This is a genomic window from Methylocystis sp. (genome assembly GCF_051061285.1).
Classification (GTDB): domain Bacteria; phylum Pseudomonadota; class Alphaproteobacteria; order Rhizobiales; family Beijerinckiaceae; genus Methylocystis.
Window position 1 is genome coordinate 1 of record NZ_JBPFEA010000016.1, and the last position, 55997, is coordinate 55997.

General features: G+C 62.6%; 51 protein-coding genes and 1 pseudogene (1 of these 52 running past the window's edge). 29 read left to right on the forward strand and 23 right to left on the reverse strand.

Going from position 1 to position 55997, the window contains the following annotated elements; genetic code table 11:
• The first annotated feature begins 145 nt into the window (after window positions 1-145).
• From ACR65T_RS05450 to ACR65T_RS05485, 8 genes are all read left to right on the forward strand, one after another.
• Window positions 146-865 (forward strand): hypothetical protein, encoded by a 720-nt coding sequence (locus ACR65T_RS05450; RefSeq protein WP_434495534.1) that lies wholly within the window; start codon window positions 146-148, stop codon window positions 863-865.
• Entirely contained in the window at window positions 862-1422 is a 561-nt protein-coding gene (locus ACR65T_RS05455) for a hypothetical protein (protein ID WP_434495535.1), read from the forward strand. Before ACR65T_RS05450 ends, ACR65T_RS05455 begins: the two co-directional genes overlap by 4 nt.
• A 552-nt stretch (window positions 1423-1974) precedes the next feature.
• Window positions 1975-2283, forward strand: a complete 309-nt coding sequence (gene rplU / locus ACR65T_RS05460; protein WP_175093051.1) for a 50S ribosomal protein L21 — start codon at window positions 1975-1977, stop codon at window positions 2281-2283.
• Between the two features lie 64 nt (window positions 2284-2347).
• A complete protein-coding gene (rpmA, locus tag ACR65T_RS05465) occupies window positions 2348-2617 on the forward strand; it encodes a 50S ribosomal protein L27 (RefSeq protein ID WP_018409147.1) in 270 nt (89 codons plus the stop codon).
• A 180-nt stretch (window positions 2618-2797) separates the two neighbouring features.
• Window positions 2798-3400: a GNAT family N-acetyltransferase gene (locus ACR65T_RS05470; RefSeq protein WP_434495536.1), complete on the forward strand. Its 603-nt coding sequence runs from the start codon at window positions 2798-2800 to the stop codon at window positions 3398-3400.
• 7 nt (window positions 3401-3407) lie between these two features.
• Window positions 3408-4472 carry a GTPase ObgE gene (gene obgE / locus ACR65T_RS05475; RefSeq protein WP_434495537.1) on the forward strand — a complete coding sequence of 355 codons (1065 nt, stop codon included), beginning with the start codon at window positions 3408-3410 and terminating at the stop codon, window positions 4470-4472.
• 82 nt (window positions 4473-4554) lie between these two features.
• Complete coding sequence (locus ACR65T_RS05480) at window positions 4555-4950, forward strand: DUF2946 family protein (protein WP_123176628.1); 396 nt, start codon at window positions 4555-4557, stop codon at window positions 4948-4950.
• Window positions 4951-5123: 173 nt separating this feature from the next.
• A complete protein-coding gene (locus ACR65T_RS05485; protein ID WP_434495538.1) occupies window positions 5124-5579 on the forward strand; it encodes a hypothetical protein in 456 nt (151 codons plus the stop codon).
• 9 nt (window positions 5580-5588) lie between these two features.
• On the opposite strand, the gene ACR65T_RS05490 is transcribed toward ACR65T_RS05485, so the two are convergent.
• Window positions 5589-6257 carry an O-methyltransferase gene (locus ACR65T_RS05490; protein WP_434495539.1) on the reverse strand — a complete coding sequence of 223 codons (669 nt, stop codon included), beginning with the start codon at window positions 6255-6257 and terminating at the stop codon, window positions 5589-5591.
• Window positions 6258-6458: 201 nt separating this feature from the next.
• Between ACR65T_RS05490 and ACR65T_RS05495 the strand changes: the two genes are divergently transcribed.
• Window positions 6459-6830 (forward strand): hypothetical protein, encoded by a 372-nt coding sequence (locus ACR65T_RS05495; RefSeq protein ID WP_434495540.1) that lies wholly within the window; start codon window positions 6459-6461, stop codon window positions 6828-6830.
• A 198-nt stretch (window positions 6831-7028) separates the two neighbouring features.
• On the opposite strand, the gene ACR65T_RS05500 is transcribed toward ACR65T_RS05495, so the two are convergent.
• Window positions 7029-8867 carry a M3 family oligoendopeptidase gene (locus ACR65T_RS05500; RefSeq protein WP_434495620.1) on the reverse strand — a complete coding sequence of 613 codons (1839 nt, stop codon included), beginning with the start codon at window positions 8865-8867 and terminating at the stop codon, window positions 7029-7031.
• A gap of 165 nt (window positions 8868-9032) precedes the next feature.
• Between ACR65T_RS05500 and ACR65T_RS05505 the strand changes: the two genes are divergently transcribed.
• Complete coding sequence (locus ACR65T_RS05505) at window positions 9033-9815, forward strand: hypothetical protein (RefSeq protein WP_434495541.1); 783 nt, start codon at window positions 9033-9035, stop codon at window positions 9813-9815.
• A 12-nt stretch (window positions 9816-9827) separates the two neighbouring features.
• Here the strand turns inward: ACR65T_RS05505 and ACR65T_RS05510 are convergent, their stop codons facing one another.
• The gene (locus tag ACR65T_RS05510) at window positions 9828-10997 is read right to left on the reverse strand and encodes a lytic murein transglycosylase (RefSeq protein WP_434495542.1); all 1170 of its coding nucleotides are present in this window, start codon (window positions 10995-10997) and stop codon (window positions 9828-9830) included.
• A gap of 186 nt (window positions 10998-11183) precedes the next feature.
• Here ACR65T_RS05510 and irrA point away from each other — a divergent pair, with 186 nt between their 5' ends.
• Complete coding sequence (gene irrA, locus ACR65T_RS05515; RefSeq protein WP_434495543.1) at window positions 11184-11666, forward strand: iron response transcriptional regulator IrrA; 483 nt, start codon at window positions 11184-11186, stop codon at window positions 11664-11666.
• 73 nt (window positions 11667-11739) lie between these two features.
• Here the strand turns inward: irrA and ACR65T_RS05520 are convergent, their stop codons facing one another.
• Entirely contained in the window at window positions 11740-12285 is a 546-nt protein-coding gene (locus ACR65T_RS05520; RefSeq protein ID WP_434495544.1) for a peroxiredoxin, read from the reverse strand.
• A 155-nt stretch (window positions 12286-12440) separates the two neighbouring features.
• Between ACR65T_RS05520 and ACR65T_RS05525 the strand changes: the two genes are divergently transcribed.
• The gene (locus ACR65T_RS05525; RefSeq protein ID WP_434495545.1) at window positions 12441-14324 is read left to right on the forward strand and encodes a PHA/PHB synthase family protein; all 1884 of its coding nucleotides are present in this window, start codon (window positions 12441-12443) and stop codon (window positions 14322-14324) included.
• A gap of 242 nt (window positions 14325-14566) precedes the next feature.
• Here ACR65T_RS05525 and lpdA read toward each other — a convergent pair whose 3' ends face one another.
• Window positions 14567-16006, reverse strand: a complete 1440-nt coding sequence (gene lpdA / locus ACR65T_RS05530; protein ID WP_434495546.1) for a dihydrolipoyl dehydrogenase — start codon at window positions 16004-16006, stop codon at window positions 14567-14569.
• 247 nt (window positions 16007-16253) lie between these two features.
• Between lpdA and ACR65T_RS05535 the strand changes: the two genes are divergently transcribed.
• The gene (locus ACR65T_RS05535; RefSeq protein WP_434495547.1) at window positions 16254-18617 is read left to right on the forward strand and encodes a hypothetical protein; all 2364 of its coding nucleotides are present in this window, start codon (window positions 16254-16256) and stop codon (window positions 18615-18617) included.
• A 100-nt stretch (window positions 18618-18717) separates the two neighbouring features.
• Here the strand turns inward: ACR65T_RS05535 and rplT are convergent, their stop codons facing one another.
• On the reverse strand, window positions 18718-19083 hold the full coding sequence (gene rplT / locus ACR65T_RS05540) for a 50S ribosomal protein L20 (RefSeq protein ID WP_018409162.1): 366 nt from the start codon (window positions 19081-19083) through the stop codon (window positions 18718-18720).
• 36 nt (window positions 19084-19119) lie between these two features.
• On the reverse strand, window positions 19120-19320 hold the full coding sequence (gene rpmI, locus ACR65T_RS05545) for a 50S ribosomal protein L35 (protein ID WP_014890449.1): 201 nt from the start codon (window positions 19318-19320) through the stop codon (window positions 19120-19122).
• Window positions 19321-19715: 395 nt separating this feature from the next.
• Between rpmI and ACR65T_RS05550 the strand changes: the two genes are divergently transcribed.
• The gene (locus ACR65T_RS05550; RefSeq protein WP_434495621.1) at window positions 19716-20828 is read left to right on the forward strand and encodes an amidinotransferase; all 1113 of its coding nucleotides are present in this window, start codon (window positions 19716-19718) and stop codon (window positions 20826-20828) included.
• A gap of 51 nt (window positions 20829-20879) precedes the next feature.
• Here ACR65T_RS05550 and ACR65T_RS05555 read toward each other — a convergent pair whose 3' ends face one another.
• On the reverse strand, window positions 20880-21206 hold the full coding sequence (locus tag ACR65T_RS05555) for a DMT family transporter (RefSeq protein ID WP_434495548.1): 327 nt from the start codon (window positions 21204-21206) through the stop codon (window positions 20880-20882).
• 151 nt (window positions 21207-21357) lie between these two features.
• Between ACR65T_RS05555 and ACR65T_RS05560 the strand changes: the two genes are divergently transcribed.
• On the forward strand, window positions 21358-22236 hold the full coding sequence (locus ACR65T_RS05560; protein WP_434495549.1) for a pirin family protein: 879 nt from the start codon (window positions 21358-21360) through the stop codon (window positions 22234-22236).
• Between the two features lie 9 nt (window positions 22237-22245).
• On the opposite strand, the gene ACR65T_RS05565 is transcribed toward ACR65T_RS05560, so the two are convergent.
• Both ACR65T_RS05565 and ACR65T_RS05570 read right to left on the reverse strand, forming a co-directional pair.
• Complete coding sequence (locus ACR65T_RS05565; RefSeq protein ID WP_434495550.1) at window positions 22246-23949, reverse strand: ATP-binding protein; 1704 nt, start codon at window positions 23947-23949, stop codon at window positions 22246-22248.
• A gap of 9 nt (window positions 23950-23958) precedes the next feature.
• Window positions 23959-25498: pseudogene (locus ACR65T_RS05570) on the reverse strand (YifB family Mg chelatase-like AAA ATPase).
• A 204-nt stretch (window positions 25499-25702) separates the two neighbouring features.
• Between ACR65T_RS05570 and ACR65T_RS05575 the strand changes: the two are divergent.
• Window positions 25703-25960, forward strand: coding sequence for a GCG_CRPN prefix-to-repeats domain-containing protein (locus tag ACR65T_RS05575; protein ID WP_434495551.1), 258 nt, complete (start codon window positions 25703-25705; stop codon window positions 25958-25960).
• A gap of 64 nt (window positions 25961-26024) precedes the next feature.
• Here the strand turns inward: ACR65T_RS05575 and ACR65T_RS05580 are convergent, their stop codons facing one another.
• Together ACR65T_RS05580 and ACR65T_RS05585 are read right to left on the reverse strand one after the other, a co-directional pair.
• Window positions 26025-26603 carry a hypothetical protein gene (locus ACR65T_RS05580; protein WP_434495552.1) on the reverse strand — a complete coding sequence of 193 codons (579 nt, stop codon included), beginning with the start codon at window positions 26601-26603 and terminating at the stop codon, window positions 26025-26027.
• A gap of 27 nt (window positions 26604-26630) precedes the next feature.
• Window positions 26631-28784 (reverse strand): beta strand repeat-containing protein, encoded by a 2154-nt coding sequence (locus ACR65T_RS05585; protein WP_434495553.1) that lies wholly within the window; start codon window positions 28782-28784, stop codon window positions 26631-26633.
• Between the two features lie 454 nt (window positions 28785-29238).
• Here ACR65T_RS05585 and ACR65T_RS05590 point away from each other — a divergent pair, with 454 nt between their 5' ends.
• Window positions 29239-30831 carry a methyltransferase regulatory domain-containing protein gene (locus tag ACR65T_RS05590; RefSeq protein WP_434495554.1) on the forward strand — a complete coding sequence of 531 codons (1593 nt, stop codon included), beginning with the start codon at window positions 29239-29241 and terminating at the stop codon, window positions 30829-30831.
• Window positions 30832-30931: 100 nt separating this feature from the next.
• Here ACR65T_RS05590 and ACR65T_RS05595 read toward each other — a convergent pair whose 3' ends face one another.
• The 3 genes from ACR65T_RS05595 to ACR65T_RS05605 form a co-directional block, all read right to left on the reverse strand.
• The gene (locus ACR65T_RS05595; RefSeq protein ID WP_434495555.1) at window positions 30932-32011 is read right to left on the reverse strand and encodes an AI-2E family transporter; all 1080 of its coding nucleotides are present in this window, start codon (window positions 32009-32011) and stop codon (window positions 30932-30934) included.
• Window positions 32012-32059: 48 nt separating this feature from the next.
• Window positions 32060-33040: a mechanosensitive ion channel family protein gene (locus ACR65T_RS05600; RefSeq protein ID WP_434495556.1), complete on the reverse strand. Its 981-nt coding sequence runs from the start codon at window positions 33038-33040 to the stop codon at window positions 32060-32062.
• A gap of 135 nt (window positions 33041-33175) precedes the next feature.
• A complete protein-coding gene (locus ACR65T_RS05605; protein ID WP_434495557.1) occupies window positions 33176-33634 on the reverse strand; it encodes an MgtC/SapB family protein in 459 nt (152 codons plus the stop codon).
• 134 nt (window positions 33635-33768) lie between these two features.
• On the opposite strand from ACR65T_RS05605, the gene ACR65T_RS05610 reads away from it, so the two are divergent.
• Genes ACR65T_RS05610 through ACR65T_RS05620 form a run of 3 tightly spaced genes read left to right on the forward strand, consistent with a single transcriptional unit; the run spans window position 33769 to window position 37434 of the window.
• Window positions 33769-34476, forward strand: a complete 708-nt coding sequence (locus ACR65T_RS05610) for a cytochrome c oxidase assembly protein (protein ID WP_434495558.1) — start codon at window positions 33769-33771, stop codon at window positions 34474-34476.
• Between the two features lie 12 nt (window positions 34477-34488).
• Window positions 34489-37041 (forward strand): cbb3-type cytochrome c oxidase subunit I, encoded by a 2553-nt coding sequence (locus ACR65T_RS05615; RefSeq protein WP_434495559.1) that lies wholly within the window; start codon window positions 34489-34491, stop codon window positions 37039-37041.
• Window positions 37042-37044: 3 nt separating this feature from the next.
• Window positions 37045-37434, forward strand: a complete 390-nt coding sequence (locus tag ACR65T_RS05620; protein ID WP_434495560.1) for a hypothetical protein — start codon at window positions 37045-37047, stop codon at window positions 37432-37434.
• A gap of 195 nt (window positions 37435-37629) precedes the next feature.
• On the opposite strand, the gene ACR65T_RS05625 is transcribed toward ACR65T_RS05620, so the two are convergent.
• Window positions 37630-38151, reverse strand: a complete 522-nt coding sequence (locus tag ACR65T_RS05625) for an ABC transporter permease (RefSeq protein ID WP_434495561.1) — start codon at window positions 38149-38151, stop codon at window positions 37630-37632.
• A gap of 320 nt (window positions 38152-38471) precedes the next feature.
• Here ACR65T_RS05625 and ppsA point away from each other — a divergent pair, with 320 nt between their 5' ends.
• The 7 genes from ppsA to ACR65T_RS05660 all read left to right on the forward strand — a co-directional run bounded on the left by ppsA (window position 38472) and on the right by ACR65T_RS05660 (window position 46681).
• The gene (gene ppsA, locus ACR65T_RS05630) at window positions 38472-40934 is read left to right on the forward strand and encodes a phosphoenolpyruvate synthase (protein ID WP_434495622.1); all 2463 of its coding nucleotides are present in this window, start codon (window positions 38472-38474) and stop codon (window positions 40932-40934) included.
• 103 nt (window positions 40935-41037) lie between these two features.
• Window positions 41038-42108 (forward strand): sodium:proton exchanger, encoded by a 1071-nt coding sequence (locus tag ACR65T_RS05635; RefSeq protein WP_434495562.1) that lies wholly within the window; start codon window positions 41038-41040, stop codon window positions 42106-42108.
• A 166-nt stretch (window positions 42109-42274) separates the two neighbouring features.
• On the forward strand, window positions 42275-42769 hold the full coding sequence (locus tag ACR65T_RS05640; RefSeq protein WP_434495563.1) for a cupin domain-containing protein: 495 nt from the start codon (window positions 42275-42277) through the stop codon (window positions 42767-42769).
• Between the two features lie 243 nt (window positions 42770-43012).
• A complete protein-coding gene (locus ACR65T_RS05645; RefSeq protein WP_014890469.1) occupies window positions 43013-43168 on the forward strand; it encodes a DUF3309 family protein in 156 nt (51 codons plus the stop codon).
• A 48-nt stretch (window positions 43169-43216) separates the two neighbouring features.
• Window positions 43217-44359 (forward strand): HlyD family secretion protein, encoded by a 1143-nt coding sequence (locus tag ACR65T_RS05650; protein WP_434495564.1) that lies wholly within the window; start codon window positions 43217-43219, stop codon window positions 44357-44359.
• The gene (locus ACR65T_RS05655; RefSeq protein ID WP_434495565.1) at window positions 44356-45942 is read left to right on the forward strand and encodes a DHA2 family efflux MFS transporter permease subunit; all 1587 of its coding nucleotides are present in this window, start codon (window positions 44356-44358) and stop codon (window positions 45940-45942) included. Before ACR65T_RS05650 ends, ACR65T_RS05655 begins: the two co-directional genes overlap by 4 nt.
• A 196-nt stretch (window positions 45943-46138) precedes the next feature.
• Entirely contained in the window at window positions 46139-46681 is a 543-nt protein-coding gene (locus ACR65T_RS05660; protein WP_434495566.1) for a DUF992 domain-containing protein, read from the forward strand.
• 66 nt (window positions 46682-46747) lie between these two features.
• Here the strand turns inward: ACR65T_RS05660 and ACR65T_RS05665 are convergent, their stop codons facing one another.
• From ACR65T_RS05665 to ACR65T_RS05675, 3 genes are all read right to left on the reverse strand, one after another.
• A complete protein-coding gene (locus ACR65T_RS05665) occupies window positions 46748-47755 on the reverse strand; it encodes a DUF4331 family protein (protein ID WP_434495567.1) in 1008 nt (335 codons plus the stop codon).
• A gap of 111 nt (window positions 47756-47866) precedes the next feature.
• Window positions 47867-48742, reverse strand: a complete 876-nt coding sequence (gene mmsB / locus ACR65T_RS05670) for a 3-hydroxyisobutyrate dehydrogenase (RefSeq protein ID WP_434495568.1) — start codon at window positions 48740-48742, stop codon at window positions 47867-47869.
• Between the two features lie 2 nt (window positions 48743-48744).
• Window positions 48745-50241 (reverse strand): CoA-acylating methylmalonate-semialdehyde dehydrogenase, encoded by a 1497-nt coding sequence (locus ACR65T_RS05675; RefSeq protein WP_434495569.1) that lies wholly within the window; start codon window positions 50239-50241, stop codon window positions 48745-48747.
• 101 nt (window positions 50242-50342) lie between these two features.
• Between ACR65T_RS05675 and phhA the strand changes: the two genes are divergently transcribed.
• Window positions 50343-51221, forward strand: a complete 879-nt coding sequence (phhA, locus tag ACR65T_RS05680) for a phenylalanine 4-monooxygenase (protein ID WP_434495570.1) — start codon at window positions 50343-50345, stop codon at window positions 51219-51221.
• A gap of 184 nt (window positions 51222-51405) precedes the next feature.
• Here the strand turns inward: phhA and ACR65T_RS05685 are convergent, their stop codons facing one another.
• From ACR65T_RS05685 to hppD, 3 genes are read right to left on the reverse strand one after another with little or no spacing between them, the layout of a single operon-like run.
• Complete coding sequence (locus ACR65T_RS05685) at window positions 51406-52419, reverse strand: fumarylacetoacetate hydrolase family protein (RefSeq protein ID WP_434495571.1); 1014 nt, start codon at window positions 52417-52419, stop codon at window positions 51406-51408.
• A complete protein-coding gene (gene hmgA / locus ACR65T_RS05690; protein WP_434495572.1) occupies window positions 52416-53717 on the reverse strand; it encodes a homogentisate 1,2-dioxygenase in 1302 nt (433 codons plus the stop codon). The genes ACR65T_RS05685 and hmgA overlap by 4 nt, the downstream gene beginning before the upstream one ends.
• Window positions 53718-53720: 3 nt before the next feature.
• Window positions 53721-54818 carry a 4-hydroxyphenylpyruvate dioxygenase gene (gene hppD, locus ACR65T_RS05695; RefSeq protein WP_434495573.1) on the reverse strand — a complete coding sequence of 366 codons (1098 nt, stop codon included), beginning with the start codon at window positions 54816-54818 and terminating at the stop codon, window positions 53721-53723.
• 71 nt (window positions 54819-54889) lie between these two features.
• Between hppD and maiA the strand changes: the two genes are divergently transcribed.
• Window positions 54890-55519 carry a maleylacetoacetate isomerase gene (maiA, locus tag ACR65T_RS05700; protein ID WP_434495574.1) on the forward strand — a complete coding sequence of 210 codons (630 nt, stop codon included), beginning with the start codon at window positions 54890-54892 and terminating at the stop codon, window positions 55517-55519.
• A 4-nt stretch (window positions 55520-55523) separates the two neighbouring features.
• On the opposite strand, the gene ACR65T_RS05705 is transcribed toward maiA, so the two are convergent.
• A protein-coding gene (locus ACR65T_RS05705) for a dihydrolipoamide acetyltransferase family protein (protein ID WP_434495575.1) crosses the window boundary here: on the reverse strand, window positions 55524-55997 show its final stretch. It continues 627 nt past the right edge of the window; 474 of the gene's 1101 nt are visible here — the last part of the coding sequence; its start codon lies off the right edge, out of view; the stop codon is at window positions 55524-55526.

Here is a 55997-nt window from a genome sequence, read left to right on the forward strand (position 1 = left end):
GCTATCTTCAATCATGGCGGGTGTGGCTGTGATGCGATGGCGTGAGGGATCAGCGTAAGCAACTAATCCATACGCTAAATCAATGCCTTACGCCACATCCGCCAGCCCAAAATTACCGCCTCGCTGAATAAGATGGGTTAGCATCGTGGCCTATCATTTCGATAGCTACGAAGAACTCGCGCGTCACCCCGACTGCAAGTACGCGTTCCATGTGAACCACACCCTGAGCAGCCTTACGCGCCGCGTGGAATCTCTGAATCTTGTTGGCGACATGCTTTGGCCTGAGCGCATCCCGAAGGACTTCAAGGACTTTCCCGTTTCTCGCTACGAGTGGCTAACGATCGCGGCGGACGTGTTCCTCATGCGGTTCATTTCGGTGGTCGACTGCGCGCTGATCTTGGCGAATGATGTGCATGAGACGGGTCTTGATCCCCAAAAGTGTTCTATCGATCAACTCGGGAAGGCAGGTGTCCCTTCGAAGATCCTTTCGGTCCTGGAAGATATGAGGAAGGACCAAGGCGATTTGCGGCGCGAGCGTAACGCGCGATTTCACCACGGCGTGGAGCGCGCATTTACAAATGATAGCACCACTTTCCAGACGGCAGCTCGTTTCGAGCAGTGGGGAAACGGTTTGGTGGGGCACGACCAGCATGGTCGTCGCATCAATGTAGAGCGTTCATTCCAAGAAGGGCTAGTTGAGTTGCAACGGGAGTTCAACGCGGCTACCCGCAAGCTCGTTCGTCATGTGGAGGCGTTCTACGACCTGCTAGGGAACGAGTTCGAAAGCCGCTTCACGCCGCGTATTCGCGCTGCGACCCACGGACTCAATGCAGGAAGCAGGGCACGCGAGCCGAGCAAGAAATGAAGCATGACTTCACACCACCGACTCTACGTCGTCAGATTGCGCGGCTTGCGGACCTTGATCTGGTACGAACGCGCTATTGCTACCAGATTGGGTCGACTTTTGTGGCCTGCGCCTTGCTTGAGGATTCCGTTATCTCATCGATGTTGATATGCGACCGCGTAAAGGTAACCAGCATCCTGCGCGACGACGCCCCTCGGTGGGAGCAGATCGTGCTTAAACAGAAGCACTTGCAAGACTCAACGCTGGGCTCACTCATTTCACTTCTTGCCAAGCACAGTATCACTTCTGCTGACCTCAACTACCTTCGGTGGCTGAAATCGAAGCGGGACTTTTTCATTCATCGCTTCTTCCATACCGGTGCTTGGCCAGGGGATTTGAGCGAAGAACAGGTCGATAACGTTTGCCGAACGCTAGGAGCCCTTGAAATAGTTTTCCGCCGGGGAGCCGAGAGAATGATTCACGTGCTGGAGCGCGCCGGCCTTATGAAGGTGGAAGCGCTGTCTGGAGGATACTTAGCCATCAATCCCGACATGTTCGAGGAGCGGGACGACACATGAGCAGACTTGTCCAGCGCAGCTGCGGACTTCTCGACGACCGAACCGCGGGCGCGAAGTCGCCGCTTCCGGCGAGAAGCCAAGTTCCGTTCCTGGCGCAAAGCGGCCATGCGCCTGCCAGCAAGCTAGAATTTCAAACTGACCACCACCCCATCCGCCGGGGCTTCGAACTCGGGTTAATTTCGGCTCGCTTTCCACCGTCATGCCCGCGCTTGTCGCGGGCATCCACGGCGGTCAACCGCGAAACGCTTCGCGCGGAGACGATACGTTCGGCTAATGTTCTCAGATTTGCAGCGTGGCGTGGCGTGGATGGCCGCGACAAGCGAGGCCATGACGCGGTGAGATGACGCGTCATTAACCTGGATTCGGAACCCAACCCCATCCGCCCCACATATTGACAGTCGCCGGCTTTGAAGGGTAGATGAACGTCGCTTCGGCGCGGCGGTTTCGCCGCGCTTTTCGTTTGCGCTTGGCGCAAGTTCGAGGCGAAGCCACTAACTGCCAAGAAGCCGGCCGGCGGTAACGCCAGCGTCGGGACGAACACAGGAAAAAAAGATGTTCGCAGTCATCAAAACCGGCGGCAAGCAATATAGCGTCGCCGCGGGGGACGTGATCACCGTCATGGCGCTCGACGGCGCGCCGGGCGACGCCGTCACCTTCGACGAAGTGCTCATGCTGGGGGGCGACAGCCCCAAGGTCGGCGCCCCGACGATCGCCGGCGCGAAAGTCTCCGGCGAGATCGCCGAGCAGACGCGCAGCCCCAAGTCGATCGCCTTCAAAAAGCGCCGCCGGCAGAATTCAAAGCGCAAGCGCGGCCATCGCCAGGACCTGACGCTTGTGAGAATCACCGCGATCGAGAGCTGACCGCCCTCTCGCGACACGCAGAATAAGCGGCCCAGTCGCCGCATAGGGAAATCGGAGCAAGACCATGGCTCACAAAAAGGCAGGCGGCTCGTCGCGCAACGGCCGCGATTCGGACGGCCGGCGCCTCGGCGTCAAGAAATTCGGCGGGGAAGCCGTCATCGGCGGCAATATTATCGTGCGCCAACGCGGCACGAAGTGGCGCCCGGGCCGCAATGTCGGCATGGGCAAGGACCACACGCTTTTTGCGCTCGTCGACGGAGTCGTCGAATTCAAGTCCAGCGGCGGACGCGCCAGCGTATCGGTGGCGCCGGCGCCCGCCGCAGCAGCCGAGTAAGGCGGTAGGGGACGACCCGCCGCCGGCCTTCCGGCGGACAGTCGTCTCGACTACCTCTCTCGCGAATTCAGGCGGGAACGTTTCAGGCGAGATGTCACGGAAGCGCCGTGAAGGGCCAGTGGGGAGCGCTCTCCTTTCAGGCTCTTGGGCCAATATTTCCGATGTCGCTTGGAGCAATCAATGTTTCCCGAAATTACCCGCGACGACGTTTTCCGGCTGGAGACTGAAAGACTGTGGCTGCGTTGGCCGCGCGCCGCTGACGCCGAGGAGATTCGCCAGCACGTCGGCGATCCCGACGTCGCGCTGATGACGGCCAGCATCCCGCATCCTTACGCGCCGCACGACGCCGACGCGTTCATCGCATCGGTGCGCGAGGAGAACGGCGCCGGCGGCGGCCTCCATCTCGTCATCACCCCCAAGCATAGGCCCAACGAGCCGATCGGGCTTGTGAGCCTTCATGGCGCCGACCGCCGCGGCTCGGCGACGTTCGGATTCTGGCTCGGCAAGCCCTATTGGGGACAAGGCTATACGACCGAGGCGGCCAGGGCGCTCATCGACCTCGCCTTCGGAATCACCTCGCTGGATCGGATCGTCTCCTCGGCGCGGCCGGACAATCGCTCCTCGTTGCATGTGCATGAGAAGCTCGGCTTCCACCGCACGGGCAGCGGCATGCGGCCGGCGCCGGCGCGCGGCGGCGACATGGAAGTCGAGCTTTTCGAATTAAAGCGCGGCGAAGCGCACACGCTGTTCGGCGCGCGCCGGCCGCGATTCTTTTCACCGTGAGCGGCAGATGAAATTCCTCGACCAGGCCCGCGTTTTTGTCCGCTCCGGCGACGGCGGCGCCGGATCCGTCTCGTTTCGGCGCGAGAAGTTCATCGAATTCGGCGGGCCGGACGGCGGCGACGGCGGACGCGGCGGCGACGTCGTCGCCGAATGCGTCGCCGGGCTGAACACGCTGATCGATTACCGCTACCAGCAGCACTTCAAGGCCAAGACCGGCGGCCACGGCATGGGCAAGAACCGCGCCGGCGGGCGCGGCGCCGACGCCGTGCTGAAAGTGCCGGTCGGAACGCAAATCTTCGAGGAGGACGGGGAAACCCTCATCGCCGACATGACGGAGGTCGGGCAGCGCGTCGTCATCTGCAAAGGCGGCAATGGCGGCTTCGGCAACGCGCATTTCACCACCTCGACCAATCGGGCGCCGCGGCGCGCCAATCCGGGCCTCGAGGGCCAGGAGCGCACCATCATCCTGCGGCTGAAACTGATCGCCGACGCCGGGCTGATCGGCCTGCCCAACGCCGGCAAGTCGACATTTCTGGCGACGGTGACGGCGGCGAAGCCCAAGATCGCCGACTATCCCTTCACGACGCTGCATCCCGGTCTGGGCGTCGTGCGCAGCGACGACAGAGAATTGGTGCTGGCGGACATCCCTGGTCTGATCGAGGGCGCCCATGAGGGCCACGGCCTCGGCGACCGGTTTCTCGGCCATGTCGAGCGGTGCCGGGCGCTGCTGCATCTTATCGACGCGACCGGCGAACATGCCGGCAAGGACTACAAGATTGTGCGCGGCGAACTCGCCGCCTATGGCGCCGGTCTCGCCGAGAAGCCCGAAATCGTCGCGCTGTCAAAGATCGACGCGGTCGACGCGGATCATCTCAAGAAGCAGCGGGAGCGGCTGAAGCGGGCGATCGCCGCCACCGGGCCTGAGACGCGCGAGCGGCATCCGGCGCCCTTGCTCATTTCGTCGGCGAGCGGCGCCGGCGTCAGGGAGGCGCTCCGGGCCGTGTTCGACGCCATCGAGGCGCAAAAGGCGTACGAGCGCGCGTCGGAGGCCGAGGGGCCCTGGAGCCCCTGACTTCGGGCGCGACCTTTAATCGCCGCCTGCGCGCGGCGTCGCCATTGACCTTAACAAGATCAGTGAATAGCTTCGACGGGCTATGAGCGCGCGCAGCGAAGTCAAAACATCGCAGTACGGTTCGACGGCGGTCACGCTGCTCGTCGCCTATCTGTTTGTTTTGCAAGGCCTCGCTGTCGGCGTTTCGTTCAGCGGACGCGGTTCGGGCCTCTTCGCCAACACGATCTGCTTTAGCAAGGCTTCCGGACCGCTTTCCGGAGATCCCGCGACGCCCCCACGTCCGGCGCGGCACGGCGACGTCTGTTGCGTCGTGCATTGCGCATCGCTCGGCGGCGCGACCGCCGCCTCGCCGTTCATCGGCGAGACGCCCCCGGCCGCGTCCTATTCGACGATCGGACTGGCCTTTGACGAGACATCTCGTCTTCCAGAGGCGTCGACCCCGCCGCTCGGCTCCCGCGCTCCTCCCGTCCTGATCTGACGCTTGCCGCAGCAATGCGGCGTCACGCCCCGACATGTCGGCATGCCGCCGGCGGGGGAGAGTCAGACCAGCGTATCCGTCGTTTGTCAGCGTGCATCGCAGAAAGCACGCGCCGCTCAGTTCTCAGACTGGCGGTTGCGACGAGCCATCGGACCGCGCAGCGATTTGGGATCATGGAACAGAAAACTCATTTGGCGCCGCGCCTCGTTAAGCGGGCGCGCAGCGCCGCCTCGGGAGAACGGCGCTGCTCTCAGAGCGGAAAGCTGACCGCCGCGAGCGACGGCGACATCCGCGTCGCGCCTGAAGCCATTGCGGCGCCGACGCGCGGACGGGTGGAGGTCGTCGAGACCTATTTCGATCCCGACGGGCGGCCAATGAAGCGCAAAAGCCTGGGCGCAGCCAGGGTGGCGCGCTTCTATGACGCCAAGGGCAATCAGGTCGAGGAGGCCTATTTTAACGCCGAGGGGAAGCCGACGATCCGCAAGGATCTGGGCGCGGCGCGCATCTCCTGGCGCTATGACGACAGCGGCAACCAGGTGGAAGCCGCCCTGTTCGGAGCCGACGGCGCGCCCTTGCCCCGCAAGCGGCGCGGCAAGCGGGCGTTCGACAGAGCGTCTGAAGGGGGCTGACGAGGCGTCCTATTTGACGCGCGCGATCAGAAACCCGTCCCAACCCTTGGCGCCGACGGTTTGCACCGCCGTCGCTTCGACCCGCCCTTCCGCGGCGACGGCGTCAAACAGCGCGCGCGCTCCCAGCGCGCCACTGTCCGTGGCGGATGGGTCGGCGACGGCGCCCTCGCGCACGACATTGTCGACGATGATCAGCGCGCCGGGACGCGACAGCTTCAGGGCATAATCGAAATAGGCGGCGTTGTTGGGCTTATCGGCGTCGATGAAGGCCAGATCGAAAGCGTGCCCCCGCTCTGATTCTAGCAGCGGCAACATTTCGAGCGCGGGGCCGACGCGCAGATCGACGCGCGCGCTCATGCCTTCGCGGGCAATATTGGCGCGAGCGACCTCGGCGTGATGCGCATCGACTTCGAAGGTGACGACCTTGCCGCCCTCGCCCACCGCCCGCGCCAGCCAGGTTGTCGAGTAGCCTCCCAGCGTCCCGATTTCGAGAACGCGTCTCGCGCCGATCGCGCAGGCGAGCAGATGCAGCAATTTGCCTTGCGGCGGCGAAACGTCGATCGCGGGAAGGCCAGCGCGCGCATTTGCCGCAAGCGTTTCATCCTGCGCTTCTTCTTTGGAAATCAGCGCCGCGGCAATGTAGTCGTCCACGCGACGCCAGGCTTTTTCTTCGAACATTTGACGTCCCTTACATCGAGCGCCTAACGTTAGCTAAGGCGAAAATAAATTGACATCTCGCGTGATATCACGCGATGTTCCGCCGTCGTTCGCGCGCCAAAGCGCACGGGCGCAAAAAGGCTTGATAGCCGCATTTCACGAGCCCCAGTTGGACTGCGGCCGATATGCTGCTCATCACAACACTTTATGGGAGCACAACAAATGATCAAGCTTGCTTTGACGACGGCCCTTGCCGCCGTCGCCTTTAGCGCATCGGCCTATGCGGGGCAGTGGAATGTGACCGAAGCCAATAAGGCTGGCATCAAGCGCGCGCAGGGCACCTGGACTGTCGCAACGGAAGGCGACAAGGTTTCGGGCAAGAGCGAAATGCAGCTCGATAACGGCTCCGTGCTGACCTACAAGATTGAAGGCGAACTCAAGGGCGGCGTTTACACGCTCAAATTCACGGACCGCACCGATTCCAAGAAGAATTGCGTGTGGACCGGCAAGCCCGTCGAGAACGCCCATAACGTATATTTTGGCGAAGTTGCCTGCGACGGCGAAAAATTCATGATCAGAGGCGGCCAGAATTAAGCGTCTGACAACAGCGTCTTCCAACAACAAACGCCGGCTCAACGCCGGCGTTTTTCGTTTGGCGCGCACGTCGTCATCGCGCCGATTAGAGCAGGTTCCGAAAAAGTTGACAGACTTTTTCGACGAGAACCTGCTCCAACATTTTGATTTTGAGCGATTACTTACCGCTCACCTGATTCCATGTGACGGGGAAGCGCTCTAGGCGTCCTCCATCGCCTCGAGTTCCGCAATCAGGCCCTCGATCATTTCGAGGCCGATGTTCCAGAACGCCGGATCCCGCGCGTCCAATCCGAAGGGCTTGAGAAGCTCGGCATAAGGCTTGGCGCCGCCCGCTTCGAGCAAAGCGAAATAGCGCTCGGCGAATCCTTCATGCGCCTTTTGATAAACGCCGTAGAGCGAATTCACCAGGCAATCGCCGAACGCATAGGCGTAGACATAGAAAGGCGAATGGATGAAATGCGGGATATAGGCCCAGAAAGTTTCATAGCCGGGCCCCAGGCGGATTGACGGGCCAAAGCTTTCGGCCTGCACGCTCATCCATAATTCGCAGATCTGATCTGCGGTCAGTTCGCCTTCACGTCGCGCGTTATGCACCTTTCGCTCGAAAGCGTAAAACGCCATCTGCCGCACCACGGTATTGAGCATGTCCTCCACCTTGGAGGCGAGCAACGCCCGCTTTTGCGCCTTATCCGACGCTTGCGCGATGAGCGCGCGGAAAGTGAGCATTTCGCCGAAGACGGACGCCGTCTCGGCGAGCGTCAGCGGGGTCGGCGCCATCAAGGCGCCCTGTCGGGCCGCAAGCACCTGATGCACGCCATGGCCGAGTTCATGCGCGAGCGTCATCACGTCGCGCGTCTTTCCTTGGAAATTCAGCAGCACATAGGGATGCGCGGAGGGCACGGTCGGATGTGAAAAGGCCCCCGGCGCCTTGCCCGGCCGCACCGGCGCGTCGATCCAGTTCTTCTCAAAGAAGCGCCCGGCGATCTCCGCCATGCGCGGCGCGAATCCGTCGTAAGCCTCGAGCACGATGTCGCGCGCCTCCGGCCAGGAATAGCGCTTGGCCGGCGTCGACGGCAGCGGCGCGCTGCGATCCCAATAGTCGAGCGCGTCCTTGCCGAACCATTTCGCCTTGAGCTTGTAATAGCGATGCGACAGGCGAGGATGCGCGGCCTCCACCGCTTGCGCGAGCGCCTCGACGACCTCGCGTTCGACGCGGTTGGAGAGATGGCGCGAATCGGCGACGTCCTGGAAGCCGCGCCAGCGATCGGAGATTTCCTTGTCCTTCGCCAACGTATTGGTGATCAGCGAAAAGGTGCGCAGATTGTTCTTGAGCGTCACGCCGATCGCCTGCGCCGCTTCGCGGCGCGTCTCTTCACGCGAATCCTGCATCAGATTGAGCACGGGCTCGATCGCGAGCTCCTCGCCTCCGACCTTGAAGCGCAACCCGGCGATGGTCTCGTCGAAAAGACGATTCCAGGCGGCCGCGCCGGAGATGTATTTCTCGTGGAACAGCTCTTCCAGCTTGTCATCGAGTTCGTAGGGCTTCTCCTTGCGGATGTCTTCGAGCCACGGCTTCCAGCGCAAAAGCGGCTCCTTGCTGGCCGCGGCGATCAGCGCAGCGTCGTCCATCCGATTGAGCTCAAGCTGAAAAAACAGCAGCTGCGCCGAAGCGTTGGTGACCTTCTCCTGCACGTCGCCATAGAATTTCGCGCGCGCGGGATCGGTGGTGTCGCCGCTATAGAGCAGGCCGGCGAAGGACATCAACCGCCCGAGCAAGTCCTGCAGCGCCTCGTAGCGCGCCAGCGCCTCGCCAAGCTTGACGCTGGCATCCGGGGCTTTCGCCAGCGACTCCAGCCGGCCGCGATAATCCTTGCCGAACTGCGCAACCTCCTGCGCGGCCTTGGCGAGATCGGAGGCGACCTGGGGAGAATCGGCGCCCGGATAAAGATCGGCGAGATTCCATTCGGGCAGTCGTTCCGCAGTTTTCGCGGCGGGAGCTTCGGCGATCGAATGGGCGAAAGAACGGGCGCTGAACATGGCGGAGACCAAAATGGGCGGCTCCGACAAGCGAAGGCGCGAGGATCGGGATAAGCTTAAATATGGCAAGAGGCCGGACGGGATCAACCTGCGGTCAGGGTCGGCGCCCGCGCCCGTTGCGTCTATAACAATATGGGGGCGAAAGAATCAGCTTAGGTGCGCGCAATGGCGGGAGAGCCCGATTTTCTCAGTTCGGTCACGTCACGTTACGCCATGGCGCGAGATATTTTCGCGCGTATCTCAACGTTCCTCAACAAAGCGACCTTCAAGATCAAGCGCGGGCCGCCGCTCGAAACGATTGGCGAGATCGCGAAGCGGTTCAAGACCGACGACTATGATCGGCTGACTCTCAAGGAACGCGCCGAAACCAAGGCGGGCGCGACTTTCATCGACGAGAAGATTCAAGACATCAACCGCGCGAGCTTTCATCGCTCCGCCTTCGTGCTGAACGCATTCACGCATTTGTTTTTCGTCGACCTCGCCGCGCAACTGTCGTTCTCGTTCCTCCAGCTCAAATTCGCTTTCGTGATCGCCAACATCGTTCTCGCGCTGCTTGCGCATTCCTCGGTGCGTCAAAGCTATCGCGCGCTGCTCGCGGGGCCGAATGCGCTTCCGCCCAAACGGCGCTTCTGGGGCATGTTTCCCAATCCCGCCTATAACCGCACGGTGAAGAAGAATTCACGCAGCTATGCGCAAAGCGCCTGGGAAGAAAAATCGCTGTTCCGGCCGGCTTATTTCGTCAACGCAGCGCTCATCTTTCTTGGCGCTCAATTCATTCTTCCGCCGGACCGTCTCATTTTTCCCTTCAGCTTCATCGTCGGGAAAATTTCCGGACTGTTCACGACGCTGGTCATGGCCTTCGACGTCTGGCGCGGCTTTCGCGCCGGCGATGCGGCGCGGATCGCGCGCGAAAGGGAAGTCTCCGTCTACCGCGATCTCGACGTCTGAACCGCAGCGACTCTATCGGCCGCGCAGCCGCGCCAGAACGTTTTTCGTCGCAAAGCCGTCGGCGGGCTGTATGCCCTGGCTCAATTGAAAGGCATGGATGGCGTTGCGGCTCGCGCGGCCGAGCTTGCCGTCGAACGTGCCGCGATAGAATCCGCGCTCCGTCAACAGCTGCTGCATCGCCTTGACGTCGGCGGTCGACAGCGGCACGACCTTCGGCCAGGGCGCGATCGGGATATTGCGCCCGGCGATGCGATCGGCGAGCAGCGCGACCGACATCGCATAGGCGTCGGACGTGTTGTATTGCCGGATGACTTCGAAATTGTCGGTGATCAGAAAGGCCGGGCCGCTCGCGCCGGCCGGCAGATAAAGGCTGGCGGCGCCGCCGCCGGGGAGCGCGCCGCCGTCGGCGCGGGTCACGCCAAGCTGCCGCCAGCGGGCGAAGTCGAGATCGAAGGCGCCATAGTCGAACCCCTCGGGCAGTCGCACTTCGACGACGGCGGGCAATCCGGCGACCCATCCGGATTTCGCCAGGAAATTGGCGATGGAGGCCACGGCGTCGCCGCGCGAGCGCCAGATGTCCGGCGCGCCGCCGCCCGCGTCGCTTTCGGCATATTTGAGATAGGCGGACGGCATGAATTGCGGTTGGCCCATGGCGCCGGCCCAGGAGCCGCGCAATTGCGCCCGCGTCGCATAGCCCCTCTCCAGCATCACGAGCGCGGCGACAAATTCCTCGATGAAGGTTTCGGCGCGATGCCCCTTCCACGCCAGCGACGCCAGGACGCGCAGCGCGTCAGAGCCGCCGGCCGCCGTTCCGAAATTGCTCTCGACGCCCAGAATGGCGACGACGATCTCGCTTGGCACGCCGTGGCGGGACTGCGCCCGACCGAGCGGCCCCGCGAGTTCGGCGGCGACCGCCCGACCGCGCGCCACGCGACCATTCGTCACAGCGCCCGCGAGATAGGCGGGAATCGATATGGTGAACTCGGACTGCGCGCGCGGCTTCGCCGAGACCGACGGGTCCGGCGCAAGTCCGGCGATCGCCGCGTCAAAGGTTTCGCGCGAGACGCCGGCGGCCTGCGCCGACGGCCATAGGCCCTGCAAAAACGCCTCGAACGTGTCGGCTTTGGCGCGGCCTCCGGCAAGCCAGAGAGCCGCGACCGCACGAACCGACGCGCCGAGCATCTGACGTCGATCAATCCCTGCACAGAGTATTGGCTCAAGGCGCCGCATCATTAGCCAGTCCTTTGCTGCTTCTTTGGAAATATTACACCTTCCGCCATTTCGTTTGACAGGGGGCGGGCGCTGCCCTCTACTGAAAAAAGCTTAATGTATGAATAGGGAGCGAGTGATGCTCGCCTGTCGCGAAGAATGACTCATCAACCTTCGACTACGAGTTTCGACCGTTCGATCAAACTGCGCGATCAATCCCCCGAGAGCGCAACGAAGATCTCGGATATCAAAGCGCGGCTGCGCGGCGCAGGTCTGCGCCCCACCGTGCAGCGGCTCGCTCTGAGCCGGCTGCTGTTCGGCAATGGCGATCGACATGTGAGCGCCGAGGCTTTGCACGCTGAAGCGCGCGAAGCCGGTCTGACGATGTCTCTCTCCACGGTCTACAACACGCTCAACCAGTTCGCCGGAGCGGGGCTGTTGCGCGAGATCGCCGTACAGGGACCCCGCACCTACTTCCACACCCGCACCTCGCCGCACCACCATTTCATGGATGAAGCGACGGGCCGCATGTTCGACGCCGCCGATGGCTCTGTCGAATTTACGCGGCTGCCGGCGCCGCCGGAAGGGATGGAAATCGTCGGCTGCGACGTGATCATCCGCATTCGCCCGAAGAGGGGGTGAACGACGCGCCGCCGCTGCACGCGATGGCGCTTTTGCGCGTCGGGTGGCTGGCCTATGCGCCCTTGCTCGCAACTTATTTCTGCTGCGCGTCGCGCCACTGCCGCACGACGGCGAGCGCATTCTCAATATGCTTGGTTGCGCCGGAATCCTCGACCGCCGAGAGAATCTTCCCATCGGGCGCGACGACATAAGAGATACGGTTGGCGAACATCGCGCCCGCGACCGGAACCTTGAAGGCGGCGTCATAGGCGTCGATGACCTTGAAGCCCGGATCGGCGCCGACGGGAAATTTGTCCCGGCACTCTTTCGTCGAGAATTCGCGCTGCGTGGCGATCTTGTCGCTCGACACGCCGATGACGCTCGCGCCCATGGCGGCGAACTGCTCCATAGCTTCGGCGAATTCATGCGCCTCGAGCGTGCAGACGCTCGTGAACGACTTCGGATAGAAATACAGCACGACCGGACCCTTCTCGAGCGCCTGTCGCAGCGAGAAGGAGAACTCCTTGCCGCCCTGCGCGGCCTCCAGACTGAAGTCGGGCGCGGCGTCTCCAGGCTTGAGAGCGGCGAGCGCGGCGCTCGAGACGAGAGACAATAAGGCGGCTGCGGCGATGGCTCTCATAGGGGTCTCCTAAGCGGTCGGCATTCCTTCACAGGGACATGGTAGCGCTCGCCCCCCGGCCAAGCCCGGGAAAGATAGGGGCCACGATATTGCGCCGCAGCATTCCCCGAAATAAGATCGGAATCCAGTCGAGCGCCTCGGCTTAAGGGACGTTGATGACAGAGCACCCCAATGTCGCGCAGACGAACCCTGCGCGCGCAGAGCAGACATCCTCCAGCCATCGCCACGCCTCCCCTGCCCATGACTTTCCGCGCCTCGCGTCGAAAGCCTTTGTCGAAGCCTGGCCCAGCGCCTTTCTGGCGGCGGAGCGCGCCAGCGACAAAGATTCATACGGCTTTGCCGCCTTGAGCGACGTCATCGATCGCTCGCTTCACGCGAGCGTCGCCCATCTGACCGGCGGACTTTCGCCCGCCTCGATGGCCGGCGCCTATTGGGACTGGGCGGCGCATCTCGCGACAGCGCCAGGAAAGCAGATGCAGCTTGCCGAAAAGGCGATGCGCAAAAGCTGGCGATTCGCCAATTACGCCTGGCGCTGCGCATTGCAGCCGAACGCCGCGCCGTGCATCGAGCCGCTGCCGCAAGATAAGAGATTTGCCGGCGAAGCGTGGCGGAGTTGGCCCTATGCGCTGCTCTACCAGGGTTTTCTGCTCAATCAGCAGTGGTGGCACAACGCCACGACGGGCATCGGCGGCGTCACCAAGCAGCATGAAAACGTCGTCGAATTCGCCTCGCGCCAATTGCTCGACATGTTCTCGCCGTCGAATTTCCTGCTGACGAATCCCGAGGCGCTGCAACGCACGCTGGAGACCGGCGGCGTCAATCTCGTCTATGGCCTGCAGAATTTTCTTGAAGACATGGAGCGGCGCGCCGGCGGCAAGCGGCCTGTCGGCGCCGACGCCTTCGTTCCCGGTCAGAATGTCGCGATCACGCCGGGCAAGGTGATCTACCGCAACCGGCTGATCGAGCTCATCCAATATGCGCCGTCGACAGAAACGGTACGGCCCGAGCCCGTGCTCATCACGCCAGCCTGGATCATGAAATATTACATTCTCGATCTATCGCCGCATAATTCGCTCGTGCGGTTTTTGACCGCGCAAGGCTTCACGGTCTTCATGATCTCCTGGCGCAATCCGAGCGCCGAAGATCGTGATCTCGACATGGAGGCCTATCGACGGCTCGGCGTGATGGCGGCGCTCGAGGTCATCTCGCGGCTGATGCCGGACCGAAAGATCCATGCCGCCGGCTATTGCCTGGGCGGAACGCTGCTCGCCATCGCCGCGGCGGCCATGGCCCGCGACAATGACGATCGCCTCAAGAGCATAACGCTCCTCGCGGCGCAAACCGATTTCACCGAAGCCGGAGAATTGACGCTCTTCGTCAATGAAAGCCAACTCGACTTTCTCGAAGATCTGATGTGGGAGCACGGCTTTCTCGACTCCAAAGAGATGGCCGGCGCGTTCCAACTTCTGCGCTCCAATGATCTTGTCTGGTCCTATGCGCTCAAATCCTATCTCATGGGCGAGCGCGAGCCGATGACCGACATGATGGCCTGGAACGCTGACGCGACGCGCATGCCCTACAAGATGCATTCGGAATATCTGCGGCGGCTTTTCCTCAACAATGATCTCGCCGAGGGCAGGCTGCGCGCCAACGGCGGCGCCGTCGCGCTCAACGATATTGGCGCGCCGATTTTCGCCGTCGGCACGGAGCGCGATCATGTCGCGCCCTGGCGCTCGGTCTATAAGATCCACCTGCTCGTCGACACCCAAATCACCTTCCTGTTGACGAGCGGCGGCCATAACGCCGGCATCGTCTCGGCGCCCGAGAAGAAGCGCGGCGAGTACCGCTTTACGAGCCGAGTGGATGGCGAGCATTACGCCGAGCCCGCAGAATGGGTGAAGATCGCGGCTGTCAGGGAAGGATCCTGGTGGCCGGAATGGAGCGCCTGGCTCGCCGCCCGTTCCGGCCCGCCGGTCGCGCCGCCTGCGACGGGCGTGGCGCTTTGCGATGCGCCGGGAACCTATGTGCTGCAGAGCTGACGCGCCGAGAACCGGCGCGCAGAGGTTTCGTTGCGGACGACCCTCACCTGGCGCCCTCGGCGCGCAGCACGCCTCATACCATTTCCGTCTGAATTGCTCGGATGTCATTCCCGACGCGCGCTTTGCGCGCGATCGGGAATCCAGAGCAAAACCAGCACTGTTGGATCGGCTCTGGATTCCCGGTCAGGCCTTCGGCCTGCCGGGAATGACAGGCTAAGCGAATAGTTCAACCGGTAGTCGCATCAAACGTGAATCGCGCGGCCGAACGCCGCGAGCACGCTCTCATGCATCGTCTCAGACAGCGTCGGATGCGGAAAGATCGTGCGGATCAGCTCTTCTTCCGTCGTCTCGAGATTCATCGCGATGACGAAGCCCTGAATCAGCTCCGTCGCTTCGACTCCGAAGATATGCGCGCCGAGCAGCCGCCCGCTCTTGGCGTCGAAGATGGTCTTCACGACGCCTTCGAGTTCGCCGAGCGCGATCGCCTTGCCATTGGCGAGATAGGGGAAGCGTCCGACCTTGACGTCAAACCCCTGCTCTTTCGCCTTCGCCTCGGTCAATCCGACGGACGCGACCTGCGGGTGGCAATAGGTGCAGCCCGGAATGCGCGATCTGTCGAGCGCGTGCGCGTCCAATCCGGCGATCGCCTCGACGCAAGTGACCCCCTCATGCTCCGCCTTATGCGCAAGCATCGGGCCGCCGGCGACGTCGCCGATCGCGTAAACGCCTTCGACATTGGTGCGCCCGAAGCCGTCGATCTTGATGACGCCGCGCTCGAGCGCGACGCCGAGCGCTTCTAGCCCGAGATTTTCGACATTGGCGACGACGCCGATCGCCGACAGCGCGCGCTCGACTTCGAGTGTCTGCGTCTCGCCGTCCGCTGGTTTCAGCGTGACGACGAGGCTGTCGGCCTTCTTCTCGACGCCCGTCACCGTCGTCGCGACGCGGATGTCGATCCCCTGCTTCTTGAACGACCGATGCGCCAGAGCGGCGATCTCTTCGTCCTCGCTCGGAAGGATATGCGGCAGCGCTTCGACGAGAATCACCTCGACGCCGAATGTCCGATAGAAAGACGCGAATTCGACGCCGATGGCGCCGGCGCCGACGATGAGCAGCGATTTCGGAAAGCGCTCCGGCTTCATCGCCTCGAAATAGGTCCAGACGAGTCGCCCGTCGGGCTCGAGGCCCGGCAGAACGCGCGGACGCGCGCCGGTCGCGATGATGAGGTGTTTCGCCTGATAGACGCCGTGGTCGAGCCTCGTTTTCGGCGAGGGCGCTTGCGGCAGCATGGGCGGTTTGGTCGGCGCGGCGACGCGCACCTCGCCCTTTCCGGCGAGCGTCGCCTCGCCCCATATGACGTCGATCTTGTTTTTCTTGAGCAGAAACGCCACGCCGCCATTGAGCCGCGTCGCCGCCTCGCGCGAATGCGCGACGATGCGCGCGACGTCGGCGCTCAAGGCGCCTGGCGAAACGCCGAACCGCTCGCCCTCCTTGGCGAGGCGATAGACCTCGGCAGAGCGCAGCAGCGCCTTGGTCGGAATGCAGCCCCAGTTCAGGCAAATGCCGCCGAGATGTTCGCGCTCGACGACCGCCGTCTTGAGACCCAATTGCGCGGCGCGGATCGCGGCGACATAGCCGCCCGGCCCGCCGCCGATGACGATGAGATCATATGTGTCGGCCATGCTTCGTCCTAGCTTCCAAGTGACCCAGTCTTCAGCGTTGTCGGCAAACCTAAAAAATTCACGAAAATTTTACGGCCTAAAGAAAAGCATATATTGTTTAGGCGTTTGCAGTCACGTGACCATAAGGGGGCTTTGAATGAGCGCCCGTCTTGCATCTACGACCGCCTCGCTGCGTTCACTTTCTTTCAAGATTCTCGCTGGTCTGCGTCGCGCAGCTCGTTTCATCTGGCGCGCCGCAATAACTGTCGTGCGTCTTTTGCTTTTGGCCTTTCTGACGGTTCTCGTGACCGCTTGGGCCATTTCCACGCCGAAGGACCACCCCTATCGCGTTCTTGATCCCGACTCGCGCGATTGCAACATGCGGATCGGCGAAAACGGAAACTACGCGTCGCCGGCATGGAATATTCTCGCAGCCTATGGCAACGCCGAAAACGAAGCGGCGCTCAAGGACGAGGCAGGTCGTTGGGACACGAGATTTCAATGCGCGATACAGCGTCACGAAGTTCCTGCCCCTCGCGCTGACGCCGACAATCGATCGAATGCGCTTGGCTACACGCTGGCCTTTCTGGAATTCAAGGAGGAGGGCGAGCCGTTCGAGCTGATCAAAGACCCTCATCAGCTGTTCACCCTGAACGAATTGACCGATCGCGTGAGCTATATCGAACGCAGCTCATGGAAGCCGATCACACAACTTGAGGCGCTCAACGCGCATCTTCGATCAGTTGAAAAGCGCACCCACAGCGACGAATTCGGGAATGTCGTCAAGCATAGCAATTATGTAATCGTGTTCGTTCATGGCTGGCGGCATGATGCATCGATCGGAGACGGCAATGTCACCGATCTTCGCGCTTACGCGGCGCATGTCGCGCGATACCTTCGCGACCGGTGCAACGCTGGCGAAAGCGAGCATTGCGGGCGCGAGGTGACAGCGGTGTACGTCGGCTGGAGAGGCGCGCGCCTGAACGAGACGCGACTGCATCTTCCCTTTATCGTCCTGGGCAATACCGTTGGCGCGCTCTTAGATGGCGACGCCTCACATTGTTCGAACGGCGTTTTACCCAGCGAAAAGCCCTTGTGCTGGAAGAACTGGATCAATTCCTGGGGCGATTCGCTCGCTTCCGGCGTCGCGACGCTGACCTTGTTCGACCGCAAACCGGTCAGCGAATATATCGCGCCGCACGCCCTCATGGCGCTGAGAAAAATCGAGCAGGTTCTCAACAAACAGCCCGGGACGAAGGCAAAGCAACGAGACAATCCAAACAAGATGATCGTGATCGGTCATAGCCTCGGCGGCAACATGTTGGCCACGGCTTTGAAAGACCATTTGATCAAGGCGGTGCATAATCATCCGGGCGCCAACGCCTATTTTTATCCCCCGCTCGGCGATCTCGTGGTTCTCATTAACCCTGCCGCCGAAGCCTCCAAATGGACTGATGTTCAGCGCGCCGTTTGGGAGAAAGTCGCTTTCTTCGAGGGCGAAGGCGACCTCATGGCGGGCCATCGCTTTTTTCCCGCTCATCAAAGTCCTGTCGTGATTTCAGTCACCTCGGCCTATTCCTGGCCTCCAGGCGGGATCCGGCCGGCAGACTGCGCCATAGCCATGCACGACAAACTGAGCTTGCTCGGTCAGGATGTGAATTCGCCAGACGAAATATGCGCGAGATACAAACAGTTCCTAGAGGCAAAAAAACCCGGCGAGTTCATCTTCCATGATGAGACGCCGAACCCCGACGAGCGCGCCTGCGGTGCGCTGAGAACGCCGTTTGCGCTCGATCAAGCGGTGGAGAATATCGATCGAAAAAAGAAAATCGGCATAAAATCTGACCTCGCGACCTATCTCGCTTTCCCACTTTTTCGCGGTGACCTCCGTCCCCTTGGCGCGATGATCGCTGGCGTTGCACGAGATTTGCGCGCAGCCTGCGAAAGCTTCAGCCTCCCCGAAAACCGACAAGATCAGCGAGCGCCGAGATTTTGGCAGAGGGTTGGAGAATTCGTGAGCGATCTTCCCTTCCAGAATACGGATATCGAGTCTTCGCGCACGATCGGCCACCTCGATCCGCCGCGGTCGTCGGTAAGTCTCGTCGACACTTATCGCATGCCGGCGCGCCAGCTCGGCACGACGCATGAAATTCGTAGCATCCGTTGGGCGCCGCCCAGTCAGGCGGATTACAAGGATATCCCCGCCAATCCCTCACTAGACTGCGCTGTCAGCCACGACTGGCTGACGCGGGCTCGAAGGGCGCAAACGAATGGCACTCAGTGGGAGAGCGCGATGCTGGCCCCGCCGCTCGATCCAGATCCTGGGAATCCTCGCGGCAGCGGCGGTCATCCCGCGGTCGAGATGACCCACGGTTTCAGGCTTGCAGGACTGCTCCCAATCACGCGCGCTAACGACCCGTTCTGGAACATGCGCGCCTATGACGACGTGCTCATGAGCCATGGAGGCTTCATGTTCAGTTCGTTCATTTGCGCGATCAATCAGTTCGTCATGGATCGGCCAACACGATGGCCCGTTCCAACACCGCCAGCCGAATTGCAGAGCGCGCCTATGCCTCAAGAGCCAAATCGGCCGGCGGCGGACGCCCCGAAAATTCATCGGCGAGCGAGATGAAAGCGCCCCGGCGATCCGGCAGTCCAAGAATAGTAAACATTCCAAACAAAAAGCCTCCCGCGCTGCTGCGGGAGGCTCGAATCTGTTCGCGACGTAAGTCTTAGGCCGCCTGCGGCAGAGCCGACTTCGCCTGCGCCACGATCGCCGCGAAGGCTTCGGGCTGGTGGATGGCGAGATCCGACAAAACCTTGCGGTCGACTTCGATCCCGCCCTTGGCGAGCCCGTCGATGAACCGCGAATAGGTCAGCCCGTGCTCGCGCACGGCGGCGTTGAGCCGTTGGATCCACAGCGCGCGGAACACGCGCTTCTTCGCCTTGCGGTCGCGCGTCGCATATTGCATCGAGCGGTCGACGGCGGCCTTGGCGGCGCGAATCGTATTCTTGCGGCGGCCGTAGAACCCTTTGGCCGCCTTGAGGGTCTTCTTATGTTTGGCGTGCGATGTGACGCCACGCTTGACGCGAGCCATGACGAACTCCTTTGCGAAAAAGTGCGGTTCTGCGGATCAGCCGTTCGGCAGGAAGTATTTCTTGACGTTGTCGCCGTCAGTCTTGAACAAGACGTTCGTGCCGCGCAGATTTCTGATCTGCTTGTTCGTCCGCTTGATCATCCCGTGGCGCTTGCCCTGCTGGGCGTAGACCACTTTCCCGGTGCCGGTGATCTTGAAGCGCTTTTTCGCGCCGGATTTCGTCTTCAGTTTGGGCATTTTGCTCTCCCGGGCGCTAGGCCCTGTTGTTCGCGCCGCAGGGATTGGTCCAAACGACGCTTGTTCGCGCGAGCGAAAGAACCGCCACGGCAGCCCATCACTGGCCGGGCGGTTCTGTAGAGCGCGGTTTATTGCCCAACCCCGGGGGAAACGCAAGTCCGCGCAAGGCTTGGGCAAGGCTTGGGCAAGGCTTGGGAGCGGCCTGGAGCAGACCCCCGCCTCTTCCCGCTCTTGGCGCGCGACATCCGCCCACGACTTGGGTTTAAATCGAACCGAGCGAGTAAGACGTTAAAGGCCTAGCGATAAGCTCAACAAATAAAGGCATTTTTATCAGGGTTTGAAGAACAGGCGCAAAGCGCTAAATGTCTCTGATTGGAAACGATTCGGGGCGCATTATGAATGTGCATGCATCTGTCGGAAGCACGATTGCCGCGGACTGTCCGGTCAATTCCCATAATGAGTGGGATCCACTGGAGGAGATCATCGTCGGCCGACTTGAAGGCTCGACGATTCCTTCCGACCATCCGGTCGTCACCTGCAACATTCCCGGCATGGCCGCGCGCGCCCAATCGCTTGCCGCAGGCTTCCGCTTTCCGAAGTTCATGATCGAGCCGGCGCAGCAGGAGCTCGACGGTTTCATCGCTTTGCTCGAGTCGCTCGGCGTCACGGTGACGCGGCCCGACGCGGTCAATCATAAGGCGAAATTCTCGACGCCGCACTGGTCGTCGCGCGGCTTCTGCAATTCCTGTCCGCGCGACTCCATGCTCGTCTTCGGCGACGAGATCCTCGAAACGCCCATGGCCTGGCCCTGCCGCTATTTCGAAACGCACTCCTATCGGCCGATCCTGAAGGACTATTTTAAGCGCGGCGCGCGCTGGACCTCGGCGCCCAAGCCGCAACTCACCGACGAACTCTTCGATCCAAATTTCAAATTGCCGGAGAAGGGCGAGCCGCTCCGCTACATTCTCACCGAATTCGAGCCGGTGTTCGACGCCGCCGATTTCTTCCGCTGCGGCCGCGATATTTTCGTCACGCGCTCCAATGTGACGAACGCCATGGGCATCGACTGGCTGCGCCGCCATCTCGGCGAGGGCTATCGGATTCACGAGATCAAGAGCCGCTGCCCCAATCCGATGCATATCGACACGACGATCCTGCCGCTGGGGCCGGGTCGCGTGCTGATCAATCCCGAATATATCAATCCCGACGAACTGCCCGACATTTTGAAGAAATGGGACATTCTCGTCGCGCCGGAGCCCGATCCGATCAACGACCGCATTCTCGCGATCACCTCGATGTGCGGCAAATGGCTCAGCATGAACATTCTGATGATCGACGAGAAGCGCGTCATCGTCGATCCGCATCACACAAATATGATGCGGCAGATGGAGAAATGGGGCTACGAGCCCATCCCCTGCTCGTTCCTGCACTATGCGGCGTTCGGCGGCGCGTTCCATTGCGCGACGCTCGACGTGCGGCGGCGCGGAACGCTCGAAAGCTATTTTTGAGCCGCGCGCGACGCTTTCCCGACGCTCGTGCACGGGCGTCGGGGCGCGCTCTTACTTCATATCCACGCCGCCGAGCCGCAGGCCGATGATGCCCAAGAGGATGAGGCCAATTGATCCTAACCGCAGGACGGTCGTCGGTTCTTTGAACAGAAAAACGCCTACCAAGGTCGCCGCCGCGATGCTTGCGCCGGTCCACACCGCATAGGCCGTGCCGGCTGGTATCGTTCTTACGGCAAGGCCTAAACACCCGACGCTCGCTCCCATGAAAAACACCATGATGAGCGAAGGCCAAAGTCGTGTGAATCCGCTCGAATATTTCATTCCAATGAGCCAACCAACCTCGCAGAGGCTGCCGATAAAGAGGATGATCCAGTCCATCTAACCGTCCTTAGTGTGCCGTGGTCGTCGTCGTGATTCGCCATCGGGCGGACTTGTCGGTTTTGTGGCCCCCTGCGTCAAGAACCGCGCCCAAGGCGTGAATTGCATTTCGCCCGATGCGGCCCACATAGGCCGCAGAGGAGCTTTCGCCATGAGAAGGATTATCGGCGTCTTTGCCGCCCCAGACTCAATGCACTGGGTCGGCGACGGTTTTCCCGTACGCTCGCTGTTCTCGCATCACGAACATGGCGCGCGGGTGAGCCCCTTTTTGCTGTTCGACTACGCGGGACCGTTTGACTTTCCACCGACCGCCAAGCGGCGCGGCGTCGGCGCCCATCCGCACCGCGGCTTCGAGACGGTGACGATCGTCCTGGACGGCGAACTCGCGCATCGCGACTCGACCGGCGCCGGCGGACTTATCGGTCCCGGCGACGTGCAGTGGATGCGCGCGGCCTCGGGCGTCGTCCACGAGGAGTATCATTCCGAAAGCTTCGGCAAGTCGGGCGGACGGTTCGAGGTCGTGCAGCTTTGGATCAATCTGCCGGCGCGCGAGAAGATGAGCCCGCCACGCTACCAGACCCTCCTCGATAGGGACATTCCGCGCGTCGATCTGCCAGATGACGCCGGAATCGTCCGCGTCATCGCCGGCGAATTCGATGGCCATCGCGGACCGGCGCAAACCGCGACGCCGATCGATCTTTGGGACGTGCGGATCGACGCAAGGAAGCGCGCCCGATTCACGCTTCCCGAAGGCCATACGGCGCTTGCGGCGGTTCTCGAAGGAACGGTCGAAGCCAATGGCGAGAAGATCGCGCGCGCGACAGATGTGGTCGTATTCGAAGAGGAAGGCGGCGACATCGCCTTCGAAGCGAATAGCGACGCGAAACTGATTCTCATGAGCGGCGAACCGATCGACGAGCCCGTGGCGCAACAAGGTCCGTTCGTGATGAATACGCAGGATGAATTGCGGCAGGCCTTCGCCGACTATCAATCGGGACGGTTCGGCGTCATCGCGCCGCAGGGCGGCTAAGAGGAAGCGCTACGTCCGACGCGGCGCCAATCTCAGCTCTTCGATCGTCGCCGCGAGCGAAGCGAACTCCACCGGCTTGGTGAGAAAAGCGTCGACTCCGGCGGCGCGGGCGGCGCGTTCGTCTTCTTCGCGCGCGCTGGCCGTGAGCACCAATATGGGCGTGCGCGGCGCGCCTGCCCGCGCCTCCGCCTCACGAATGCGGAGGCTCGCCTCGCGTCCATCGAAATCCGGCATGAAAAGATCCATGACGATCACGTCATAAGGCGCGCCCACGCCCTCGATCGCTTCGCGGGCGCGCGCGAGCGCAAGCGCGCCGCTTTCCGCCCGAGTCACCGTCGCGCCAAGCTTCGCGAGGTGACGCGTGAGGATGAGCGCGTTGATCTCATTGTCTTCGGCGATAAGCGCGTTCACCCCGGCGAGCGCCTGCGGCGGCGCGTCGTCGTCAGGCGCCGGCGCCTTGGCGCGCTCTGGCGACAGACGGGCGATCAGCGAGGCGATCCGCACCGGCTTCACCAGCCAGCCGTCGAAGTCGCACAGAGCGTCTTCGCCGAAGGCGCGCCGTTCGATGGGCGAGAAGAGCAGAAACAGTCGTCCCGCCTGCGCGTCGCGCGCGACTTTCGCCAACTGCGCGGTCATGTGCGGGCCCAGCGCGCAGTCGACGATGACGGCGTCGAAGGGTTTCTCGCGCCGCCTTTGCAGCGCGGACGGCGCATCCTCGGCCGCGACGATCTCCGCTTCGGCTCCGGCGAACCGCAAGCTCTCGGCGAGATAGGGCGCTTCAAAGATGCTTTGCGCAACGATCAGCGCCTTAAGCCCGGAAAGAGGCGCCGGCGCCCTGTCTTCGCTGAACGGCGGCGCAGGAAGCGTGAAGGCGAAAACGGCGCCCATGTCCGATGAATTGACGAGCGCCAGCGCGCCGCCCATCCTGGCGACGAGACGGCGAGAGATGGCGAGGCCGAGCCCTGTGCCCGCCTGCGGGTGGTTCTCGGAAGGATCGGCCTGCTCGAATTCCTCGAAGATCGCCTCGCGCGCCGCCTCTGGAACGCCTGGCCCGGAGTCGCGCACCTCGAAGCGCAGCCGCGCGCCGTCTCGCGCGACGCGCACGCCCACGCCGCCGCGCTCGGTGAATTTCACCGCGTTGCCGATGAGATTGACGAGCACCTGCCGAAGACGCGCCGGATCGCTCACGATTTCACGCGGCGTGTCGGGCGAGATGACGCTGGCAAGCTCCAGCCCTTTCGCCATCGCGCGCGGCGCCAGCAATTCGACCACGCTTTCGACGAACGGCGCGAGCGCAAAGGCTTCGTGACGCAGCTCGAACTTTCCGGCTTCGATCTTGGAGAAATCCAGAATGTCGTCGATCAGCTGAGAGAGCGAACGGCTGGAATCGCCGATCGCTTCGACATAGCTCGCCTGTTCGGCGGTGAGCCTGGTCATCGCGAGAAGCTGCGCCAACCCCATGACGCCGTTGAGCGGCGTGCGGAATTCGTGGCTGACCGCCGCGAGAAAGCGCGACTTGGCAAGACTGGCGGCTTCCGCTCTGTCGCGAGCCGCGGCGGCGGCGCGCAGCTCCCAAATTTCGTCGCGCAGCGATTCGAACTCGGCCTCGACCTGCTCGCGGCCGCGCCTGCGCAGAGCAATGAAAATGGACGCCGCCAGCAGCAGAATGGCGAGCTGCGCCGCGAGCAAAATCACAATATGGTTTAAGGACATGCGCCCATATCAGGCTGCAAGGCGCCCCGACGCAAGTCCCGCGCGATAGGAAAGCGCTTCAGCAAGATGCGGTCGGCCGACGGATTCAGCGCCGTCGAGATCGGCGATGGTGCGCGCGAGCTTCAAGACCCTGTGAAACCCTCTGGCGGTGAGGCCGAAGCGCTCGGAGGCGTCCCGAATCAGCGCCGTGCCGGCGGCGTCAAGACGCGCCACGCGCTCGATGACCGCCGCCGGCGCGGCGGCGTTGGCGGCGACCCTTGGCAGCGAGAGAGCATCGTAGCGTGCGCGCTGAATCTCTCTCGCCCGCGCGACGCGCGCCGCGACCTGCCGCGAACCCTCGCTCGGCGGCGGCAACACGAGATCGGCGGCGGTCACCGCCGGCACCTCGATCTGCACATCGAAACGGTCGAGCAGCGGCCCCGAAAGCCGCGCCTGATATTGCGCGACGCAGCGTTCATTGGGTTGGCGCTTGCAGGCGTAGCCCGGATCCATCGCGTGACCGCAACGGCAAGGATTCATCGCCGCGACAAGCTGAAAGCGCGCCGGGTAGACGGCGCGATGATTGGCGCGCGACACCGCCACCTCGCCCGTCTCGAGCGGCTGGCGCAGGCTGTCCAGCACTTGCGGTTGAAACTCCGGCAATTCGTCGAGAAAAAGGACCCCATTGTGGGCGAGCGAAATCTCGCCAGGCTTTGCATGGGAGCCGCCGCCGACCAGCGCCGGCATCGAGGCGGAATGGTGGGGCGCGCGAAATGGCCGCCGGTCGGTCAGTTCGCCTCCGGCAATCTGCCCCGCCACCGAATGAACCATTGAGACTTCGAGCAATTCCCGCGGGGTCAGCGGCGGCAGGATCGACGGCAGCCGCGCGGCGAGCATCGATTTTCCCGCTCCCGGAGGGCCGCTCATCAGAAGGTTGTGGCCGCCGGCGGCGGCGATCTCGAGCGCGCGCTTGGCGCTCTCCTGTCCCTTGATGTCGGAAAGGTCGGGCAAATCAGCGGCGGGCCTGCGCACCGCCGGCTGAGGCCGGGCCAGAACCTGCGCGCCCTTGACGTGATTGACGAGCTGGATGAGCGAGCGCGGCGCGATCACCTCCATATCGCTCGACGCCCAGGCCGCTTCCGGCCCGCATTGGCTCGGACAGATCAATCCCAATCCCCGCGCGTTGGCGGCCACCGCCGCCGGGAGGACCCCCGCCGTCGGCGTCAGCGTTCCGTCGAGCGCAAGTTCGCCAAGCACGACGAATCCTTCGAGCGCGTCGGAGGGAATGGCTCCAATGGCCGCCATGACGCCAAGCGCGATCGGCACGTCATAATGGCTGCCCTCTTTGGGCATGTCGGCAGGCGCGAGATTGACGGTGATTCTTTTCGCCGGCAGCGCCAGCCCGGAAGCGATCAGCGCCCGCGCGCACCCGCTCGCGCGACTCGGCGACGGCCTTGTCGGCGAGGCCGACGACGTTGAAGACGACCGCGCCGCTCGAAATCTGCACTTGAACGTCGACAGGACGGGCCTCGACGCCTTCGAACGCGACCGTCGCCACCCTCATCGCCATCGCGCGCTCCCGAGAAATTCTTTCGGCAATTATCTTTCGCAGCTTAGCTGGCGCGCGAACTTGGCGCAAGAACATTATAGGAACATAGCTGGGCGTCGGCTAACCTCGATCGCAAATTGCAATTGCCAAGATTCGGTTTGCGCGCAGATATTCTGCGGGCGCGGCGCGAAGAGCCGCGCCCAGGCCGATTGAAGGAGATTGGAGATGAAGTTGAGAACGGGTCTCGCGCTTGTTTTTGCGGCGGCTCTGGCTGCGCCGGCCCACGCGGCGATGCCGCTCGCGCCGAGTGAGACGGCGGGCGCGCCGATCGTGCAAGTTTATGGCGGTTGCGGGCCTTATGGCCATCGCGGTCCCTATGGCGGGTGTCGGTGGGGCGGACAATGGGGAGGATACGGCGTCGGTCGCGCCTGCCCGCGCGGCTTCCATCTCGGCCCCTACGGCCGCCGCTGCTGGCCAAACTAAGCTCAGCGAAAAGCCGGGACGGCGAATCGTCCCGGCGCTTTGCCGGCGCCCCTCCCGAACGCCGTCAGGTCTTTGGCTTTGAGGTGCGAAGTCCCGTCCCGCCTTTTGGCTGTTCCGCGGCGCTCGGGGCTGGCGCGTCGCTCGGCGCCACCGGCGCCGAAGATCCCAGCGAAACCGAGAGGCCGAACAGCTTCCACTGGCCCTGGACCGGCGCATAGAGCAGTTCGAAGCGGATCTGCGTCGGCACGGAGGGGAAAAAACCCGCCATGTGCATCATACCCGTCGACTCTATCTGCGGCAGCATGCTGAGCTGCGGCTCCAGGACCGCGACGCCTGACAGGTCGAGATTCTGGTTGCGCTGATAGGCGAAAATTTCCGCTAGCCGCGCGGCCGTGTTCGTCTGGAAGCCCGGGGCTCCAAGGTCGCGCAGCACCGTATAATTGCCGGTCTTGTTGGCCTGATCGAGCGCAAGCAGAGTCGAGCGGACGAGAATCAGAACGCCGTTCTTGTCGATATCAGCGGGCCTTGGCGCCTGCGCCGGCCTCGACGGCCCAGCCTTAGGCGCCGGCTTAGGCGCCGGCTTAGGCGACTGCGCCGAAGCCATCGTCGGAAAAAAACTCGCGGCCACTAGGGCCGCGAGCATTCTATGCTTGTTCTTTACGATCATGGATCACCAAGCCAGGGTCACACCGGCGCGGCCAGCGACGCCCCCGTATTTGAGACCCGCGCCGATGCCGGCATTGACCACCGCCCATTCGTTCAAGCGCAATTGCGCCTGAGCGGCAAGGCCGTACTGACCACGGAAGGTGCCGAAGTTGCCAGTGACCGAGAACCATTTGTTGTCCGGCAGGAAGCTGGCCCCGCCGAGCGCGACGGCGACCGCCGTGCCCTCGTAACCGCGTTGCACCCCTCTGCCGAGGCTATACACGCTTTGCGACAAGCCCAGAACGCCGGCCTGGAGAGCTTGGATGTCCTGCGGACCGAAGGCCGAAGTCGCGAGATGACCCTGGGCGTCCGTGGTGGTGAACTTGGTCACACCAACTTGCGACGCCAGGCTCGCGGCAGACGTGATGCCAGGCGCTTGGTAGGTATTGGCCGCCGTGCCCAGCATGATCTGGTTGTTGGCGGTGTTGGTCGCGCCAGCGCCCAAAGCCGTCGAGCCGTTGAAGCCGTTGGCGTTAGCGCCTACGCCGAGAGCGGTCGAGCCAACGGTTCCAGCGGCATTAGCCCCAAGGCCCACCGCCACCGAACCGGCGCTACCGTTGGTATTCGCGCCCAAGCCCGCAGACACCGAACCGGCGCTGGCCACTGATGTGGCGCCCGAACCAAGGGCCGAAGAGCCCAAGCTGAGGTTGGCGTTAGCGCCACTGCCGAAGGCCGACGAACCAGCGCTGGCGACGGCTGTCGCGCCCGTGCCGAAGGCCGAGGAGCCAACGCTCAGGCTGGCGTCGGCGTTGGTGCCGACTGCCGACGACGTGTTGCTAAGGTTGGCCTTAGCATTGGTGCCAACCGCTGTCGAACTGATGCTCGGCGCCAACTTTGTGCCCGCCTGGGCGCCAGCGCCGAACGCGGAGTTCTTCGAAGCGCCAGGTCCGAACGCTGAGGCGCCGTCGCCGACCGCCACGCCGCCGTCATTCGCCAGCGCGCCCGCGCCGATAGCGACAGAGCCAAGCGACACAGCGCCGGTGCCGATAGCGATCGCGTTAGCGCCCGGACCGGCCGTGGCGCCAGTACCTAGGGCAACGCCGTTCAAACCGGTGGAGGAGCTTCCGGTGCCTCCTGCGAAGGAATTGACTCCCGTCGCAGTGTTGCCGGTGCCAACCGCCGTCGAACCGGCCGCCGTCGCATTATTGTTGCTGCCGAGCGCCGACGAATTTGCCTTGGTCGCGTTGTTTCCACTGCCGAAGCTCGCCGCTTGGAATGCCGTCGCAGTATTGTTGTTGCCGACGGCAGTCGCGAAACCAGCAACGCCGCTATTCGCGGTGGTGTTGGCGCCGATCGCGACGTCCTCGAGGCCGAGCGCTTGAGCGTTGGAGCCGCCGATCGCCGTGGAGAAGTCTCCCGCAGCTTTGGTGCCGGCGCCGAGCGCCGTGCTGGCGTTGGCGGTGGACTGCGCATTGGTGCCGAACGCGGCGGAGTTGTTCTTGCCCGTCGCCGTTGAACCGTCGCCGACAGCGGTGCCGCCGTTGGAAGCAAGCGCGGCCTTGCCGATAGCGACCGAATCAGTCGCTTTCGCGCCCGTTCCGATAGCTATGGCGTCGGCGCCGTTCTTGCCTGCCTCGGAGCCGGTTCCGATCGCGATCGAACCATTGCTAAAAGTTTGCGCGCCGCTCGTGATCGTTTTGCCCGTTACAAGATCGAATACACTGCCCCCAATCGCTATAGAGCCATCTCCGTTAGCTATAGCGCCGAAGCCGTTCGGATCGTTACCTATAGCGCTGCCGATCGCAACGGATGACTGGCCGTTAGCTACTGGGCCATTGAAGAAGCTGCCGTTGCCGAGAGCGATGCCGTTAGTTCCATTCACCGTTGGTCCGGCGCCGAAACCGAGAAAGCTGCCGCCGACGGCCGTGCCGCCGGTCGCATTTACCGTAGCGCCGAAGCCGCAAGAGGTGCCCCCTGAGGTGCCACCGTCGTTGGATCCGCTGAAGCCGGGAAGGGGGGGGAATGCACCGCCTAGGCCGTTAACGCACTCCAACGCGCTCGCCGAATTCGGCGCGAAGGCGACGCCCATGGCCACGGCGGCGGCGCCGCCCATCAGCGCGCGGCGAAATGCGATGGAACCATTTTTGGGTGTGATGAGTTTCTGAGACAGTTTGGTCATGGTCAGTTCCCATTCCTTAGGACTGCGAGGAGCACCGAACCGCGAATTTGCCGAGCCGCGGTGAGAAGTGGTCCAGATGAATAAAATTTAATCGGCCAAGCACAGTCAACGATGAACGGCGCCTCAGGCGCTCGGTTTGGCCACATTTCCGGCAGCTGTGATAAATAGGAAACAGTTCGGAAGGCGGGCCGAAAGGCGTAATAAGGCCGCGTTCTAGTCGCAAACGATTGAACTTAACTTGGTAACCGATCTCGCCTTTAGACGGCCTCCGTAATCTTACGTAATCGTCTTCTCGGGAAGGCGTCGCGTCTCCAAACATCGTTAACAGGCGATTCTTGAGTTCGAACATCGTGAACGCGCGATTCTCGAGACAAGCGGGAGGCGAATCTCGCGAGATTGCAAATTCGCCGGCCGGAAGGGAGAATGAATCTCCTTAGGCTCCGGAAACTTGCTGATGACGACTCACTTCGGGACGGCCGTGCAGGCGGCGATCGCGCGTAACGCCGCCTCCTATGACGATCTTCCTTATGTCTCGCATCCGTTTCCGCAGACGCATCCGGCGCGGCTGGGCGCGGTCGCCCGCATCTTCAGACTGACCGCCCCCGATCTCTCCCGCGCCCGTGTTTTGGAGCTTGGATGCGCGGCCGGGGGCAATCTCATTCCGCTCGCGGCCCGTCACCCCGACGCCTATTTTCTCGGCGTCGACCTGTCGCAGCGGCAGATCGAGGAGGGCCAGCAGCGAATCGCCGCGCTCGAACTCTCAAATATCAATCTTCGCCGCCAGAGCCTGACCGACCTTCGGTCCAAGGACGGCGGCTTCGACTATATTATCTGTCACGGCGTCTACAGCTGGGTGCCCGAGCAGGTGCGCGACGCGATTCTGCGGATCGCCCGAGAAAATCTCGCGCCGAACGGGGTCGCCTTTATCAGCTACAATGTTCAGCCGGGATGGCGGCTGCGCCAGACCTTGCGCGACGCGCTGGGGCTGCACGTCGGGCCGCATGGCTCGCTGCGCGAGCGTGTCGCCCGCGCCCGCGAAATGCTGTCCTTTCTGGAGCAGAACACGCCGGCTGAGACGACCTGGGGCGCAATTTTTCGGGCCGAAGCCGCCAATTTGCGAACGGCGGACGACTCGTACATCGGCCACGAATTTCTCGAAGACTGCAACGAGCCGTGCAGTTTCTCCGAGTTCATGGCGAGCGCCGGGGGCCACGGACTGGCCTATCTCGGCGAGGCGGGCCTTTCGACGATGATGCCCGAGAATATGAATCCGGCCGCGGCGCCCTTGCTGCGCGCGCTGGCGGGCGACAATCAGGTCTCGCTCGAACAGCATATGGACATTTTCACCGGCCGGACCTTCCGCCAAACCCTGCTCATTCATAAGGAGCAGGAAAGTAAATGCGTCCGCAAAATTATGCCCGACGCGCTCGCGGGCCTGCACTTTCTGGCGCGGACGGACTTCGGCTTTTCGCGCGAAGCGGACGGCAACGCCTTTTTCGCTGACGGCTCCGGCGCCTGGTTTTCCACACAGGATCCTGGCGTGCGGAAGGCCATCGAAGCGCTTGTCGCGCGCCTGCCGGATTCGAGTTCGATCGACGAGCTCGTCGCAGCGATGGAGCTGCGCGGCGCCTCCGTCGACGAGGCGATGCGATCCAGAATCGCCGACGCGCTGATGCGCATGACGCTTGTCGGTCTCTTGACGGGCTCAACGGAACCCATGCGGATCGCTCGCGCGCTTTCGGCAAAGCCTATCGCCTGCCCCATGCTGCGGGCCGACGCGGCCGCCGGCGTTCTGCACTCGGCTAATCTGCGCCACGAGCCGATTCGGCTCGATATCATCGCTCAAGTGGTGACGCCGCTGCTCGACGGCGGCGCCGACCGTGACGCCCTGATCGCCGTGACGATCGCCGCCGCGGACGCCGGCCGCGTGACCTTTCAGCGCGCCGGTCAGACAGTGGTCGAGCCGGCCGATGTCGCCGTCTGCGCCGCCGAGCACGTCGACCGCGTCCTCGGCCACCTGCAGAGCAACGCCTGCCTCGTCGCGTAACGGCAAGAGATCGTTAGCCGCCTCGCTTCCGAGTTGACGGAAACGCGTCGATTGCGCGCGGTCGACGAACTGTCGCCCGCGGCGTGGCGCAGGCCATCCGTCAAGGAGCGGAACGGCGGGCGACGCCCCCTACTTCTTCAGGCGAACCGGCGCTTTCCGGCTGATCGTCGGAGAGCAGCATGGCGATCCAACGGACGCTGGGAAAATGCTTACAAAGGATGATCAGCGCCGAGGTCAACGGAACGGCGATCAATGCGCCGGCGATGCCCCAGATCCATGTCCAGACCGAGAGCGATACAATGACCGCCATCGGTGTAAGCGATAGGCGCTGGCCCTGAAGCGTCGGCGCAATGAAGTTGCTGATCACAATCTGAATGATTGAGAAACCGATGAACGCGACCGCCGCGGTCATCCAACTGTCAAATTGCATGATCGCGTATAGGGTCGGGGGCAGGATTCCGATGATGTTGCCGATCACCGGAATGTAATTCAGCAGGAAATTGAGCAGCGCCCAGACCAGCGCCAGATCGAGGCCGAGGACGAGCGACCAGACGAGAGTCGCCGCCGCGGTGATTGCGCTTGTGAGGGTCGTCACCCAGAGATACTGGCGAATCCTCACGGCGGTCGAATCAACGGCGTCGACGAGTTCGCGTCTTTCGTTTCCGCCCAGTTGCTGTCCGATTTTCTTACGCAGCAGCGTAACTTCAGGCAGGCCGAAGGCGACGAGCACGCCGATGACGCCGATATAGGCGATGATGTTGTAGACGCTTGTGAGCGCCTTCTGCGCCAAATCGATCATTCGACTGTAGCCGCCGAATCCGCCGAGGGAGCCGCCCCAACTCTGCACCCAACCGGAGGTCTTGTCATAGAGCTGCTGCAGCTTTTCAGAGTTTTCGCCGAACGCCTGTCCGATCTGAGCAACCGAAAAGGAAATGGCGCCGGCGAAAGCCGCGAGCACGGCCAGCAACACCAGAACCGTGCCAATGTTGCTGAGCGTCTCCGGCACGTAGCGCTGAAGCCATGGTTTGATCGGCCAGACCGCGGCGATCACGACGAAGGCCGCCGCGAGCGGCATTGTCACGGGGTACGTCTGTCGCAGCGCGAAGCCAACGAGCACGAAAGCGACGATCGCCAGCAATCGCGTCTGCGTCGCTTGCTGTGAGTGCTGTGAGTGATCCATGCCGCCTCCTGGCGCCTAGCGAAGTAGCGCGCCCAATACAGATCGCAATTAGCCGCTGCGAAACAAACCGCCGGCGCGAGCCGGCGCCGCCGCCACCTGCTCGCGTCTTTGCTTGCGCGGCGCCGGAGCCTCTTTGGGAGCCGGCCAGCCTTCGCGCTGTCGTCCGCGCTCGCCGTCGGTTTCCTCAGTCTGATCGTGGAAGAGGATCTGATAGGTCGGGAACGGCATGTCGATGCCGGCCGCCGTCAAAGCGGGCGCAATGGCGCGATAGACTTCGTCTGTCGATTCGACGACCTCGCGCATGATCGTCGGCTGGATCCAGTAGCGGACCTCCAGGTTGACGCCGAAATCGCCAAGGCTTTGAAAGAGCACGGCCGGCTTCGGCTCCGGCAGCACCCGTTCGATTTTGGCGATTTCGGCAAGTATCACCGCGCTGGCTCTGGCGACGTCGTCGCTGACCCCGATCGAGATCATGAGATGAATGCGCCGCGCCTCATAAGCGGTATTGACCACCACGCGGTTTGTATAGAGTTCGCTGTTCGGAATCACGACGCGGCGACTGTCATATGTGCGCAGCAGGGTTGCGCGGATTTGGATGTCCTCCACCGTGCCCTCATGCGGGCCGCTGACGATCTGGTCGCCGATATGGAATGGCCGCGTCACCAGCAAGAGAATGCCGGCGAGCAGATTCTGGAATATGTCCTTCGCCGCGAAGCCGACGGCCACGCTGCCAATGCCGAGGGCGCCGAACACGGAAGCGGCGTCGAGCGAAGGAAGAATGACGGACAGGGCGATGATGGCGCCGATCAGGTTAACCGCGCCGCGACCCAGCCTGGAGAAAATCTTGACGATGTGTCGAGGCTGTCCCGAACGGGTAGCGACCCTTGCGACGCCGCGTCCGACGCCCAGGGCGAACAGGTAAACGACGAAATAGACCAAGAGTCCGAAGGCGAGGTTCGGCAGAAATGCGACGAACCCCTGCCAAATGTTCTGAAGCCGCTCCCAGGCTGCGTCCAACTGAAACTCCATGACCCAATCCGGTTTCGTCAGGCGATAGAACCCCGAGACGTGGGCGATGTTCCTTGCTGGCTGCAGGCCGGTTTGTGCGCGGCTCTCGCGTCTGCGCTTTCTGCGTTGGAAAAAACTGCGGCGCAGCTGAGAAGGCTATGAACTCTGATCGTGCTTACCGCTGGAATTTTCGTCGACCAGCCCGCTGTTCTCGATCGGCGTGATCAGCCTGAGCGTCACAAAAGTGAAGAGCGCGACCGCAACCGCAACGTCGTAGCTGCCGAGACCAACCGCGGCGCCTATAGCGCCTGTGGCCCACAGGCTCGCCGCGGTCGCCGTTCCTTTGACCGACGCGCCCTGCTTGAGAATGGCGCCGCCGCCGATGAATCCAATTCCGGTGATGACGCCTTGGATGATTCTCGCCATGCCGTCAGGCGAATTCGACATGTATTGCTCAGCCGCCTGGACAAAGCTGCAGGAGGCAAGAGCGACGAGCGGAAACGTCCGGAGCCCTGCGCTGCGCTCCTGTCGCTCTCGATCCCAGCCGATCGGCAACGCGAGCGCATAGGCGCCCGCCAGCGCCGCGAGATGGGGAATTATCTGAAATTTATCCAAGTCGAAGCCTTTGCTCTACTCGCTCTTACACTAGTCGACGCAGAGCGCGTTTCAATGCCGCCGAACGCTCTGGACTGGCGCGAGCTTTGGCCAATATGGATCGGTATGCGCAGGAAGTTCGATCGCGACGCCGCATGAGCAGAACTAAAATCGCAATTGTCGCGATCGCGAATGGCGCTCCCGGCGCCCAGGCCGTCTCAGATTCGCGAGCCAAGATCGCCGTCGCGATCATTGTCGCTTGCGCGGTCGGGCTTGTCGCTTACGCGGGTCCAGACCTCGGACCTCGCGCGTCTCACATGGCGACGCACATTATACTTATGAGCGCGCTCGCGCCATTTCTGGCCGTGCTGTCGATAAGGTTTGCGTCGGCCCCGGTCCTTGCGACCGGTCGCGCCCTGGCGATTGTCACCGCGGCGCAGCTTGCCCTGCTCTATGCGTGGCATGCGCCGGGGGCTGCCGCTTACACGGAGACGCATCCGGCTGCGCATTTTTCGATGCACGCCTCACTGCTCGCGGCGGCGTTGCTCTTTTGGCTGGCGATTCTCGGCGACACAGGCGTCGCGCGCTGGCGCGGCGTCGCCGCGCTGGCGATCACCGGCAAGCTCGCCTGCCTTCTCGGCGTGCTTCTTGTGTTCGCGCCGCGGGTTCTCGACACAAGCGCTGCGAGTTGGGGAGCGACCACGGAGATGATGCTGGCGGATCAGCGCCTTGCCGGTTTGCTGATGCTGGCGGCCTGCCCTGCAAGCTATGTCCTCTCCGGCGTTTGGATCGCATCCCAGTGGCTGCTTGCTTTGGAGGACGATCGCTTGCGCGCGCGGTCCGATCGTCCGGACGGCGCCTAGAGCGCCGCCTCGATGCCTGAACGACCATGCGACCCGAAGCGCCTTCCAAACGTAACGCCACGGCCGCCAGGCGAACTTGAAGAGCTTGAGCGCGCCTGGGCCTATCCGCCAGGGTGGCGAAAAATCAGCGAGATCAACAACAGTCTCGTCGGCGTCATCTATATCGGCGCGGCCTTTTTGTTCTTTCTGCTCGCGGGCGTGCTGGCGCTGATCATGCGCGTCCAGCTTTCGCACGGCGACAATCGCTTCATCGGACAGGATCTCTACAACCAGATCTTTACCGTGCATGGCACGACGATGATGTTCCTTTTCGCCGTGCCGGTGATGGAGGCGCTCGGCGTCATCCTGCTGCCGCAGATGCTGGCCGCGCGCGACCTACCCTTTCCAAGGCTCAGCGCCTTCGCCGTCTGGGCCTATGTCATCGGCGGCCTCGTGTTCTTCTCGACGATTTTCTACGGCCTTTCGCCGAGCGGCGGCTGGTTCATGTATCCGCCGTTGACGCTGACCAAATTTTCGCCAGGAGATAACGCCGATTTCTGGCTGCTCGGCATCGGTTTCATCGAAATATCCGCCATTGCGGGCGCCATTGAAATCATCGTCGGGATGCTGCGCACGCGGCCGCCGGGGATGACGCTCGACAAGATGCCGCTCTTCGGCTGGTCGATGCTGGTCTTTGCGGCGATGATCGTCTTCGCCTTCCCCGCCGTGATCCTTGCGACGATGATGCTGGAGATCGAGCGGTCATTCGGCTGGCCGTTCTTCACGGCGGGGCAAGGCGGCGATCCGCTGCTGTGGCAGCACCTCTTCTGGTTTTTCGGACATCCCGAGGTCTACATCATCTTTCTGCCGGCCGCCGGTCTCGTCTCGATGATCGTGCCGACGATGGCGCAACGGCCGCTGATCGGATACCGGCTAATCGTCGTCGCGCTGATCGCGACAGGCTTCTTCAGCTTCGGCCTGTGGGTGCATCACATGTTCAGCACCGGCATTCCGGCGCTGAGCCTCGGTTTCTTTTCGGCCGCGAGCATGGCGGTCGCGGTTCCCTCCGGCATTCAAGTCTTCTCATGGATCGCGACCATCGCCTCGGCGCGCGATCGATTCAGACTCTCCACGCCGTCGCTGTTCATCCTCGGATTTCTTTTCATCTTCGCCATCGGCGGCCTAACCGGCGTGATGGTTGCGGTCGTTCCGTTCGATCTCCAGGCGCATGACAGCTATTTCGTCGTCGCGCATTTTCATTACGTGCTCGTCGGCGGCATGGTGTTTCCGCTCTTTGCGACTTTCTATTACTGGGATCCGATGATCAGCCTGAACCGGCTTTCGGAGCGCCTCGGACGCTACGTATTCTGGCTGATGTTCGTGGGCTTCAACGTCGCCTTTTTCCCCATGCACGTCTCCGGCCTGCTCGGCATGCCGCGACGGGTTTGGACCTACCCAAGCGCCATGGGCTGGGACACGCTCAATATGATATCGACCATCGGCGCGTTCATTCTCGCGCTCGGCGTGCTGGTGTTCGTCGTCGATCTTTTCGTGCGCTTCCGACGCGATTGGGAGACGCAGAGAACGCAGACCAATCCCTGGGACGGCGGAACGCTGGAGTGGCTGCCGAGCGATCTTTATTCGATGCGCAGCGTTCCGATCGTGACGAGTCGCTACCCTCTATGGGATCAGCCCAATCTCGCCGAAGATGTTGCGGCGGGGGCCTATTATCTGCCGAACGCCGCAACCGGACGGCGCGAGACGATCGTCACCTCGCCCATTGAGGCCCGACCGGAATATCTCCTTGAAATGCCGGGACCCGGCTGGGCGCATATGTTCTCGGCGGTCTTCACGGCCGTCTTCTTTCTGCTGCTGACGGTAAAGGCCGTTGCGATCGCGCTTGTCTGCGGCGCTTTGGCCGTCTTCGCCACGCTCGTCTGGTGCTGGCAGCTCGACCCGCCGCCGCGCGGACGCGTAGAAATCGGCGGCGGTATCAGTCTGCCCACCTATATGTCCGGACCCTCGTCGCACGCCTGGTGGGCGATGATCGTGCTTATTCTCGTCGCCGGATCGCTCTACATTACTTTCATCTTCTCTTACCTCTATCTTTGGACTGTCAGCCCGCAAGTCTGGCCCGTCGTTGGCGCGTCGCCGCTTCCGGAGCTGCGCTGGGCGGCGAGCGGCGCGTCGCTGATGCTTCTCAGCATCCTTGCGTACGGGATGGCCCACCGTGCGCTTCCCAAACCCGGTTCGATCAGCCTTTCGGCGGCGCTCCTGATGATCGCCGGCGCGCTGTGCCTCATCGCCGGCGTCGGGATAGAAGGCTATGCGCAATGGCGATCCGGTCTGCGGCCGGGAGAAAACTCCTACGGCGCGATGGTGTATTTGGAGATTGTCTTGACAGGTCAGCTCGTGGCGACTGTCGCGGTGATGACCGGATTCGCCTTGGCGCGTCTCGTCACGGGGAAACTCGATGCGCAGCGACGCGTATCATTCGAAAGCGCGGCGCTGCTGGCGTACTACACAGCCGCGCAAGGGCTTCTCGGATTTTTGCTCATTTATGGCTTTCCGCGAATGCTGGAGTAGACGATGTCGCGTGCAAGCAAGGCTGAGCATCCTCGCTGGTCTCTGACGACGATTATCGCCTTTCTACTCGCCGGTCCCATCGTCTGGGGCCTGCATTTCCTTTTCGTCTATGGCGGGCACACGCTGATGTGCGTGCTCGGCTGGTCCAGCGAGCCGCAAATCATACGGGCGGCGGTCATCGTGGCGGGCGGCGTCGCGCTCGCGCTCCTGGTTTTCGTCGCGCGCGGGGCGCGCCGCTGGCGTCGCTATGAGGTCGAGGGCGGCGGCGACTCGGCCGCGTCAGCGGAGTTTCAAATGTATGCGACGTTGCTGCTGATCCTGCTATCGACCGCCGGCGTGGTGTGGTCGAGCCTTGCAGCTTTCTTTATCGCTCCCTGCCAGACGCTGCGATAAGTCGCCCGAGACAGTATAAAATGCGGGAGGACGGCGCCGCGCGGGCGCTGCGCCTGAGCATGCCGGCGCTGACGCGCTGCCGGCTGCGCCAAAGGCGCGGAGCATCTCGCGCCGGTTTGCGCGCGCACCAGATTTTCAGCCCGGGCCGGATCAACCTACGCCGCTCGCGACGCTCCAGCGTCCAAGTTCTGGACTCTAGGCCGCAGGCTTCGCTTGGTCGGCGACCTTGACCGGAAGCTGCGTCCGAATCGCCTCGACGATCCTTTGAACGGAGGCGTCGGCCTCACTGGCGCGCTTCTCCGCCGCGACCGCCCGCTGCTCCATCGCCGTCAGTTCGGCCTGCCGCGCCGCGAGCTGCGACTGCACCCCATCGAGATCTTTCCGCGTCTGAATGAGGGCCGCGGAGAGTTCGGCGGCTTCCGACTCCGATTTGCGCAACGCAGCTTCGGCGCGATCGCCGCGGTCTTCCGCGCGCTCCAGCTTCTCTCTCACCGCATTGGCGGCGCTATGCGCCCGCGCCACCGCCTGAGAGGACTGCTTTTCGAGTTCCTTGATCGCCGCGGCGGCCTGGGACACGAGGTCCAGCGCCGCCGTAGCGTCGTCAGTGGCGCGCAGCCGCTGACGGACAGGAAAGTTTGGCGCCGGCGGCGCCAGCGGCCTGTTGTCCCCTCTCGGGATGATTTCGTCCATCACCTGATCCAGATCCAGCGAATCCATTTGCGCCTCCCGCCATCGCACGAACTGGGTTGGGCCAGCCGTCCAATCGGATTCCTATTATGGTCAAGAATCCGGCCAAATCTCGACCATTAGGTCAAGTTTTAACCATAACCAGCAGGGTAAGCGTTTTTCCTAGGACAGATCGGCCCCCAAGGGCCAATGCTTAAGCTAATAAGAGCGCCGACGCGACTGAAAACGTGCCTTGTTCACACAATTTCTGTGTAAGCGCTCAATATCACCGCGCAGCTGTAATAATTATAGCGCAATGGCCCAGGGACCTCACGCTCGCTCCCTTACCAAAAGAGCTCGTCATGAATAAAATGGCCGACTCCACCAACTCCAAAGAAACAAAGCCGGCGCATTCGGCCTTCGGGAAATTTATTCGTTTTTTCAACGAGGTGGACATCGCCGACGTGCCGCTGGTGGGCGGCAAGAACGCCTCGCTTGGCGAAATGTACCGGGAGCTGACGACCAAGGGCATCCTGGTGCCCAATGGCTTCGCCGTCACCGCCGAAGCCTATCGCTATACGCTCGACAAAGCGGGCGTCTGGGCCGCGCTTAGAGAGGCGCTCGACGGATTGAACCCGTCTGACGTCGATGATCTCGCCAAGCGCGCCGCGCGCGCCCGCGATATCGTTTATGGCGCGCAGACGCCCCCGGATGTCGAAGCCGAAATTCGCAGCGCCCTAGCCCGCCTCACCGACGAATACGGAGCCGATTTGACGGTCGCCGTGCGCTCGTCGGCGACGGCGGAAGATTTGCCGAGCGCAAGTTTCGCCGGACAACATGACACCTATCTCAATGTGCGCGGCCCCGCCGGTGTTCTCGACGCTATCCGTCATTGCTTTGCGAGCCTGTTCACCGACCGCGCCATCCGCTATCGCATCGACAACGGATTCGATCACTTCAAAGTGTTCAACTCCGTCGGCGTGATGAAAATGGTGCGCTCGGATTTGGCGGCGTCCGGCGTCGTCTTCACGATCGACACCGAAAGCGGATTCGAGGACGTTGTCTTCATCACCGGCGCCTACGGCCTCGGCGAAAATGTGGTGCAAGGCGCCGTCGACCCGGACGAATTCTACGTCTTCAAGCCCACCTATCTGCAAGGCAAGCGCGCTATTTTGAAGCGCGCGCTCGGGGCGAAAAAAATCAGGATGATCTTTTCGGACCGGGGCCGGACGACGACGCGCAATATCCCCACCGACGCCAAGGAAAGAGAGAAATTCTGCATCTCCGACGAAGAGGCGCTGACGCTCGCCGGCCAGGCGATTGAGATCGAGGACCACTATAGCGCCAAAGCCGGCGCGCGCCGCCCCATGGACATCGAATGGGCCAAGGATGGTCTCGACGGCCAGCTCTACATCGTTCAGGCCCGCCCGGAAACCGTCGCGTCCCGCCGCGACCGGAACATCGCTGAAATCTACAAGGTGATGAAGCATGGCGCGGTGAAAGTCGAAGGACGCGCGGTCGGCGCAAAGATCGCCAGCGGCAGGGCGCGCGTGATCGAGCGCGCCAGCGAGCTTTCAACATTCATTCCCGGCGAGATCCTCGTCGCCGATACGACGTCGCCCGACTGGGGCACGGTGATGAAATCGGCCACCGCCATCGTGACGAACCGCGGCGGTCGCACGTGCCATGCGGCGATCGTCGCGCGCGAACTTGGCATTCCGGCAATCGTCGGAACGGACGCGGCGACGCGACTCATTCGCACCGGCGACATGATCTCGGTGAGCTGCGCCGAGGGCGACGTCGGAAAGGTCTACGAAGGACCCATCGCCTTCGAGGTGGAGAGCGTCAACCTTTCAACTCTGACGACACCCGCCACGCATGTGATGATGAACGTCGGCAATCCCGACATCGCTTTCGGCCTTGCGGCGTTGCCGAACGACGGCGTCGGCCTTGCGCGCATGGAGTTCATTATTGCGGATTCGATCAAGGCGCATCCGATGGCGCTCGTTCACCCGGAGCGGCTCGGCGCGCGCGAACGCGCCGAAATTGCGCGACTGACCGCCAATTATGCAAGCCCCAGCGAATTCTTCGTGAAGCGCTTGTCGGAAGGCGTCGGCACGATCGCAGCGGCGTTTTATCCCAAGCCTGTCGTCGTGCGCATGTCCGACTTCAAGAGCAATGAATATGCCTCATTGCTCGGCGGAGAGGTTTTCGAAATGCAGGAAGCCAATCCGATGATCGGCTTTCGCGGCGCTTCGCGCTATGCGCACCCTGCTTACCGGGAAGGTTTTGCGCTCGAATGCGCCGCAATGACCCGCGTGCGCGGCGAAATGGGTCTGACCAACGTCAAGCTGATGATTCCCTTCTGCCGCCGAATCGAAGAAGCGGAGAAGGTCATCTCGCTGATGCGCGAACTCGGTCTCGAACGCGGCAAGGACGGGCTCGAGATCTACGTGATGTGCGAAATTCCAAACAACGTCATGCTTATCGATCAGTTCTCCAAACATTTCGACGGTTTTTCGATCGGTTCGAACGATCTGACGCAACTGACGCTCGGCGTCGATCGCGACTCCGAAATCGTCGCCTTCGACTTCGACGAGCGGGACGAGGGCGTGAAGGAGATCATTCGTTTGGCGGTCGAAGGCGCCAAGCGCAACGGGCGGCACTGTGGCATTTGCGGCCAGGCGCCCTCGGATTATCCGGAGATCGCTGAATTCCTCGTGCGCTTGGGAATCGATTCTATCAGCCTCAATCCCGACACGGTTTTGCAGACCACAACAGGCATCGTCGACCTGGAGAAGCGTCTCGGTCGAGAGCCGAGAAAGACGGATTGATCGCTCTAGCGCGACTCTGCATTCATTCAAACACCATCCACCCTCGGCGCCGGCGCAAGGCGTCGATCGACTGTGGCGCGCGTCGCCGAATAAAGGAAAGCAAATGAGCGCAGCCGCCAACCGGAAAGTCCTCGCGACGATGGCTCCAGCCGCCGGACTTGTGGGAGTCGCCGCGGCGCTGCATTTCACCGACGCCGGACCGATCGTAAATTTCATCGCCGCGGCTTTGGCCCTGGCGAGCGTCGCGCATGTGATTGGCGAAGCAACCGATCAGCTCGGCAATCACCTCTCGCCGGCGGCGACCGGCGTCGTTCAGTCGGCCGTCGGCAATCTCCCCGAGCTGTTCGTCTGCATCTTCGCGCTCCGGGCCGGACTGCTGACGGTCGTACAGGCGTCGCTGATCGGCTCCATTCTATCGAACGCGCTTCTCGTCCTGGGCCTCGCTTTTATGACCGGCGGTTGGAGACTTGGCGTGCTTCACTTCGAAAGTCAGACTCCGCGAATGATCGCGACGCTGCTTCTGCTGGCGGTGTCGGCGCTGGTGCTGCCGACGCTCGCTCAGGAATTGCACCTGCCGAGCGGCGCGCATGAGCAGGAGCTCGCCGTCGTCTGCGCAGTCGTGCTTCTTTTCGTTTTTGTTGTGCTCACCCATGCGATGCTCAGTCAGGGACAGCGCGCGCTGCCGGCTGAGTCCCATGCACGCCTGCATGCGTGGTCGCTCGGCGCCGCGATCGGCGTTCTCGCCGCCTGCGGCGGCGCCGCCGCCTTCGTCTCGGATTGGTTTGTCGACGCGCTCGGTCCGGCGATCGAAATATTGGGCGTCAGCGAAGCCTTTTCGGGTCTGGTGATCGTCGCCATCGCCGGCAACGCCGTCGAAAACGTCGTAGGAATTCGGCTCGCGGCTCAGGGCAAGGCCGATCTCGCGGTCAGCGTCATTCTGAACTCGGCGCTTCAGGTCGCCGTGGCGCTTATTCCGATTCTGGTGCTCGTCAGCTTTGCGATGGGCGGCGCGGCGCCGTTCACGCTCGCCATTCCGCCGATTCTTGCGGCGGCCATGTTTCTTTCAGTGCTCGTGGTCACTGTGGTCACCGTCGACGGCCGGGCAGACATGGTCGACGGGGCCGCGCTGGTTGGTCTTTACGTCATCGTCGCGGCGATCTTCTGGTGGGGTTAGCCCCTCCCCGACGTCAACGCGACGCCTTCTCAATTCTATGCTTTTTCCGGCCGTGAAGGGATGAGCGCAGTCGCGCTCGCCCTATATCTCTCGCCCTGAAGGCGCCGCGGAGCCGAGGCGGCCTAGCGTCGTGCGGGAAGGCCGATCGCGGCGGTGGGAGGGACTCATGAAAGCAAGAATAGCGATCGTCGTCGCTGGCGTCCTCGCCTGCGGCGAAGTGGCCCAGGGCGGCGCGGTCGAAGCGCATCGCGTATTTCTTCCGCAGAACATGAAATGGGAGCTGGCGCCGAGTTCGCTGCCGGGCGGCGCCGAAATGGCGGTGCTGTACGGGGATCCAAGCCGAGAAGGCGACTTCGTCGTCAGGATCAAAGCGCCGAAAGGCTATCGGGTGCCGCCACACACGCATTCCAAGGCCGAGCTCGTCACGATCATCTCCGGCGCATTCAGTTTCGGTCGAGGGCAGGCGGCCGACCGCGCCACGGTCGAAAAACTACCGGCGGGGAGCTTCATTTCAATGCCTGCCGGCGTGCTGCATTATGTTTTCGTCGACGAGGACTCGGTGCTCCAGATCAACGCCACCGGTCCTTGGCAGATCGACTATTACGATCCGAAAGACGACCCGCGGCTGAATATTGCGCCTGCCGGAGCGCCCGTGCGCTAAGCGGAAAACGCTTCAAAGAAAACGGCTCGCGCCTTTACATCCGAGGTCGCGAGCCGTTCCGTGTAGGGCTACCGCTGGTGGCGGCCGCCTCTCGGTGAAAACCTAGGCCCAGCGCAACTGAAAGCAAGCAGGGCCGTTGCGCCCTCGTCCGCGCCCAGAGCTCGCGAGGAACATTTTTCGAGCGTGAGAGTTGCGCTTTGAAACTGTCGCGCAAGTGGCGCGCGCGGGAAGCGGAGTTCAGCCATGCTCTCGACCGTCCTCATCGTCGTTCTGCTGTTGTTGCTTATCGGCGCCCTGCCGACATGGCCTTACAGCTCTGGATGGGGATATGGCCCCGGCGGCATTGTCGGCGCCCTGCTTGCAATCGTCCTCGTGATGGCGCTCATCGGCAGGCTGTAGTATTTTGGAGCCGGCGCGGCGTAGCGATGGCTTGCGCGGGGTTGCGCAATGACCGAGACGAGAACGGCGCCGCTTGATCGCAGTCGCGCCGAATCTGAGCGCGAACCGTCGAGCGCTGCCCCGCGTGTGGGATTTGTTCGACGTCACCCAGCGCTCATCCTGTTGGGCGCGCTGGCGCTCATCATACTCGGTGTCGGTGTATTTATTTACTGGGACTATGCCTCGCATTTCGAGACGACCGACGACGCTTTCGTGGACGCTCGCCAATATTCGATTTCTCCGAAAGTATCCGGCTACCTCACCGCCGTCGAAGTGACCGACAATCAGCATGTCTCGCCCGGCGATGTCATCGCGCGCATCGATCCACGGGATTATCGGATTGCGATCGCCGAGGCTGAGGCGCAGCTCGCCGCGGCGCAAGCGACAGCAAAAAATCTCGACGCGCAGATTGCCGTGCAGCGCGCCCAGATCAGCGCCTCCGAAGCTCAAGTCGAGCAGTCCCAGGCTGCGCTGCGCTTCGCCCAGCAGGAGGCGACGCGATCTCGCACGCTTGTCCAGCGCGGCGCCGGCACCGTACAACGCCAGCAGCAGACTACATCGCAGCTCGCGCAAGGACAGGCTCGGCGTGAACGCGCAAGCGACACGCTTCAAGCGGCGCGCGCTCAGGTCCAGTCGCTCGAGGCGCAGCGCAAAACGGCAGAGGCGCGGATCGCTCAGGCCAGCGCGCAGGTTGATAAGGCGCGCCTCGACCTCTCTTATACGACGGTGAAGGCCGCCGAGTCGGGCCGAGTCGTTCGACTGACGGCGGCGGTTGGCCAGCTTGTGCAGGCCGGCACAAGCCTGGCGATGTTTGTTCCCGACAACATCTGGGTGACCGCAAATTTCAAGGAGACGCAGCTCGACGAGATGCGGCCGGGCCAGCCCGTGCAAATGCGCATCGACGCTTATCCCGGACGCGAGTTCAAGGGCCACGTCGTCAGCATTCAGCCGGGCTCCGGCACCGCCTTTTCGCTGCTCCCGGCGGAGAACGCCACAGGCAATTACGTCAAGATCGTTCAAAGAGTGCCTGTGAAAATCTCGTTTAGCGATTTGCCTTCCGACGTGGTGCTGGGTCCTGGGATGTCGGTCGTCCCCAGCATTCGCGTGCGTCCGCAGCTCTCGATTTACGAACGTTTGAGAACCCGATTGTGAGCATCGCAAACGCCGTCGGCGCCGCCGCCGCAGGGAGAGCGTCGCATTCCCCTAATCCTTGGCTGATCGCCGTGGTGGTCTCGGTCGCGACCTTTATGGAAGTTCTGGACACGACCATCGCCAATGTGGCCCTGCCCTATATCGCCGGCGGCATGGCTGTCTCGCCCGACGAAGCCACCTGGGTGGTGACAACCTATCTCGTCTCAAACGCGGTCATCCTGACGGCAAGCAGCCATCTGGCGAAAGCGCTTGGCCGCAAGCCGTTCTTTCTTGTCTGTCTCGCGCTTTTCACCGCCAGTTCGATATTGTGCGGCTTCGCCTGGGACATCCGTTCGCTGCTTTTTTTTCGCGTCCTGCAAGGGCTTGGCGGCGGCGGAATGGTGCCCGTCTCGCAGTCGATTTTGGCCGACGCCTTTCCGCCCGAAAAGCGGGGACAGGGGTTCGCGCTCTTTGGCATCGCGGTCGTCGTTGCGCCCGTCATCGGGCCGACGCTCGGCGGCTGGCTCTCCGACAATTATTCCTGGCACTGGTGTTTCCTGATCAACGGTCCCATCGGGCTTTTGTCGATTGCCATGGTCGCCTTCGTGCTGCGCGAACCGGATGACAGGCCATCGGCGCCGCCCTTCGATCTCGTCGGCTTTCTTCTCGTTTCGATATTTCTCGGCTCTCTCGAAGTCGTGCTCGACCGCGGCCAGCGCGAAGACTGGTTTGGCTCGAACTTCATCGTGGGATTCGCCATCCTCTCCGCCGCCGCCTTCGCGTTCATGATCCCCTGGGAGGCGACGCGCGAAAACCCGGTGGTCGACATTCGGATGATCGCCACGCGGCAGTTCGGCGCCTGCTTCGTTGTGATGATGGCGCTGGGCGCGGTCCTTATCGCGACGACGCAAATACTGCCACAGCTGTTGCAGCTTTCTTTCGGATATACAGCGACTCTCGCAGGACTGGTGCTGTCCCCTGGAGGCGTCGTCACGATGGCGACGATGATCGTCGTTGGGCGGCTGTCGAGCCTGGTGCAGCCAAAATATCTCATCATGGCGGGAGCCGCCATCGTCGCGCTTTCGATCTACAATCTCACGAGTCTCTCTGGAGACGTCGACTTCTGGTATTTCGCGCGCACGCGCATCTACATCGGCATCGGCCTGCCGCTCATTTTCATCCCGATTACGACCGCATCTTACCAGGGCCTTCCCCCGGATAAGACCGATCAGGCTTCCGCTCTCATCAATGTCGCGCGCAATGTGGGAGGCTCCGTCGGCGTCTCGCTTGCACAGAACGTCCTGGCGCGCCGAGAACAGTTCCATTTGAACCGTCTCGCCGAAAATACGATTCCATCCAATATCCAGTTTCAGGAGGCGTTGCGGCGCGCCACCGAACATTTTCTCGCGCTCGGCGGAACGGCGTCGGAGGCGCGGCGGCAGGCTGTCATCTGGATTGGCCGGCAGATGCAAACGCAGGCGTCCCATCTTGCCTATATCGACGTTTTCTACGCCCTGACGCTCGTCGCAGCGACGATCATCCCGCTCGCCTGGTTCTTGCGCCGCGTCCGGCTCGGCGCTTCGAACTCCGCGCCATCACATTGAGCCGTGCCCGACCGGCTTTTCGGCGCCGGATCGGCCCGGCGTGAAGCCGCGCCCCGTTCGGCTCGGGCGCGATCCGCTGTGCGCAAATATTCTTGCGACTGCCCAAGGGATTCCCGGCGGGGTTACTTTTTGTATTTTTCGCCATTAAAGTCCCGCCGCGCGGCTAAGTTCCGCACCCATCGATTGGAGTTCGATAATGTCTCATTCCTCGCTCGGCCGCGCGATGTGCGCGATGTCTTTCATCGCGTTGTCGTCCAGCGCCGCCACGGCTCAATCCGTGCAAGTCGGCACCCTTCTCTGCCATGTCTCCGGCGGCGTCGGCATGATCATCATGGAGAATCAGGCGCTCGACTGCGTGTATACGGACGCTAAAGGCAGCCCGCCCCAGCATTACATCGGCAGGCTGACCAACGTCGGCGCCAATATCGGCATCAGCGGTCCGGGTCAGATGATTTGGACGGTTCTCGCGGCCACGAACAGCGTGGCGCCTGGCGCGCTGGCCGGAGACTATGTCGGCGCGGAAGGGTCAGTCGCAGTCGGCGCCGGCGCCGGCGGCGCGGTCCTTGTCGGCGGCTCGAACAAGACCATCTCGCTGCAGCCTGTGTCCGTTTCCCTTGGCACCGGCCTCAATGTTTCCGCCGGCATCGGCAATGTCAGCCTGCAATATATGCCGGCGACCCCGCCGCCGCCGCCGCCCGCGCCGGCTGCCAAGCCGAAGAAAACCCGCGCGCACCGGTAATCTCCGACGACGCAACGAACCGCAAACGGGCGCGCCGGCAGCGCGCCCGTTTTTCTGCGCCGCCGATTATTTCGAGTGCGGCGTCCCGAGATAGGGGAATTCTTTCAAAGTGTCGGTATGCGGCTGCAGCCCATCCGGCGGGATGTCGCCCTTCGAGAGAAAGGACAACCGGAAATTGATGACGTCGTCGGCGAAGGTGCGGCCATTGGGATAGCCCGCGGGCTTGGTGGGATCGAAGCTCAGCATATCGGGCAGAATGCCGTGCGCGTCGATTGCCGTGATCGCTTCATCCCTCGTGTAGTCGCCGGTATGGCCCATCAGATGGATGAACAGCTCGAGCCAGCGCGCGCGGTCGTTGACGGGTTCGCTGGCGTTATATTCTTCCTTTGTTTCGTCGGTATTGAAGAAGCTGCTGACCGACGGATGGCCGGCGCGATCGGCATGAATAAGCTTGCCGTCGCTACGCACGCTGCACCGCCCCCAAATTCTGACCGCCGGATTGCCGCCAAGAGCGCTCGTCGGCATTTCGACGACCGTCGAAAGCACATTGGCTTCGGTGTTTGAATCCTTGCCCGTCCAGGGAGACTTGCCGCCCAGATGCGGCGCCGTGAAATTTCTGCCGCCGGACGTGTCGTACAAGGCCAGAATGCCGTCGTAGTCGAAAAAGAACGCGTCGCTGCGAACGCCTGTGAAGAAGGTGAAATCGCCTGATCGCACGATGTTCGGCTTGGGCTCGAAGGAGACTTCCGCGCCGGAGACGATCTTCTCACCTACGGCTTCGGGAGAATGCGACTCGGCGCCGCGCGCCAGGAAAACATCGAAAGTCTGCCTGCCGTTTTGCTTGGGTGAGAACACATAGCTGATCGCAATGTCCGTCAGGCAATCGCCGTCATTGTCGATGTTAAGCCGGTAAATGGCGTCGGGATGGAACTCATCGAATGAGGGATTGGCGTTCAGGATGATCGCCGTCCGAGACGGATCGCTTGGAGACTGAAAGGCGTAGAGATCGCAGAGGTCCAATCTTTGATCGCCGAGCGGCGGACCAAGACTAAGGCCGGTAAAATGATTCGACACGTGTCGCCTCCTATAAAGACGTGGAGAGAATGTGCGGCTGATCTGTTTTAAGCGCCTGCCGGCGCACGCTATGTGGTGTTTGTTTCAACATCAAGATTGTTCGAAATTGCTTTATTCGCCGCGAATGAGTCTGATGATGCTCGAAAAATCGGCGCCGCCCTGGCCGGCCGCCTGATGCAGCGCATAGAGCTGCGTCGCGACGGCCCCGAGCGGCGAGGCCGCCCCAGCCTGCGCGGCGGCTTCCTGCGCGAGTCGCAAGTCTTTCAGCATCAGGGCGGTCATGAAGCCCGACCTATAGTCATTGTTCGCAGGCGAAGCAGGCGTCATCTCCGGCACGGGGCAATAGGTGGTGAGCGACCAGGATTGACCAGAGGAGATCGACGCCGCGTCGAACAGCGCCCGATGCGAGAGGCCGAGCCTTTCCGCGAGCACGAACGCCTCGGCCGTCGCGATCATCGTGGCGCCGAGCATGAGATTGTTGCAGATTTTCGCCGCCTGCCCCATGCCGGCGTCGCCGCAATGAAGCACATGCGCGCCCATATGTTCGAGGATCGGCTTTGCGGCCGCGAACGCCTCCGCCTCGCCGCCGCACATAAAGGTCAGCGTTGCCGCTTTCGCGCCGGCGACGCCGCCCGACACCGGCGCGTCGACCGAGCGCGCGCCGCTCTCCTGCGCCAGCCGATGCGCGGCGCGCGCGCTTTCAACGTCCACCGTGGAGCAATCGATGAGGAGTTTGCCACGCGCTTGAGGCGCGATTTCGCGCCAGACGGCAAGCGTCTGATCGCCGCTTTGCAGCATGGTGATCGCAACGTCGGCGCCCTCGATCGCCTCCCGCAACGACCGTGCGGCGGCGACGCTCTCCTGGGCGGCGGCTTCGACCAGCGAGGCGTTGAGGTCGAATCCTCGCGTCTCGACGCCGGCGCGCGCCAGCGCCGCCGCCATCGGACGGCCCATGTTGCCCAGACCGATGAAGGCCGCTCGCATCATGGCTACGACAAGGTCGGCATGACGAAACTCGCGCCCGTCCTGACGCCGCCCGGCCAGCGCGATGCGACCGTCTTCGTCTTTGTATAGAAGCGAATGGCGTCTGGCCCATGCTGATTGAGATCGCCGAACATCGAACGCTTCCAACCGCCGAAGGTATAATAGGCCAGTGGCGTCGGGATCGGCACATTGACGCCGACCATGCCCACTTCGACGCGGGAGGCGAATTCGCGCGCCGCGTCGCCGTCGCGGGTGTAGATCGCGACGCCATTGCCATATTCATGATCATTGGCCAGCGACAGCGCCTCGTCGAAGCCGCGCGCACGCATGACGCAGAGCACCGGGCCGAAGATTTCCTCCTTGTAGATCCGCATCTTTGGCCGCACCTCGTCAAACAGACATCCGCCCATGTAAAAGCCGTTCTCATAGCCTTGCATTTTGAAGCCGCGTCCGTCGACGCGGAGCTTGGCGCCCTCCCCGACGCCCAGCGCGACGTAATCCTTGACCCGCTCCAGATGCGCGCGGGTGATCAGCGGGCCGAAATCGGCTGAAGGATCGGTCGAAGGGCCGACGCGCAGATTTTCGACCCGCGGCTCAAGCCGAGCGACCAGCGCGTCGGCGGTTTCCTCCCCGACAGGCACGGCGACCGAGATCGCCATGCACCGCTCGCCGCCCGATCCATAGGCGGCGCCGATGAGGGCGTCGACGGCCTGATCCATGTCGGCGTCAGGCATGATCACCATGTGGTTTTTCGCGCCGCCAAAACACTGCACGCGCTTTCCGTGGGCCGCGCCATGCGCATAGACATATTCGGCGACCGGCGTCGAACCGACGAAGCCAATGGCCTTGACGTCAGGGTCTTCGAGCAGCGCGTCGACCGCTTCCTTGTCGCCGTTGACGACATTGAGCACGCCCGGCGGCAGGCCGGCTTCGAGCATTAGTTCGGCCAGAAACAAGGGCGCGCCGGGATCGCGTTCGGAAGGCTTCAGAATGAAGGAATTGCCGCAGGCGATCGCCGGGGCGAATTTCCACATCGGAATCATCACCGGAAAATTGAAAGGCGTAATGCCGGCGACGACGCCGAGCGGCTGGCGCATCGAATAGACGTCGAGGCCGGCCGCCGCGGAATCGGTAAATTCGCCCTTCATCAGATGCGGAACGCCGATGCAAAATTCCGCGACCTCGACCCCGCGCTGGATCTCGCCCCGCGCATCGGCGAGCGTCTTGCCGTGCTCTCGCGCCAGTATCGCCGCGATCCTCTCCTTCTCGCGCCCGACGAGATCGACGAATTTCATCAGCACGCGGGCTCTGCGCTGCGGATTGACCGCCGCCCACGCGCGTTGCGCCGCGGCGGCGTCGGCGATCGCCTCGCGCACCTCGTCGCGGCTGGCGAGCGGCACCCGCGAGATCGCCGCGCCCGTCATCGGCTCATAGGCCTCACTAAAGCGGCCGGACTTTCCCTTAACCCGGCGTCCGCCGATAAAATGCGAAAGCTCTTCCATGTTCGCTCATCTAAGGCGCGTCCGGCCGATGTCATCTCGCAAGGCCGGACTGCGCGTCCTATATGTTAAAGGGAGACCGCTTCCGCGGACGGACAACCGCCATGGGACTGCAGCTCACGAGCGAAAGCAAAAATCGATACGCGCAGGCGCCGCGACAGGCGGACTGGACGATAGACCAGAATTGGGCCTCCTACAGCGACGAGGAGCACGATCGGTGGAACAGGCTGTTCGCCCGGCAGGCGAAGCTCTTGCCCGGACGGGCCTGCGACGAATTCCTGGAGGCGAAGCAACAGCTCGAACTGTCGCGCTCCGGCATTCCGGATTTCGCCGATCTGAGCCGCCGATTGGGGGCGATGACCGGCTGGAGCGTCGTCCCGGTGGCCGGGCTGATTCCCGATGACGCCTTCTTCGATCATCTCGCCAATCGGCGCTTTCCCGCCGGCGCGTTCATTCGCCCGGAGGCGGAGCTTGAATATCTGCAGGAGCCCGACGTTTTCCACGACGTCTTCGGCCATGTTCCGCTCCTCGCCAATCCGACCTATGCGCGCTTTCTCCAAGCCTATGGCGAGGGCGGCCGACGCGCGCTCGCGCGCGGGCAGCTTCACAATCTCGCGCGGCTCTACTGGTACACGATCGAGTTCGGCCTGATCGAGACGCCGAAAGGACTGCGCATTTTCGGGGCCGGAATCATGTCCTCGCCTTCCGAGACGATCTTTTCGCTAGAAGATTCCTCGCCAAACCGCGTCGCCTTCGACCTCGAACGCGTCATGCGGACGAATTACATCATCAGCGATTTCCAGCAGACATATTTCGTCATCGAAAGCTTCGAGAAGCTTCTCGCCGACGGCTACCAGGATTTTGATCCGATCTATGATCGGCTGCGCGACGCTTCCGACCTCGCGGCGCATGAGCTGGCGCCGGGAGACCGCATCATTTCGCGCGGCGACTTCCATTACTTCCGCGCCAAACGAAGCGCTTAACCCTTCGCCGGAATTGCATGAAGGGTTGTTTCTTCACCCTCATCCTGAGGAGCCGCCGCAGGCGGCGTCTCGAAGGACGAGGGTGAAGAAAAAAAACGCGGAAATCGGCTTCTCGTCCTTCGAGACGCGTGCTGCGCACGCTCCTCAGGATGAGGAAGCCCTTCACCCGATCGCCCTGTTGATCCTAAGACTCGGAGTTGACGACGCGCTGCTCTATGGCGCCGAAAATCGAGCGCCCATCGGCGGCGCGCATCTCGATGCGCACCACATCGCCCGCCGTCAGAAATGGCGTGCGCGGGGCGCCCTCGACAAGCTTCTCCACCACGCGCTGCTCGGCAATGCAGGAGTAGCCGTCTCCGCCCTGCGCAATCGGTCTGCCTGGCCCGCCGTTGGCGTCCCGGTTGGAGATGGTGCCGGAGCCGATGATGGTGCCGGCGGAAAGCGCGCGCGTGCGCGCCGCATGCACGATGAGACGCGGAAAGTCGAAGGTCATATCCTTTCCGGCGTCCGGCCGGCCGAGCGGCGCGCCATTGACGAAGGACAGAAGCGGCAGCGACAGACGCCCGCCGTCCCAAGCGTCGCCAAGCTCGTCAGGCGTCACGGCGACGGGGGAAAAGGCGGACGCTGGCTTTGACTGAAAAAAACCAAAACCTTTCGCGAGCTCTGGAGGGACCAGCCCGCGCAGGGTTATGTCATTGACCAGCATGACGAGCCTGATGTGATCGCGCGCCTCCTGTGGCGTCACGCCCATCGGCACATCATCCGTGACGATGGCGACTTCCGCTTCGAGATCGAGGTCGTGCCCCTCATCCAGCAAGGGAATGGCGTCACGCGGGCCAAGGAAGACATCGGAGCCTCCCTGATACATCAGCGGGTCGCTCCAGAAGCTCTCCGGCAATTCGGCGCCGCGGGACTTGCGAACAAGCGCGACGTGATTGACGTATGCCGAGCCGTCCGCCCACTGATAGGCGCGCGGCAGCGGCGAGGCGCAATCCTGCTCGCGAAAGGGAAAGCTCTCGCGAAGTCCGCATTCGAGCCGCGCCGCCAGCGCCCGCAGCTCCGGCGCGACGGTTTCCCAGTCTTCAATCGCCGACTGCAGAGTGGGCGCGACGAAGCCCGCTGCGACAGCCCGCGTGAGATCGCGCGAGACGAGGATGAGGGCGCCGTCCCGGCGGCTCTTCAGGGATGCGAGCTTCACGGTCCATTGCCGGTGAAATAACGGCGCAGGCCCGACCAGCACTCCGCGTAATCCTGCTGCAGGGTTTCAAGCGACATGGCGAAAGAGGTCGGATAGAGCGGCAGTCGGGACTCGAACATAAAGGCGAGAGCGTCGTCGATCTTCGCCGGGCCAAGGTCCGCCTCAGAGGCCTGTTCGAAAGCCTCCGTGTCCGGGCCATGCGGCAGCATCGCGTTGTGCAGCGACATGCCGCCGGGCTCGAAGCCGGACGGCTTTGCGTCGTAGCGTCCGTAAATCAAACCCATGAACTCGCTCATAATGTTCAAATGATACCAGGGAGGCCGGAACGTATGTTCCGCGACTTGCCAACGCGGCGGAAAAATCGCGAAATCGACGTTGCCCACGCCGCTTTCGTCTGAAGGAGAAGTCAGCACCGTAAATATTGATGGATCTGGATGATCGAAGAGCAAGGCGCCCACGGGACAGAATTTGCGCAGATCATATTTATAGGGCGCGTAATTTCCATGCCAGGCGACGACGTCAAGCGGCGAATGGTCGATGTCGCAGCGATAGAAACTTCCGCCCCATTTGACGCTCAGACGGCAAGGCTTTTCCTTGTCTTCGAACGCGGCAGTCGGCGAAAAGAAGTCGCGCGGATTGGCGAGTCCATTCGCGCCGATGACGCCCCGATAGGGCAATGTGAACGGCGCGCCGTAATTCTCACAGACATAGCCGCGAGACGGGCCGGCCGAGAGCTCAACCCGAAATTTCACGCCGCGCGGAACGACGCATATCTCACTGGGAGAGCACTCGATGAGGCCGAACTCGGTGAAGATGCGCAGGTCGCCGACCTGCGGGACAATCAGCAACTCGCCGTCGGCGTCGTAGAAATAGTCGTCGGACATCGACTGTCCGGCGAGATAGACATGCGCCGCCATGCCGACTCTCAGGCTGCAATCGCCCGCCGTCACGATCGTGCGGATTCCTTCGATGAAGGAGCCTGCATCGTCGGCAACGTCGCTTGCGCCCCAGCGCAGCTGCCCGAGCGGCGCTTCAACATCGCGGCAGGGCGCGGTTTTCCAGTGGCTCGGCTCGATATCCTGGGGGTTGCGGACATGCAGGACGGAGGGTCGTATGCGGTAGAGCCATGACCGTCGGTTGAGATGGTTCGGGGCGGTGAATGCGGAGCCGGACAATTGTTCGGCGTAAAGGCCGTAAGGGCACCGCTGCGGCGAGTTCTGCCCCATCGGCAACGCGCCGGGCAGAGCTTCGCTCTCGAAATCGTTGCCGAAGCCGTGCAAATAGCGCGTGGGGGACATTGCCTAGCCTGTCGCCCGGTTCAAAACGCCACGGCGGATCTGATCCTCTTCGATCGATTCAAATAGCGCCCGGAAATTTCCTTCGCCGAATCCTTCATCGCCCTTGCGCTGAATGAATTCGAAGAAGATGGGTCCAATGACCGTCTTGGAGAAAATCTGCAGCAACAGACGTCGGGCGCCCGTCGTCAGTCCGTCGATCAGAATACCGAGCTCCTTAAGCCGCAGCGTCGGCTCTCCGTGCCCCGGCAGCCTATGCTCAAGGGCTTCGTAATAGGCGTCCGGCGGCGCCGGCATAAAATCAAGCCCGTTGTTGCGCATCGCGATAACGGTCTCATAAATATCCCGACACGCGCAGGCGATGTGCTGAATCCCTTCGCCCCTGTATGCGTCCAAGAATTCCTCGATCTGGCTTTTTTCGTCGGCGCTTTCGTTGATCGGGATGCGAATCTTGCCGCAGGGGCTCGTCATCGCGCGAGAGCGCAAGCCTGTCATCTTGCCTTCGATGTCGAAGTAGCGAATCTCACGGAAATTGAAGATGCGCTCATACCATGCCGCGAGCGCGTCCATGCGGCCGCGCCGAACATTGTGAGTCAGATGGTCGATGTTGGTCAGCCCCACGCCTGGGGGACTAGGATCGCGCTCTCCGATCCATCGAAAGTCGATGTCCCAGATCGAACCCTGATCGCCATAACGGTCGACAAGATAGATGAGCGAACCGCCGACGCCTTCGATGGCGGGAATGTTCAGCTCCATCGGACCAACGCCGAAGGCGACAGGCTTGGCGCCAAGCGAAACGGCGCGGCGCATCGCCTTTGCGGCGTCGACGACGCGGAAGCCGATGCAGCACACCGACGGCCCGTGCGCTTTCTGGAATTCGGCGGCGAAGCTGTGAGGCTCCGCGTTCAGCACATAATTCACGTCCCCCTGCCGATAGAGCGTCACGTCCTTGGAGCGATGACGCGCGACGGCGACGAAGCCCATCTTCTCGAACAGCGAGGCGAGTTGCACGGGATCGGGGTGAGCGAATTCGACAAATTCGAATCCGTCTGTTCCCATCGGGTTTTCGGCGGGCGTTCCAGCGCCGCCAAGCGTCGAGTCCATGAGCAGGCCCTATATACAGCTTTGGCTGACCTGCTATTTAAATATTGCGTTCCCGATCCGGTTAAAGGCCCATGATCCTTTACGACTATTATCGCTCGTCGGCCGCCTATCGGGTGCGGATCGCCATCGCGCTCAAGGGGCTCGTCGTGGAGCGCCGCCGCGTCCATCTCTTGCACGGCGAACAGCGTGATCCCGGCTATCGCGCCAAAAGCCCGCTAGGCATCGTGCCGACGCTGGAACTCGACGATGGAACGCTCATCACCCAGTCGCTGGCGATCATCGATTATCTTGACGAGCTGAAGCCTGAGCCGCCGCTCTTGCCAAGAGACGCCGTTCTGGCGGCGCAGGCGCGGGCGGCGGCGTTGACGATCGCCTGCGAGATTCATCCGCTCGCCAATTTGCGAGTGATCGAGGCGCTGCAAGGAGCGTTCAACGCCAATGACGAACAGATCACCGCCTGGCGCAAGCGCTGGATCGCACAGGGCCTGACAGCAGTCGAGGCGCTCATCGCACCCGCCCCTTTCGCCTTTGGCGCCGAGCCGTCGCTTGCCGACATATGCCTCATTCCGCAGGTCTATAACGCGCGCCGCTTCGACGTTTCCCTCGAGGCCTGCCCGCGCATCCTTGCCGTCGAGGCGGCTTGCGCCGCGCACCCTGCTTTCATCGAAGCGCGTCCAGAGGCGCAGCCGGACGCCGAATGAGACTTTAGGACGCGAGCGTCAGATCGGCGATCACAGCCCCCAGGAAGCGGCCTGCTTCGCCGCCGGTGACGACGCGGTGATCGAAGGTCAGGCTCAGAGGCAAAATCCGATGCACGGCGGGCGCGCCATCGACAGCAACCACCTCGTCTCTGATCCGGCCGGCGCCGAGGATCGCGACCGTCGGCGGCAGCACGATCGGAGCGGCGTAGCGCCCGGCGATCATTCCGAAATTCGAAAGCGTAATGGTCGCGCCGCGCAGCTCCTCGGGCGGGATTCGCCGCGCCGCCGCGTCCTGGCGCATGCGGTCGAGGCCCTTGCGCAAGTCCTGCGCATCGCGGTTGCCGACGTCCCGCAAGACAGGCACGAACAGGCCCTCTTCCGACAGATCCACGGCGACGCCAAGGTCGATCTTCTTCATCACGCGGCGCGCGAAGGCATGAGGCTCGAACCAGGCGTTGAGCGCAGGCTCCGCCTTGCA

Bases quoted from the DNA above. Each gene is read 5' to 3' on its own strand.
- ACR65T_RS05620 (WP_434495560.1), top strand. From the start codon at position 37,045: ATGTCGCGTGCAAGCAAGGCTGAGCATCCTCGCTGGTCTCTGACGACG.
- hmgA (WP_434495572.1), bottom strand. From the start codon at position 53,717: ATGTCCCCCACGCGCTATTTGCACGGCTTCGGCAACGATTTCGAGAGC.
- ACR65T_RS05520 (WP_434495544.1), bottom strand. From the start codon at position 12,285: ATGAGAGCCATCGCCGCAGCCGCCTTATTGTCTCTCGTCTCGAGCGCC.
- ACR65T_RS05610 (WP_434495558.1), top strand. From the start codon at position 33,769: ATGAGCAGAACTAAAATCGCAATTGTCGCGATCGCGAATGGCGCTCCC.
- ACR65T_RS05470 (WP_434495536.1), top strand. From the start codon at position 2,798: ATGTTTCCCGAAATTACCCGCGACGACGTTTTCCGGCTGGAGACTGAA.
- ACR65T_RS05575 (WP_434495551.1), top strand. From the start codon at position 25,703: ATGAAGTTGAGAACGGGTCTCGCGCTTGTTTTTGCGGCGGCTCTGGCT.
- ACR65T_RS05590 (WP_434495554.1), top strand. From the start codon at position 29,239: ATGACGACTCACTTCGGGACGGCCGTGCAGGCGGCGATCGCGCGTAAC.
- ACR65T_RS05560 (WP_434495549.1), top strand. From the start codon at position 21,358: ATGAGAAGGATTATCGGCGTCTTTGCCGCCCCAGACTCAATGCACTGG.
- ACR65T_RS05625 (WP_434495561.1), bottom strand. From the start codon at position 38,151: ATGGATTCGCTGGATCTGGATCAGGTGATGGACGAAATCATCCCGAGA.
- ACR65T_RS05675 (WP_434495569.1), bottom strand. From the start codon at position 50,241: ATGGAAGAGCTTTCGCATTTTATCGGCGGACGCCGGGTTAAGGGAAAG.
- ACR65T_RS05555 (WP_434495548.1), bottom strand. From the start codon at position 21,206: ATGGACTGGATCATCCTCTTTATCGGCAGCCTCTGCGAGGTTGGTTGG.
- ACR65T_RS05495 (WP_434495540.1), top strand. From the start codon at position 6,459: ATGATCAAGCTTGCTTTGACGACGGCCCTTGCCGCCGTCGCCTTTAGC.
- obgE (WP_434495537.1), top strand. From the start codon at position 3,408: ATGAAATTCCTCGACCAGGCCCGCGTTTTTGTCCGCTCCGGCGACGGC.
- ACR65T_RS05645 (WP_014890469.1), top strand. From the start codon at position 43,013: ATGCTCTCGACCGTCCTCATCGTCGTTCTGCTGTTGTTGCTTATCGGC.
- ACR65T_RS05600 (WP_434495556.1), bottom strand. From the start codon at position 33,040: ATGGAGTTTCAGTTGGACGCAGCCTGGGAGCGGCTTCAGAACATTTGG.
- ACR65T_RS05500 (WP_434495620.1), bottom strand. From the start codon at position 8,867: ATGTTCAGCGCCCGTTCTTTCGCCCATTCGATCGCCGAAGCTCCCGCC.
- ACR65T_RS05485 (WP_434495538.1), top strand. From the start codon at position 5,124: ATGGAACAGAAAACTCATTTGGCGCCGCGCCTCGTTAAGCGGGCGCGC.
- ACR65T_RS05650 (WP_434495564.1), top strand. From the start codon at position 43,217: ATGACCGAGACGAGAACGGCGCCGCTTGATCGCAGTCGCGCCGAATCT.
- irrA (WP_434495543.1), top strand. From the start codon at position 11,184: ATGACTCATCAACCTTCGACTACGAGTTTCGACCGTTCGATCAAACTG.
- ACR65T_RS05550 (WP_434495621.1), top strand. From the start codon at position 19,716: ATGAATGTGCATGCATCTGTCGGAAGCACGATTGCCGCGGACTGTCCG.
- ACR65T_RS05455 (WP_434495535.1), top strand. From the start codon at position 862: ATGAAGCATGACTTCACACCACCGACTCTACGTCGTCAGATTGCGCGG.
- ACR65T_RS05525 (WP_434495545.1), top strand. From the start codon at position 12,441: ATGACAGAGCACCCCAATGTCGCGCAGACGAACCCTGCGCGCGCAGAG.
- ACR65T_RS05480 (WP_123176628.1), top strand. From the start codon at position 4,555: ATGAGCGCGCGCAGCGAAGTCAAAACATCGCAGTACGGTTCGACGGCG.
- ACR65T_RS05585 (WP_434495553.1), bottom strand. From the start codon at position 28,784: ATGACCAAACTGTCTCAGAAACTCATCACACCCAAAAATGGTTCCATC.
- ACR65T_RS05640 (WP_434495563.1), top strand. From the start codon at position 42,275: ATGAAAGCAAGAATAGCGATCGTCGTCGCTGGCGTCCTCGCCTGCGGC.
- mmsB (WP_434495568.1), bottom strand. From the start codon at position 48,742: ATGATGCGAGCGGCCTTCATCGGTCTGGGCAACATGGGCCGTCCGATG.
- ACR65T_RS05580 (WP_434495552.1), bottom strand. From the start codon at position 26,603: ATGCTCGCGGCCCTAGTGGCCGCGAGTTTTTTTCCGACGATGGCTTCG.
- phhA (WP_434495570.1), top strand. From the start codon at position 50,343: ATGGGACTGCAGCTCACGAGCGAAAGCAAAAATCGATACGCGCAGGCG.
- ACR65T_RS05565 (WP_434495550.1), bottom strand. From the start codon at position 23,949: ATGTCCTTAAACCATATTGTGATTTTGCTCGCGGCGCAGCTCGCCATT.
- ACR65T_RS05505 (WP_434495541.1), top strand. From the start codon at position 9,033: ATGGCGGGAGAGCCCGATTTTCTCAGTTCGGTCACGTCACGTTACGCC.
- ppsA (WP_434495622.1), top strand. From the start codon at position 38,472: ATGGCCGACTCCACCAACTCCAAAGAAACAAAGCCGGCGCATTCGGCC.
- maiA (WP_434495574.1), top strand. From the start codon at position 54,890: ATGATCCTTTACGACTATTATCGCTCGTCGGCCGCCTATCGGGTGCGG.
- lpdA (WP_434495546.1), bottom strand. From the start codon at position 16,006: ATGGCCGACACATATGATCTCATCGTCATCGGCGGCGGGCCGGGCGGC.
- hppD (WP_434495573.1), bottom strand. From the start codon at position 54,818: ATGGACTCGACGCTTGGCGGCGCTGGAACGCCCGCCGAAAACCCGATG.
- ACR65T_RS05660 (WP_434495566.1), top strand. From the start codon at position 46,139: ATGTCTCATTCCTCGCTCGGCCGCGCGATGTGCGCGATGTCTTTCATC.
- rplT (WP_018409162.1), bottom strand. From the start codon at position 19,083: ATGGCTCGCGTCAAGCGTGGCGTCACATCGCACGCCAAACATAAGAAG.
- rplU (WP_175093051.1), top strand. From the start codon at position 1,975: ATGTTCGCAGTCATCAAAACCGGCGGCAAGCAATATAGCGTCGCCGCG.
- ACR65T_RS05635 (WP_434495562.1), top strand. From the start codon at position 41,038: ATGAGCGCAGCCGCCAACCGGAAAGTCCTCGCGACGATGGCTCCAGCC.
- ACR65T_RS05490 (WP_434495539.1), bottom strand. From the start codon at position 6,257: ATGTTCGAAGAAAAAGCCTGGCGTCGCGTGGACGACTACATTGCCGCG.
- ACR65T_RS05595 (WP_434495555.1), bottom strand. From the start codon at position 32,011: ATGGATCACTCACAGCACTCACAGCAAGCGACGCAGACGCGATTGCTG.
- ACR65T_RS05615 (WP_434495559.1), top strand. From the start codon at position 34,489: ATGCCTGAACGACCATGCGACCCGAAGCGCCTTCCAAACGTAACGCCA.
- rpmA (WP_018409147.1), top strand. From the start codon at position 2,348: ATGGCTCACAAAAAGGCAGGCGGCTCGTCGCGCAACGGCCGCGATTCG.
- ACR65T_RS05510 (WP_434495542.1), bottom strand. From the start codon at position 10,997: ATGCTCGGCGCGTCGGTTCGTGCGGTCGCGGCTCTCTGGCTTGCCGGA.
- rpmI (WP_014890449.1), bottom strand. From the start codon at position 19,320: ATGCCCAAACTGAAGACGAAATCCGGCGCGAAAAAGCGCTTCAAGATC.